This is a genomic window from Tabrizicola sp. TH137 (assembly GCF_002855575.1).
In the GTDB taxonomy this organism is placed as follows: Bacteria; Pseudomonadota; Alphaproteobacteria; order Rhodobacterales; family Rhodobacteraceae; genus Paragemmobacter.
In genome coordinates this window covers 106,228-161,007 of the sequence record NZ_PKRQ01000004.1, presented here as the reverse complement: position 1 = coordinate 161,007, position 54,780 = coordinate 106,228, and the positions used below count along the sequence as shown (strand labels likewise).

Annotated in this window: 61 protein-coding genes and 1 tRNA gene (1 of these 62 only partly in view); 53 read left to right on the top strand and 9 right to left on the bottom strand. The window is 64.3% G+C overall.

Annotated features, from left to right (window positions below; translation table 11 throughout):
* Positions 1-4: 4 nt before the first annotated feature.
* Positions 5-883, bottom strand: a complete 879-nt coding sequence (locus C0V75_RS13480; RefSeq protein ID WP_101921482.1) for a 3-hydroxybutyryl-CoA dehydrogenase — start codon at positions 881-883, stop codon at positions 5-7.
* Positions 884-1,048: 165 nt separating this feature from the next.
* On the opposite strand from C0V75_RS13480, the gene C0V75_RS13475 reads away from it, so the two are divergent.
* Positions 1,049-1,870 carry a DUF6473 family protein gene (locus tag C0V75_RS13475; RefSeq protein WP_101921481.1) on the top strand — a complete coding sequence of 274 codons (822 nt, stop codon included), beginning with the start codon at positions 1,049-1,051 and terminating at the stop codon, positions 1,868-1,870.
* Between the two features lie 52 nt (positions 1,871-1,922).
* Here C0V75_RS13475 and C0V75_RS13470 read toward each other — a convergent pair whose 3' ends face one another.
* The 6 genes from C0V75_RS13470 to C0V75_RS23985 form a co-directional block, all read right to left on the bottom strand.
* A complete protein-coding gene (locus C0V75_RS13470; RefSeq protein WP_101921480.1) occupies positions 1,923-2,846 on the bottom strand; it encodes an electron transfer flavoprotein subunit alpha/FixB family protein in 924 nt (307 codons plus the stop codon).
* A 1-nt stretch (position 2,847) separates the two neighbouring features.
* Positions 2,848-3,609: an electron transfer flavoprotein subunit beta/FixA family protein gene (locus C0V75_RS13465; RefSeq protein WP_101921479.1), complete on the bottom strand. Its 762-nt coding sequence runs from the start codon at positions 3,607-3,609 to the stop codon at positions 2,848-2,850.
* Positions 3,610-3,743: 134 nt separating this feature from the next.
* A complete protein-coding gene (locus C0V75_RS13460; RefSeq protein WP_101921478.1) occupies positions 3,744-4,322 on the bottom strand; it encodes a cob(I)yrinic acid a,c-diamide adenosyltransferase in 579 nt (192 codons plus the stop codon).
* 3 nt (positions 4,323-4,325) lie between these two features.
* Positions 4,326-4,529, bottom strand: a complete 204-nt coding sequence (locus tag C0V75_RS13455; protein WP_101921477.1) for a twin transmembrane helix small protein — start codon at positions 4,527-4,529, stop codon at positions 4,326-4,328.
* A gap of 83 nt (positions 4,530-4,612) precedes the next feature.
* Positions 4,613-5,437 (bottom strand): SDR family oxidoreductase, encoded by an 825-nt coding sequence (locus tag C0V75_RS13450; RefSeq protein ID WP_101921476.1) that lies wholly within the window; start codon positions 5,435-5,437, stop codon positions 4,613-4,615.
* Positions 5,438-5,523: 86 nt separating this feature from the next.
* Positions 5,524-6,060, bottom strand: a complete 537-nt coding sequence (locus C0V75_RS23985) for an SH3 domain-containing protein (RefSeq protein ID WP_101921475.1) — start codon at positions 6,058-6,060, stop codon at positions 5,524-5,526.
* A gap of 169 nt (positions 6,061-6,229) precedes the next feature.
* Between C0V75_RS23985 and C0V75_RS13440 the strand changes: the two genes are divergently transcribed.
* Genes C0V75_RS13440 through C0V75_RS13430 form a run of 3 tightly spaced genes read left to right on the top strand, consistent with a single transcriptional unit; the run spans position 6,230 to position 10,820 of the window.
* On the top strand, positions 6,230-8,533 hold the full coding sequence (locus tag C0V75_RS13440) for a DNA topoisomerase IV subunit A (protein ID WP_101921474.1): 2,304 nt from the start codon (positions 6,230-6,232) through the stop codon (positions 8,531-8,533).
* Positions 8,534-8,556: 23 nt separating this feature from the next.
* Positions 8,557-9,747 (top strand): DUF898 family protein, encoded by a 1,191-nt coding sequence (locus tag C0V75_RS13435; RefSeq protein WP_101921473.1) that lies wholly within the window; start codon positions 8,557-8,559, stop codon positions 9,745-9,747.
* The gene (locus C0V75_RS13430; protein WP_101921472.1) at positions 9,747-10,820 is read left to right on the top strand and encodes a M48 family metallopeptidase; all 1,074 of its coding nucleotides are present in this window, start codon (positions 9,747-9,749) and stop codon (positions 10,818-10,820) included. Before C0V75_RS13435 ends, C0V75_RS13430 begins: the two co-directional genes overlap by 1 nt.
* Positions 10,821-11,218: 398 nt before the next feature.
* On the opposite strand, the gene C0V75_RS13425 is transcribed toward C0V75_RS13430, so the two are convergent.
* A complete protein-coding gene (locus C0V75_RS13425) occupies positions 11,219-12,601 on the bottom strand; it encodes a cytochrome P450 (RefSeq protein ID WP_101921763.1) in 1,383 nt (460 codons plus the stop codon).
* Positions 12,602-12,831: 230 nt separating this feature from the next.
* Here C0V75_RS13425 and C0V75_RS13420 point away from each other — a divergent pair, with 230 nt between their 5' ends.
* From C0V75_RS13420 to C0V75_RS13275, 30 genes are all read left to right on the top strand, one after another.
* On the top strand, positions 12,832-13,548 hold the full coding sequence (locus tag C0V75_RS13420) for a hypothetical protein (protein WP_254216470.1): 717 nt from the start codon (positions 12,832-12,834) through the stop codon (positions 13,546-13,548).
* Positions 13,549-13,663: 115 nt separating this feature from the next.
* Positions 13,664-14,839 (top strand): elongation factor Tu, encoded by a 1,176-nt coding sequence (gene tuf / locus C0V75_RS13415; protein ID WP_101921471.1) that lies wholly within the window; start codon positions 13,664-13,666, stop codon positions 14,837-14,839.
* Between the two features lie 162 nt (positions 14,840-15,001).
* The gene (locus C0V75_RS13410; protein ID WP_101921470.1) at positions 15,002-15,649 is read left to right on the top strand and encodes a CatB-related O-acetyltransferase; all 648 of its coding nucleotides are present in this window, start codon (positions 15,002-15,004) and stop codon (positions 15,647-15,649) included.
* Positions 15,650-15,739: 90 nt separating this feature from the next.
* Positions 15,740-15,815: transfer RNA gene (locus tag C0V75_RS13405), tRNA-Trp, on the top strand.
* A 61-nt stretch (positions 15,816-15,876) separates the two neighbouring features.
* Positions 15,877-17,448, top strand: coding sequence for a hypothetical protein (locus C0V75_RS23290; RefSeq protein WP_101921469.1), 1,572 nt, complete (start codon positions 15,877-15,879; stop codon positions 17,446-17,448).
* A 65-nt stretch (positions 17,449-17,513) separates the two neighbouring features.
* The gene (secE, locus tag C0V75_RS13395) at positions 17,514-17,702 is read left to right on the top strand and encodes a preprotein translocase subunit SecE (protein ID WP_101921468.1); all 189 of its coding nucleotides are present in this window, start codon (positions 17,514-17,516) and stop codon (positions 17,700-17,702) included.
* A gap of 157 nt (positions 17,703-17,859) precedes the next feature.
* A complete protein-coding gene (gene nusG / locus C0V75_RS13390; protein ID WP_101921467.1) occupies positions 17,860-18,393 on the top strand; it encodes a transcription termination/antitermination protein NusG in 534 nt (177 codons plus the stop codon).
* 91 nt (positions 18,394-18,484) lie between these two features.
* Complete coding sequence (gene rplK, locus C0V75_RS13385) at positions 18,485-18,937, top strand: 50S ribosomal protein L11 (RefSeq protein WP_101921466.1); 453 nt, start codon at positions 18,485-18,487, stop codon at positions 18,935-18,937.
* 4 nt (positions 18,938-18,941) lie between these two features.
* Complete coding sequence (gene rplA / locus C0V75_RS13380) at positions 18,942-19,640, top strand: 50S ribosomal protein L1 (protein ID WP_101921465.1); 699 nt, start codon at positions 18,942-18,944, stop codon at positions 19,638-19,640.
* 129 nt (positions 19,641-19,769) lie between these two features.
* Positions 19,770-20,585, top strand: coding sequence for a hypothetical protein (locus C0V75_RS13375; RefSeq protein ID WP_143710427.1), 816 nt, complete (start codon positions 19,770-19,772; stop codon positions 20,583-20,585).
* Between the two features lie 290 nt (positions 20,586-20,875).
* Positions 20,876-21,391: a 50S ribosomal protein L10 gene (gene rplJ / locus C0V75_RS13370; protein WP_101921463.1), complete on the top strand. Its 516-nt coding sequence runs from the start codon at positions 20,876-20,878 to the stop codon at positions 21,389-21,391.
* A 68-nt stretch (positions 21,392-21,459) separates the two neighbouring features.
* The gene (gene rplL, locus C0V75_RS13365) at positions 21,460-21,837 is read left to right on the top strand and encodes a 50S ribosomal protein L7/L12 (protein WP_101921462.1); all 378 of its coding nucleotides are present in this window, start codon (positions 21,460-21,462) and stop codon (positions 21,835-21,837) included.
* 260 nt (positions 21,838-22,097) lie between these two features.
* On the top strand, positions 22,098-26,231 hold the full coding sequence (gene rpoB / locus C0V75_RS13360) for a DNA-directed RNA polymerase subunit beta (protein WP_101921461.1): 4,134 nt from the start codon (positions 22,098-22,100) through the stop codon (positions 26,229-26,231).
* 99 nt (positions 26,232-26,330) lie between these two features.
* The gene (gene rpoC, locus C0V75_RS13355; RefSeq protein WP_101921460.1) at positions 26,331-30,569 is read left to right on the top strand and encodes a DNA-directed RNA polymerase subunit beta'; all 4,239 of its coding nucleotides are present in this window, start codon (positions 26,331-26,333) and stop codon (positions 30,567-30,569) included.
* Between the two features lie 113 nt (positions 30,570-30,682).
* The gene (locus tag C0V75_RS13350; RefSeq protein WP_101921459.1) at positions 30,683-31,519 is read left to right on the top strand and encodes a glycosyltransferase; all 837 of its coding nucleotides are present in this window, start codon (positions 30,683-30,685) and stop codon (positions 31,517-31,519) included.
* Between the two features lie 7 nt (positions 31,520-31,526).
* Positions 31,527-32,420, top strand: a complete 894-nt coding sequence (locus C0V75_RS13345) for a DMT family transporter (RefSeq protein ID WP_173861074.1) — start codon at positions 31,527-31,529, stop codon at positions 32,418-32,420.
* A gap of 271 nt (positions 32,421-32,691) precedes the next feature.
* On the top strand, positions 32,692-33,063 hold the full coding sequence (gene rpsL, locus C0V75_RS13340) for a 30S ribosomal protein S12 (protein WP_023667098.1): 372 nt from the start codon (positions 32,692-32,694) through the stop codon (positions 33,061-33,063).
* Positions 33,064-33,074: 11 nt separating this feature from the next.
* Positions 33,075-33,545: a 30S ribosomal protein S7 gene (gene rpsG / locus C0V75_RS13335; RefSeq protein WP_101921458.1), complete on the top strand. Its 471-nt coding sequence runs from the start codon at positions 33,075-33,077 to the stop codon at positions 33,543-33,545.
* Between the two features lie 9 nt (positions 33,546-33,554).
* On the top strand, positions 33,555-35,681 hold the full coding sequence (fusA, locus tag C0V75_RS13330) for an elongation factor G (RefSeq protein ID WP_101921457.1): 2,127 nt from the start codon (positions 33,555-33,557) through the stop codon (positions 35,679-35,681).
* An 84-nt stretch (positions 35,682-35,765) separates the two neighbouring features.
* A complete protein-coding gene (tuf, locus tag C0V75_RS13325; protein WP_101921456.1) occupies positions 35,766-36,941 on the top strand; it encodes an elongation factor Tu in 1,176 nt (391 codons plus the stop codon).
* 139 nt (positions 36,942-37,080) lie between these two features.
* Positions 37,081-37,389 (top strand): 30S ribosomal protein S10, encoded by a 309-nt coding sequence (gene rpsJ, locus C0V75_RS13320; protein ID WP_101921455.1) that lies wholly within the window; start codon positions 37,081-37,083, stop codon positions 37,387-37,389.
* A gap of 13 nt (positions 37,390-37,402) precedes the next feature.
* Positions 37,403-38,122 carry a 50S ribosomal protein L3 gene (rplC, locus tag C0V75_RS13315; protein ID WP_101921762.1) on the top strand — a complete coding sequence of 240 codons (720 nt, stop codon included), beginning with the start codon at positions 37,403-37,405 and terminating at the stop codon, positions 38,120-38,122.
* Positions 38,119-38,739 (top strand): 50S ribosomal protein L4, encoded by a 621-nt coding sequence (rplD, locus tag C0V75_RS13310; protein ID WP_101921454.1) that lies wholly within the window; start codon positions 38,119-38,121, stop codon positions 38,737-38,739. Before rplC ends, rplD begins: the two co-directional genes overlap by 4 nt.
* Positions 38,736-39,032 carry a 50S ribosomal protein L23 gene (locus C0V75_RS13305; RefSeq protein ID WP_101921453.1) on the top strand — a complete coding sequence of 99 codons (297 nt, stop codon included), beginning with the start codon at positions 38,736-38,738 and terminating at the stop codon, positions 39,030-39,032. Before rplD ends, C0V75_RS13305 begins: the two co-directional genes overlap by 4 nt.
* A gap of 164 nt (positions 39,033-39,196) precedes the next feature.
* Entirely contained in the window at positions 39,197-40,033 is an 837-nt protein-coding gene (rplB, locus tag C0V75_RS13300) for a 50S ribosomal protein L2 (RefSeq protein ID WP_101921452.1), read from the top strand.
* A gap of 3 nt (positions 40,034-40,036) precedes the next feature.
* Positions 40,037-40,315, top strand: a complete 279-nt coding sequence (rpsS, locus tag C0V75_RS13295) for a 30S ribosomal protein S19 (protein WP_101921451.1) — start codon at positions 40,037-40,039, stop codon at positions 40,313-40,315.
* Between the two features lie 3 nt (positions 40,316-40,318).
* Positions 40,319-40,699 carry a 50S ribosomal protein L22 gene (gene rplV / locus C0V75_RS13290; RefSeq protein ID WP_101921450.1) on the top strand — a complete coding sequence of 127 codons (381 nt, stop codon included), beginning with the start codon at positions 40,319-40,321 and terminating at the stop codon, positions 40,697-40,699.
* On the top strand, positions 40,699-41,415 hold the full coding sequence (gene rpsC, locus C0V75_RS13285; RefSeq protein ID WP_101921449.1) for a 30S ribosomal protein S3: 717 nt from the start codon (positions 40,699-40,701) through the stop codon (positions 41,413-41,415). The genes rplV and rpsC overlap by 1 nt, the downstream gene beginning before the upstream one ends.
* Before the next feature lie 14 nt (positions 41,416-41,429).
* Entirely contained in the window at positions 41,430-41,843 is a 414-nt protein-coding gene (gene rplP, locus C0V75_RS13280; protein ID WP_101921448.1) for a 50S ribosomal protein L16, read from the top strand.
* Positions 41,844-41,950: 107 nt separating this feature from the next.
* Positions 41,951-42,574 (top strand): TIGR02466 family protein, encoded by a 624-nt coding sequence (locus tag C0V75_RS13275; protein WP_101921447.1) that lies wholly within the window; start codon positions 41,951-41,953, stop codon positions 42,572-42,574.
* Between the two features lie 2 nt (positions 42,575-42,576).
* Here C0V75_RS13275 and C0V75_RS13270 read toward each other — a convergent pair whose 3' ends face one another.
* Positions 42,577-44,055, bottom strand: a complete 1,479-nt coding sequence (locus C0V75_RS13270) for a calcium-binding protein (protein WP_143710426.1) — start codon at positions 44,053-44,055, stop codon at positions 42,577-42,579.
* Positions 44,056-44,308: 253 nt separating this feature from the next.
* Between C0V75_RS13270 and rpmC the strand changes: the two genes are divergently transcribed.
* The 19 genes from rpmC to C0V75_RS13175 form a co-directional block, all read left to right on the top strand.
* Complete coding sequence (gene rpmC, locus C0V75_RS13265; RefSeq protein WP_101921445.1) at positions 44,309-44,509, top strand: 50S ribosomal protein L29; 201 nt, start codon at positions 44,309-44,311, stop codon at positions 44,507-44,509.
* A gap of 12 nt (positions 44,510-44,521) precedes the next feature.
* Positions 44,522-44,755 carry a 30S ribosomal protein S17 gene (rpsQ, locus tag C0V75_RS13260; protein WP_101921444.1) on the top strand — a complete coding sequence of 78 codons (234 nt, stop codon included), beginning with the start codon at positions 44,522-44,524 and terminating at the stop codon, positions 44,753-44,755.
* Between the two features lie 81 nt (positions 44,756-44,836).
* On the top strand, positions 44,837-45,205 hold the full coding sequence (rplN, locus tag C0V75_RS13255) for a 50S ribosomal protein L14 (RefSeq protein WP_023666245.1): 369 nt from the start codon (positions 44,837-44,839) through the stop codon (positions 45,203-45,205).
* Positions 45,205-45,510, top strand: coding sequence for a 50S ribosomal protein L24 (rplX, locus tag C0V75_RS13250; RefSeq protein ID WP_101921443.1), 306 nt, complete (start codon positions 45,205-45,207; stop codon positions 45,508-45,510). The genes rplN and rplX overlap by 1 nt, the downstream gene beginning before the upstream one ends.
* Positions 45,510-46,070: a 50S ribosomal protein L5 gene (rplE, locus tag C0V75_RS13245; RefSeq protein ID WP_101921442.1), complete on the top strand. Its 561-nt coding sequence runs from the start codon at positions 45,510-45,512 to the stop codon at positions 46,068-46,070. The genes rplX and rplE overlap by 1 nt, the downstream gene beginning before the upstream one ends.
* 18 nt (positions 46,071-46,088) lie before the next feature.
* Complete coding sequence (gene rpsN, locus C0V75_RS13240) at positions 46,089-46,394, top strand: 30S ribosomal protein S14 (protein WP_101921441.1); 306 nt, start codon at positions 46,089-46,091, stop codon at positions 46,392-46,394.
* 13 nt (positions 46,395-46,407) lie between these two features.
* Complete coding sequence (gene rpsH, locus C0V75_RS13235; RefSeq protein WP_101921440.1) at positions 46,408-46,806, top strand: 30S ribosomal protein S8; 399 nt, start codon at positions 46,408-46,410, stop codon at positions 46,804-46,806.
* Positions 46,807-46,816: 10 nt separating this feature from the next.
* A complete protein-coding gene (gene rplF, locus C0V75_RS13230; RefSeq protein ID WP_101921439.1) occupies positions 46,817-47,350 on the top strand; it encodes a 50S ribosomal protein L6 in 534 nt (177 codons plus the stop codon).
* Positions 47,351-47,361: 11 nt separating this feature from the next.
* Positions 47,362-47,721 (top strand): 50S ribosomal protein L18, encoded by a 360-nt coding sequence (rplR, locus tag C0V75_RS13225; protein WP_101921438.1) that lies wholly within the window; start codon positions 47,362-47,364, stop codon positions 47,719-47,721.
* 111 nt (positions 47,722-47,832) lie between these two features.
* Positions 47,833-48,405, top strand: a complete 573-nt coding sequence (rpsE, locus tag C0V75_RS13220; RefSeq protein ID WP_101921437.1) for a 30S ribosomal protein S5 — start codon at positions 47,833-47,835, stop codon at positions 48,403-48,405.
* Between the two features lie 3 nt (positions 48,406-48,408).
* Positions 48,409-48,603 (top strand): 50S ribosomal protein L30, encoded by a 195-nt coding sequence (gene rpmD / locus C0V75_RS13215; protein WP_101921436.1) that lies wholly within the window; start codon positions 48,409-48,411, stop codon positions 48,601-48,603.
* Positions 48,604-48,776: 173 nt separating this feature from the next.
* The gene (gene rplO, locus C0V75_RS13210; RefSeq protein ID WP_101921435.1) at positions 48,777-49,256 is read left to right on the top strand and encodes a 50S ribosomal protein L15; all 480 of its coding nucleotides are present in this window, start codon (positions 48,777-48,779) and stop codon (positions 49,254-49,256) included.
* Between the two features lie 101 nt (positions 49,257-49,357).
* Positions 49,358-50,716 (top strand): preprotein translocase subunit SecY, encoded by a 1,359-nt coding sequence (gene secY / locus C0V75_RS13205; RefSeq protein WP_101921434.1) that lies wholly within the window; start codon positions 49,358-49,360, stop codon positions 50,714-50,716.
* A 10-nt stretch (positions 50,717-50,726) separates the two neighbouring features.
* Positions 50,727-51,377, top strand: coding sequence for an adenylate kinase (locus C0V75_RS13200; RefSeq protein WP_101921433.1), 651 nt, complete (start codon positions 50,727-50,729; stop codon positions 51,375-51,377).
* 188 nt (positions 51,378-51,565) lie between these two features.
* Entirely contained in the window at positions 51,566-51,934 is a 369-nt protein-coding gene (gene rpsM, locus C0V75_RS13195) for a 30S ribosomal protein S13 (protein ID WP_023664558.1), read from the top strand.
* A gap of 15 nt (positions 51,935-51,949) precedes the next feature.
* Entirely contained in the window at positions 51,950-52,348 is a 399-nt protein-coding gene (rpsK, locus tag C0V75_RS13190; protein ID WP_101921432.1) for a 30S ribosomal protein S11, read from the top strand.
* Between the two features lie 116 nt (positions 52,349-52,464).
* Positions 52,465-53,481, top strand: coding sequence for a DNA-directed RNA polymerase subunit alpha (locus tag C0V75_RS13185; RefSeq protein ID WP_101921431.1), 1,017 nt, complete (start codon positions 52,465-52,467; stop codon positions 53,479-53,481).
* 130 nt (positions 53,482-53,611) lie between these two features.
* On the top strand, positions 53,612-54,031 hold the full coding sequence (gene rplQ, locus C0V75_RS13180; protein ID WP_101921430.1) for a 50S ribosomal protein L17: 420 nt from the start codon (positions 53,612-53,614) through the stop codon (positions 54,029-54,031).
* 110 nt (positions 54,032-54,141) lie between these two features.
* Positions 54,142-54,780, top strand: the beginning of a protein-coding gene (locus tag C0V75_RS13175) for a trypsin-like peptidase domain-containing protein (protein WP_101921429.1). The gene runs 747 nt beyond the window's last position; the window shows 639 of its 1,386 coding nt (coding positions 1-639); its start codon is at positions 54,142-54,144; its stop codon lies beyond the right edge, outside the window.

Below are 54,780 nucleotides of genomic sequence, written 5' to 3'. Positions count from 1 at the left end.
GCGGTTACCGTGTCGGGACCGGCACCTCGCCGCGATAGTCGTAGAAGCCGCGCTGCGTCTTGCGGCCGAGCCATCCGGCCTCGACATACTTCGTGAGCAGCGGGCAGGGGCGGTACTTGGTGTCGGCCAGACCGTCATGCAGGACGTTCATGATGGCAAGGCAGGTGTCCAGACCGATGAAATCGGCCAGTTCCAGGGGGCCCATCGGGTGGTTGGCGCCGAGTTTGAGGGATTCGTCGATGGACTTCACGTTTCCGACGCCTTCGTAGAGCGTATAGACCGCCTCGTTGATCATCGGCATCAGGATGCGGTTGACGATGAAGGCGGGGAAATCCTCGGCGCTGGCGGCGGTCTTGCCGAGTTTGCGCACCACCTCGTGCAGGGTTTCCCAGGTGTCCTGATCGGTGGCGATGCCACGGATGAGTTCGACAAGCTGCATCACCGGCACGGGGTTCATGAAGTGGAAGCCCATGAATTTTTCCGGCCTGTCGGTGCGGCTGGCAAGACGGGTGATGGAGATGGAGGAGGTGTTGGAGGTGAGGATGGTGGAGGGTTTGAGATGGGGGAGCAGATCCTCGAAAATCGCCTGTTTCACCGTTTCGCGTTCGGTCGCGGCCTCGATGATGAGGTCGCAGGGGCCGAGATCGGCAAGGCGGAGCGTGGTGCGGATGCGCCCTTGTGCGGTGGCCTTGTCTTCGGCGGTGATCTTGCCGCGGGCGACCTGGCGGTCGAGGTTCTTTTCGATGGTGGCGAGCGCCTTGTCGATGCTGGCCTGGCTGATGTCGGAGAGGAGCACGTCATAGCCCGCAAGGGCGAAGACATGGGCGATGCCGTTGCCCATCTGACCCGCGCCGACGACGCCCACGCTGCGGATTTCTGCCATGACTCAGCACTCCTTCGTTCCGGGATGGACCTTATGCACCGGGGCGGGCCGGGTGCAAGCGGCGCGGGGCGCGTTGCGGAAAGCTTTAGCCGAATTGCGACCTTAACCCGCTGTTCAGACCTGTCCGGCAAAGCTGGTTGCGGGTGAAGTCTTGTGGGGTGGGCCATGGCCTATGATTATGCGGGCGAGGGATCGCTCGATTACATGCCTTGTCGCTATGGGCGGTCGCGGTTGCTGTTCCGGGGGCCGCGGCGTGATCTTTCGGGGTGGTTCGTTGCGGTGCTGGGCGGGATCGAGGCCTATGGGCGCTATATCCCGCAGCCCTATCCGGCGCTGCTGGAGGCGGGGCTGGGGGGCAAGGTGGTGAACCTTGGCTGCCCCAATGCGGGGCCGGATGCCTGGCTGGGCGATCCGGCGGTGATGGATGTGGTGCAGCGGGCCGCCGTTGTGGTGGTGCAGGTGCCGGGGGCGGCGGATCTGTCGAACCGGTTCTATACGGTGCATCCGCGCCGGAATGACCGGTTCCTGCGCGCCTCTCCCCTGTTGCAGACGATCTATCGGGGGGTGGATTTCACGGATTTCAGTTTCACGCGGCACATGTTGCGGTCGCTGTTCGAGGCCGGGCCGGAGCGGTTCGGGCTGGTGGCGGAGGAGTTGCGGAGCGCGTGGTGCGCGCGGATGGCAGGGTTGCTGGCGGGCATTCCGGGGCGGAAGGTGCTGCTCTGGATGGCGGAGGCGCCGCCGGGGCCGCCACGGGATGTGCCGTTTGGAGAGCCGCTGCTGGTGGATGCCGGGATGATGGAGAGGCTGGCGGGGCGGGTGGATGCGGCCGTGACGGTGGTGCCGAGCGCGGCGGCGCGGGCGCGCGGGATGGAGGGGATGGTCTTTCCGCCGATGGCGGAGCCTGCGGCGCGGGGCGTGCCGGGTGTGGCCGTGCATGAGGAGGTGGCGGCGGCGCTGCTGCCGGTGCTGCGGGGGATGATGTGAAAAGGGGCGCGGGTTTCCCCGCGCCCCTCTATCCTGCGCCTTGATCCCGGGATCAGAGCTTTTCGATCATCTCCGGGACGGCGGTGAAGAGGTCGGCCACGAGGCCGTAATCGGCGACCTGGAAGATGGGGGCCTCTTCGTCCTTGTTGATGGCGACGATGACCTTGGAGTCCTTCATGCCCGCCAGATGCTGGATCGCGCCCGAGATGCCCACGGCGACGTAGAGCGTGGGGGCGACGACCTTGCCGGTCTGGCCGACCTGCCAGTCGTTCGGGGCGTAGCCAGAGTCCACCGCGGCGCGCGAGGCCCCGACGGCGGCGCCGAGCTTGTCGGCCAGTTTCTCGATCAGGGCGAAGTCGGCCTGGGAGCCGACGCCACGGCCGCCCGAGACGACGATGCCGGCGGAGGTGAGTTCCGGGCGGTCCGACGCGGCGACCTTGTCTTCGACCCATTTGGACAGCGACCCGTCGGCGGCGACGGCGACCTTTTCAACGGCGGCGCTGCCGGTGCTGGCTGCGGCGTTGAAGGAGGCGGTGCGGACGGTGAGGACCTTCTTGCCATCCGAGGATTTCACCGTCTGGATCGCGTTGCCCGCATAGATCGGGCGTTCGAAGGTGTCGGCATCGACGACGGCGGTCACGTCCGAGATCACCATGACGTCGAGCAGGGCCGCAGCGCGGGGCAGGACGTTCTTGGAGAAGGCGGTCGCGGCGGCGGCGATGTGGCTGTAGCTGCCCGCAAGCGAGACGATCAGCGCGGCGGTGGATTCCGCCATGCCGTGGTCATAGGCCGCGTCATCGGCGTGGAGGACCTTGGCGGCACCGTCAAGCTTGGCGGCTTCGGCCGCGGCGGCGGCAGAGGTGCCGGCGACGAGGATATGCACCTCGCCCAGACCTTTCACGGCGGAAAGGGCCTTGGCGACGGCATCGGTGGCCAGTTGGCCATCATTCACATCGGCGAGAAGAAGAACGGCCATCTCAGATCACCCCTGCTTCGTCTTTGAGTTTCGCGATGAGTTCCTCGATGGAGCCCACTTTCACGCCGGCCTTGCGGCCTGCCGGTTCCACAGTCTTGACGACCGAGAGGCGCGGCGCGACGTCCACGCCGTAATCGGCGGGGGTCTTGGTGGCGAGCGGCTTCGTCTTGGCCTTCATGATGTTCGGCAGCGAGGCATAGCGCGGTTCGTTCAGGCGCAGATCGACCGAGATGATCGTCGGCAGCTTGACCGCGATGGTCTGGAGACCGCCGTCAACCTCGCGCGTGACTTTCGCCGTGTCGCCTTCGATGGCGACTTCGGAGGCGAAGGTGGCCTGCGACCAGCCGAGCAGGGCAGAGAGCATCTGGCCGGTGGCGTTCATGTCATTGTCGATCGCCTGCTTGCCGCAGAGGACGATGCCGGGGGCTTCTTCCTTGACCACACCTGCGAGCAGTTTCGCCACGGCGAGCGGTTCGATGTCGGTATGCACATCGGCGGCGGCTTCGATCAGGATCGCGCGGTCAGCGCCCATGGCGAGCGCGGTGCGCAGCGTTTCCTGCGCCTGCTTCACGCCGATGGAGACGACGACGACCTCGGTCGCGATGCCCTTTTCCTTGAGCCGGATCGCCTCTTCGACGGCAATCTCGTCGAAGGGGTTCATCGACATCTTGACGTTGGCGAGATCGACGCCGGAACCGTCCGCCTTGACGCGGACCTTCACGTTGTAGTCGATCACACGTTTGACAGGCACCAGGACCTTCATCGCGCATCTCCTTATTGCGGTCCGACGGGCGGACCTCACCCAAGCTCTCGATAGGGTAACTAGACCGTTCGCTGCGGTTGCAACAGACCAAATGCGACAGGATCGCGCGTCGAGACGTCGCGTTTTTCGGAGGCCTAGCCTTCGCGGGTCAGGCCGGGCACCCAGAGGACATCGGCCTTGCCGTCGTCATTGGCGATGCGGCCCGCGACGAAGAACCAGTCGGACAGGCGGTTGAGGTATTTGACCGCCTCGGGGTTGACCGATTCCATGGTGGCGAGTTCGACCGTCAGGCGTTCGGCGCGGCGGCAGACCGTGCGGCAGAGGTGAAGCTGCGCGGCAAGGGGCGAGCCGCCGGGCAGGATGAAGCTGCGGAGCGGTTGCAGGCGGGCATTCATCGCGTCGATCTCGCGTTCCAGCCGCAGGACCTGCGCCTCCTGCATCCGCAGGGGGGTGTAGGGGAGGGTGGCGTCGAGATGCATGTCGGGGGTGCAGAGATCGGCGCCGAGATCGAAGAGATCGTTGGAGATGCGGGCCAGGGCCTTGTCGGTTTCCGGATCGGCGTGGAGACGGGCGAGGCCGACGGTGGCGTTGGTTTCATCCACGGTGCCATAGGCCGAGACGCGGGTGGCGTGTTTCGCCACGCGGGCGCCGTTGCCGAGCGCGGTTTCCCCGGCATCGCCGGTTTTGGTGTAGATCTTGGAGAGGACGACCATGGCTTACCCCTTGGAATGCAGCCAGGCGAAGGCGACGATCAGGGCGACGGCCACGGCCTGGGCGATGATGCGCAGCCGCATGATGCGGTTCGCGTGCTTGCGGTTGAAGTCGCCGCCCTTGGCGAAGCCGCCGATGCCGACCATAAGGATGGCGAGCACGGCAAAGGCCGCGAGGGCTGCGATGATGAAGAGCGGATCGGAGAGCATGGCGTTTCCCTGTGGTTCGCGCCTCATCTAGCGGGGAATGGCGCAAAGGCGAATGCCCATGATGCCGCGCCTTTCGCCGGGCGTCAGCCCTTGGCGACGATGCGGTCGAGAAGGCGGGTCGGCAGGAGGCGCTTGAGGATTCCGGAGAGATAGGTGGGGACGGTGACGTAATAGCGGGCGCGGGGGCGGGGGGATTCCAGCGCATGGATGAGTTTTTCCGTCACGGCGGAGGGCGGAAGTTCCCAGCGGTCCTTTTTCTGGTCGGGCTTGTAGAGCCGGTGGAGAAGGGCTGCGTATTCCTCGCGGCGGGCGGAGTTTTCCCAGTCGATCCACTTTTCGAAATGGGGGATGGCGTTCTCGCGGATGCGGGTGCCGATGGGGCCCGGTTCGATGAGGATGAGGTCGATGCCGGTTCCGTCCATTTCGAGCCGCATGACATCGGTCAGGCCTTCGAGGGCGAATTTGGTGGACACATAGGCGCCGCGCCATTTCGCCCCGACGAGGCCGAGGACGGAGGAACATTGCACGATGCGGCCATGCCCTTGCGCGCGGAAGGTGGGGATCAGGCGGCGGGTGAGATCGTGGTAGCCGAAGAAGTTGGTTTCGAAGATTTCGCGCAGGGCGCCGCGGGGCAGGTCTTCCACCGCGCCGGGGCAGGCGAAGGCGCCGTTGTTGAAGAGCGCGTCGAGGCGGCCGCCGGTGCGGGAGAGGGTTTCTGCGACGGCGGCGGCGATGCTGTCTTCGGAGGCGTAGTCGAGCGGGAAGCTTTCCAGCCCCTCGGCGATCAGGCGGTCGCAATCGGCGGGCTGGCGGCAGGTGGCGAAGACGCGCCAGCCGCGCGCCTTGAGCGCATGGGCGGCGTCATAGCCGATGCCGGAGGAGCATCCGGTGATGAGGATGGAACGCATGACCTGCCTGCCCTTGGACCCGTTCCGCCGATCTAGGCGAAGTGGCGTGGACTTGGCAATGCCGGGCGGCGGTCAGTCTGCGGCCGTCAGTCTGCGGCGGGAAAGAGCGTGTAGGTGGAGAGGGCGGGCGCTTCGGTGGAGATCAGGCGGCGGTGGACATAGCCGTCGATCCCGTCGCCTTCGATGCGGATATGCACCCAGTCGCCGACCTGTTCGACCATCTGCACGATCTCGCCGCGTTCCAGCCGCCCGATCACGGCGCCGTTGCGGCTGGCGGCGTCGCGGATATTCGCCGCCTCGGCCGTGATGGTGCGGAGGGTGACGCTGGGGTTGTTGAAATCGTTGAAGGCGGGTTCTGCCGGGGCGGCGGCCTGTTCGAGGAGGGCCGGGGTGGCGGCGCTGTCGGTGCGGGTGGCGGTGGCGGTTTCGGGCAGGATGCTGCGCGCGTCTTCCGGCGTGGCGGGGGCCTGCGTTGCGGGGGCCGCGATCTGCATGGGGGCGGGGGTGGACAGGTCTATGGCATAGGCGCCGCGCAGACCCATGCGTTCCTGACCCCGATCTTCGCCGCCGATCAGCAGGGCGAGGTAAAGGCCGAGGCTACAGAAAAGGAGATAACGAAACATTCTGGTATCCGACTCACCACGGGCAATCTTTCCGCCCTCCTAGCATGGAACGGCGCGAATTTGAGCGGAAACTTGCCGTTTCGGCGATCGGTCGGAAGGGGTGGAGCGGTGTCGGGGGGGACTGCGGTTTCGGCTGGACCGGCGGCGCGTGGCGATTTACACAACATGCATGTCAGACACGCCCGAGAGCCCCAAGATAGAGCCCATTCTGGTGGCGGAGCCGCTGAGCCGCGCGATTGGCGAGCGGTATCTGACCTATGCGCTGTCCACGATCATGCATCGGGCGCTGCCGGATGCGCGCGACGGGCTGAAGCCGGTGCATCGGCGAATCCTCTATGCGATGCGGGAACTCAGGCTGACCGCGACGGGGGGATTCCGCAAGTCGGCCAAGATTTCGGGCGATGTGATGGGGAACTATCACCCGCATGGCGATGCCGCGATCTATGACGCGATGGCGCGTCTGGCGCAGGATTTCAACGTCCGTTACCCGCTGGTGGATGGGCAGGGGAATTTCGGCAATATCGACGGGGACAACCCGGCGGCCAGCCGATACACCGAGGCGCGGCTGACGGCGATTGCCGAGACGCTGATGGAAGGGCTGGCAGAGAACGCCGTGGACTTCCGCCCGAATTACGACGGCACGCTGGAAGAGCCGGTGGTGATGCCGGCCTCCTTTCCCAACCTTCTTGCCAACGGGTCTTCGGGCATCGCGGTGGGGATGGCGACGAATATCCCGCCGCACAATCTGGATGAGCTGATCGGGGCCTGCCAGGCGATGCTGGGCAATCCCGGCATCACGGATGACGAGCTGGTGGGGTTCGTGCCGGGGCCGGATTTCCCGACGGGCGGGGTCTTGGTGGAGCCCAAGGCCAATATCCTTGAGGCCTATCGCACGGGGCGGGGGTCGTTCCGGCTGCGCGCCAAGTGGGAGGTGGAGGATCTGGGCCGCGGGACGTGGCAGATCGTGGTCACGGAAATCCCCTATCAGGTGCAGAAGTCCAAGCTGATCGAGAAGCTGGCGGAACTGATCACGACGAAGAAGATCCCGCTTCTGGCCGATGTGCGGGACGAAAGCGCCGATGACGTGCGGATCGTGCTGGAGCCGCGGGCGCGGACGGTGGAGCCGGATGTGTTGATGGGGACGCTGTTCAAGAACAGCGATCTGGAGATCCGGTTCAGCCTGAACATGAATGTGCTGATCGACGGCAAGGTGCCGAAGGTCTGTTCGCTGAAGGAGGTGCTGCGGGCCTTCCTTGACCATCGGCGCGATGTGCTGCGGCGGCGGTCGGAACACCGGATGGAGAAGATCGACCACCGGCTGGAGGTTCTGGAAGGCTTCATCATCGCCTTCCTGAATCTGGACCGGGTGATCGACATCATCCGCTATGACGACGATCCCAAGCGCGCCCTGATGGCGGAGGATTGGTCGAAGGATCACAAGCGGGCGACGTCGGAGAAGGATTACGTTTCCCCGCCCCCGGGCGAGGGGGAACTGACGGAGCTTCAGGCGGAATCCATCCTGAACATGCGGCTGCGGTCCTTGCGGCGGCTGGAGGAGATGGAGCTGATCCGCGAGCGCGATGCGCTGATGAAGGAGCGGGCGGACCTTGCCGATCTGCTGGAGAGCGAAAAGCGCCAGTGGAAGAAGATCGGGGCGGAGTTGGAAGACATCCGCAAGCAGTTCGGGAAGAGCACGAAAGAGGGCGCGCGGCGCACCACATTTGCCGAGATGGGCGATGTGGAGGAGGTGCCGTTCGAGGCGATGATCGAGCGCGAGCCGATCACGGTGATCTGTTCCAAGATGGGCTGGATCCGCGCGATGAAGGGGCAGGTCGCGCTGGATACCGAGGTGAAGTTCAAGGACGGCGACGAGGGAAGGTTCATCTTCCACGCCGAGACGACGGACAAGATATTGCTGATCGGGTCGAACGGGCGGTTCTACACGCTTCTGGGCGCGAACCTGCCGGGCGGGCGGGGGATGGGGGAACCCGTGCGCCTGATGGTCGATCTGCCGAACGAGGCGGAGATCGTGGACCTGATGATCTTCCGCCCCGGCGAGAAGCTCTTGGTGGCATCCACGGCGGGTGACGGGTTCGTGGTGCCGTCGGATGAGGTGCTGGCCCAGACACGGGCAGGCAAGCAGGTGCTGACGGTGAAGGACGGGGTGAAGACCGCCCTCTGCCGCAAGGTGGCCGGAGATACGGTTGCCGTGGTGGGGGATAACCGGAAGCTGTTGGTCTTCCCGCTGGCGGAACTGCCGGAGATGGCCAAGGGCAAGGGCGTGCGCTTGCAGAAATACAAGGATGGCGGGTTGTCGGATGCCATCACCTTCGCGCTGGCCGAGGGGCTGACCTGGAAAGACCCGGCCGGGCGGACGCGGACCGAGGCCGATCTGACCGAATGGCAGGGGCCGCGGGCAGGGGCGGGCAAGATGGCGCCGCGCGGGTTCCCGCGGGACAACAAGTTTACCTGAGACGCATTTGAGGATGGCATTGCATGGATCGCGCCGGGGAGTTGCAGGTTTCCTACCGGGGTGATCCGGCCAAGCTTTTCCCGCTTGCGCTGGGGACCGGGGTGCTGGGCGTGGTCACGCTGGGCATCTATCGGTTCTGGGCCAAGGCGCGCATCCGGCGGCATGTCTGGGAAAAGGTGCGGGTGGGCGATGACGCCATGGAATTCACCGGCACGGGGCTGGAGATGTTCCTTGGCTTTCTGATGGCGGTGGTGGTGCTGGCCGTCTATCTGGCGGTGGTGCAACTGATCCTCTTCGCGGTGGGCATCCGTTTCGTGCTGGACCCGCAGAACGAGATGGAAGAGATCGCGCAGGGCATTTCCATCGCGCTGTCCTTCCTTGCGGTGCTGCCCCTGATGCTGTTCGCGGCCTATCGGGCGCGGCGGTACAAGCTGGCCCGGACGCGGTTCCGGGGCATCCGTTTCGCGATGGAGAATGCGGCGGGCGGTTACATGCTGCGGGGGCTGATCTATCTGGCGCTGACGGTGGTTTCGCTGGGGCTGCTCTGGCCGCTGATGACCTATCGGCTGGAGGCCTACATGACCGAGCGGACATGGTATGGCGGGGCGCGGTTCCGGCAGGGCGGGCGGTGGACGGGGCTTTATTCCGCGTATTTCCATGTGGTTGTGGGCATCGCACTGATCGGGCTGTCGGTGCTGGTTGGGATCGGGGGCAGCCCGGGGCTTTCGGGTCTTCTGGCCACGGTGGGCGCGATCTGGGGGATGGTCGGGCTGGTCATCTATCGTGTCCGGGCCTTCGGCTATCTGATGTCGCAGAAGGAGATGGACGGAGGGCTTGGCTTTCGCGCCGCGCCACGGGCGGGGCGGGTGGTCTGGCTGTATATCAAGGGCGTGTTCATCGTGGGCCTGCTGGGCGGTGTCGCCTCGGCCATCATCTTTGCGCCGCTCGGGTCGATGATGGTGGGGATCGAGGAGGCGTCGGAACTGGTGCAGCTTGAATTCGCGGTGCTGGGGGTGGCGCTGTATCTGCTGCTGCTGACGGTGTTCGGGGCGCTGGCGCTGGTCTTCATCAGCCAGCCGATCCTTGGGCATTTCGTGGAGAGCGTGACGGTGACCGGGGCGGAGGCGCTGGATGCGGTGCGGCAGCGGGTTTCGGACCGGGGGGCGGATGCCGAGGGTCTGGCCGATGCGCTGGACATGGGCGGGGCCTTCTGATGCGGCCCGCGGCGGAAGAGGCGGTCTTTTTCGACGGCATATCCGCGCGGCGGCAGGTGGTGGAGGTGACGCCGGATGGGCGGGGCCTGCGCTTTGGTCGGGAGACCTGGCCGCTGGACCGGCTGCGGCGGATTGAGGGCGAGGGGCTGGTTCTGGCGCTGGCGGTGGCCGAGGGGGATGAGTTGCCGCATGACCCGGCGCGGCTGGTGCTGGCCGAGGGGGCGCTGGCGGCCTGGGTCAGGGCCGAGGCGACGGGCCTTGCACGGCGCGATCTGCGGCGGGGGACGGGGGTGAAGGTCGCGGGGCGCATCGCTCTGGCGGGCGCGGCGCTGGCGGCGATCCTGTTTGTCTTCCTGCCGCGAATTTCGGACCTGCTGGCGGATCAGTTGCCGATGGAGCAGGAGGTGGCCTTCGGGCAGGCCGTGCTTCGGCAGGTGGAGGGGATGCTGGGCGCAGAGGACAGTCTGGTCTGCGACAACCCGGCGGGGCTGGCCGCGCTGGAGAAGATGGAGCGGCGGCTGACCGAGGGGCAGGGGCTGACCTATGACATCGACCTGTCGGTCTTTGACCACGAGATGCTGAACGCTTTCGCGGCGCCGGGGGGGCATGTGGTCATCCTGCGCGGTCTGCTGGACGAGGCGGAGACGGCGGAAGAGGTGGCGGGCGTTCTGGCGCATGAGATCGGCCATGTGGAGGCGCGCGATCCGGTGCGGCTGGCCTTCCGGACGGCGGGATCGGCGGGGATATTGGCGCTGGTGCTGGGTGATGTGACCGGGGGGACGGTGATCGGCCTGGCGGGGGATTACATCCTGCGGGCGTCCTATACGCGCGAGGCGGAGGAAGCGGCGGATGCCTTCGCCTTTGCCCTGCTGGCGCGGACGGGGGTGGGGACCGAGGGGCTGGCGGCCTTTTTCGAGCGGATCGAGGGGATGGGGGGCGATGTGCCAGAAATCCTGTCCACCCATCCGGCAAGCGGCAACCGGGCGGAGGCGGCGAGGGCGGCCGGGACCGGGGCGACGGAGCCGGTGCTGACCGAGGCCGAATGGCAGGCGCTGCGCGGCATCTGCGGATGAAACTGCGCCCGGATGCGGCAGGCCGGCAAGGCTGGCCGCGTCCGGGCGCGCAACTCGTTACGGACAAAACGGACGGAGGAGGCTGACGCCCGAATGTCCGTTTCCCAAAGAGTTGTGTGATATCCGCGTGGCTGCAAGGCCCTGTGCGGCTGCGACAGGAGTCTCTTTCGGATAGGGTGTTGCGGGGGTTCGCAGCGCGTCGGGGTGCCGGATCGGGGCGGCGATGGGGCTGCGTGAACCGTCCGGAACAAAAGGACTGTTCCGGACGCCCACTCGTTACTGCACATGAACGGGCGGGAGGGGGCCTGCGCCCGTTGCCCGTTCCGTTACAGTGTAACCCGTCGCCCCGTTCAGGGGAAGGGAAACCGGGCGTTCGGCCCGGCCCAGAGCGGCCTGGATCATGCGGATTTTACCGAAAGCCAGACGCCGCCTTCGGGGCGGAGGGTGAGGATCATCACCGGTTTCGGCGATTTGCCGGGAATCAGGTCGAAGCGGAAGCGGGCGAGGAGGGTGGAGAGGATGATGACCGCCTCCTGGATCGCGAAATTCGCGCCGATGCAGATGCGCGGGCCGTCGCCGAAGGGCAGGAAGGCGAAGCGGTCGGTCTGGTGGCCGGGGGCGAAACGGTCGGGATCGAAGCGGTCGGGGTGGGACCAGAGCTTCTTATGGCGGTGGAGCGCGTAGATCGGCAGGATCACGGTATCGCCGCGGCGCACCTCGCGGCCGCAGAGTTCGTCTGTCTTTTGCGCGGTGCGGGACAGGAAGGCGGCGGGCGGGTAGAGGCGGAGCGTTTCGTCGATCACCTGCCGGATATAGGGCAGGTTGGGGACATCCTCGGCGCGGGCGCTGCGGGAACCGAGGACGGCTTGCGCCTCGGCGCGGGCGCGGGTCTGCACGGCGGGATCGAAGGCGCAGAGATAGAGCGCCCAGGACAGGGTGAGGGCGGTCGTCTCATGCCCGGCCACGATGAAGGTGAGGAGGTTGTCGCGAATCTCTTCGGTCGTCATCTTGCGGCCGGATTTGGGATCCTCGCCCGCCATGAGGAGATCGAGCAGGTCGGGCATCGCCTTTGCTGCCGGGTCGCTGCGGCGGCGGTCGATGGTGGCATCGGCCATCTTCTTCATGTCGCGCATGCCGGGACCGGAGAGCATCCGCGACGGGCGCGGCACCCAGGTCGGCGCACCGATGATGTCCAGAAGCGATATCTTGGCGGTCTGGCCGATATAGGCGTCGATGGCCTTGTGGACGGCGTCGCGGTCGAAGGATTCGCCGCCCGATAGGGTGACGTCGGAGATCACCTCGAAGGTGGCGGTGACCATTTCGTCGAAGGCATCGGCGGCGCGGCCTTCGGCGGCGGCGAAGCGGGCGGCGGCGCGGTCGGCGGCGGCGGTCATCACCGGGGCGAGGTTCGCCACGTTGCGATGCGAGAAGACGGGGGCGGCGGTGCGGCGCTGCCAGAGCCATTCCTGCCCTTCGGCGATGAACATGGACTGGCCGATGGCGGGGGCGAGCATCAGCTTGGTCACGTCGGATTTGGGGTAATCCTCGACCCGGTCGCGCAGGACGCGGCGCAGGGCATCGGGGTCCATGATCATGTGCCAGCGCTTGCCGCGCGTGTTGGAGATGATCGGGGCGTGGGTGGCGATTTCGGGGATCAGTTCCAGCACGTTGCGGCGGCCGGCGCGCAGGGTGCCGAAGATGCCGAGCGGTTCGGTCGCCAGCGGCACGCGGACGGGGAGGGGGTGGTCCTTGTCGCTGTCGGCTGCGGCGTCGCGGGGCATCGTGTCCATCCTTGTCTGGCCGGGAGTCGGGCGGGCGGAATTCGGGCGGGCGGGTGACGGGCTGGAGGTTCCGGGTCGGGCCCGGAACGGGCAGGCAGGGGGGACGGCGCCCGCCCTGACCGCAAGATAGGCGGGCGGATGCCCTGCGGAAAGTGCGACCGTTGCGCGCCGGGCTTGCAGCCGCTATCCGGGTGGCAGGGCCGCGAGGGCCGCGACTGACGGGAGATTCCATGCTGAACCTGCGCCACCTGGCCCTTTTCTGCGGGCTGGCCCTGCTTACTGCCTGCGGGGCGAGCGATCTTGAGGAGCCGCCGGTGCCGCTTGGGGATTTTGCGCTGGGCCTGAACATCGTCGTGGCCGACAATGTGCAGAAGGTGCCGATTTCGCGCGAGGCGACGCCGGACGAGTGGGAAGCGGTGATGAAGGAGGCGGTCGCGGCGCGGTTCGGGCGCTATGACGGCAGCCGGCTTTACAATATCGGCATCTCGATCGACGGCTATGCGCTGGCCCCGCCCGGCATTCCGGTGGTGGCGGCACCGAAGTCGGTGCTGGTGATCACGGCAAATATCTGGGACGACGCGACGCAGACCAAGCTGAACCCGGAAGGGGAGCAGTTCACGGTCTTTGAGGGCATGTCGGGCGACACGGTGATCGGGTCGGGGCTGACGCGGAACAAGAAGAAGCAGATGGAAGTGCTGTCCTACAACGCGGTGAAGCGGGTGGAGGAATGGCTGGCGCGGCATCCCGAATGGTTCCCGACCGATGGAACGGCGCCGGTGCCGCTGGCGGCGGAGGGGGAGGCGGCAGCCACCCCGGCCGGGGCGGTGGCCCCTGCGGCGACGACTGCGACAACCGCGACGACAGGAACGGCGGCACCGCGGACGGTGGCCGTTCCCCTGCCGCCGCCGCAGGAACCGGTGCCGATTCCCGGCCCGTCCCTGCCCTGAGCGCGCGGGGCGCGGGAGGCGCCCTTTCGGCTTGATTTTCCCCCAAGGGCGGCTTAATTCGCCGCCCGTGTAGCACAGGGCCATTCCAGGCCCCCCAATCCGAAGGCCCGAGGACATGGCAAAGGCAAAGTTTGAACGGACGAAACCGCACGTCAACATCGGCACGATCGGCCACGTTGACCACGGCAAGACGACGCTGACGGCGGCGATCACGAAGTATTTCGGCGAATTCCGCGCCTATGACCAGATCGACGGCGCGCCGGAAGAGCGTGCGCGCGGGATCACGATCTCGACTGCCCACGTGGAATACGAGACGGAAGCGCGTCACTACGCCCACGTCGACTGCCCCGGCCACGCCGACTATGTGAAGAACATGATCACGGGCGCCGCGCAGATGGACGGCGCGATCCTGGTCTGCGCCGCCTCGGACGGCCCGATGCCGCAGACGCGCGAGCATATCCTGCTCGGCCGTCAGGTGGGCATCCCCTACATGGTCGTCTACATGAACAAGATCGACCTCGTGGATGATGAGGAACTGCTGGAACTGGTGGAGATGGAGCTGCGCGAGCTGCTGTCCTCCTACGACTATCCCGGCGACGACATCCCGATCATCAAGGGCTCGGCCCATCAGGCGATGATCGGCGAGCGCAAGGACATCGGGGAAGACTCGATCCGCGCGCTGATGGCGGCGGTTGACAGCTACATCCCGACCCCCGCGCGTGCGGTGGATCAGCCCTTCCTGATGCCGATCGAGGACGTGTTCTCGATCTCGGGCCGCGGCACGGTTGTGACCGGCCGTGTGGAGCGTGGCGTGATCAACGTCGGCGACGAAGTGGAGATCGTGGGCATCCGCGACACCAAGAAGTCGGTCTGCACGGGCGTCGAGATGTTCCGCAAGCTGCTGGATCGTGGGGAAGCCGGTGACAACGTCGGCGTCCTGCTGCGCGGCATCGACCGTGACGGCGTGGAGCGTGGGCAGGTGCTGTGCAAGCCGAAGTCGGTGAACCCGCACACCCATTTCGAAGCCGAGGCCTATATCCTGACGAAGGAAGAAGGCGGCCGTCACACGCCGTTCTTCGCGAACTACCGCCCGCAGTTCTACTTCCGCACGACGGACGTGACCGGGACGGTGAAGCTGCCGGAAGGCACCGAGATGGTGATGCCGGGCGACAACCTGAAGTTCGAGGTGGAGCTGATCGCCCCGATCGCGATGGAAGAGAAGCTGCGCTTCGCCATCCGTGAAGGCGGCCGCACCGTCGGCGCCGGCGTCGTGTCCAAGATCATCAAGTGATGTGATCGGTGGGGCGGGGAGACCCCCGCCCTACGGAAACGCGCGGGGGTGACCCCGCGCGTTTTTCTTTGTAGATTGGCTGGACCTGCGAGGGAGGCACCGATGGACCTGACGATCTGACCTGCGTTTTCACCTGAAACGACGATCAGAGAGGGTCTTTCCATGCCGTTCCTGAACGCGGATGCCGTGCATCCCCTGACATTTCCCGATGGCACCGTGCATCGCGACATGGTGCATCTGGCGCGCGTCATCGACCATCCGAATATCGAGGTGGGCGATTACAGCTATGCCAATGACTTCGACCCGCCCGCGCCGGAGGGATGGGCCGCGCGGCTGGCCCCCTATCTTTACCCCGGCGCGCCGGAGCGCCTGCGGATCGGGCGGTTTTGCCAGATCGCGCATGGGGTGCGGATCATCACTGCCTCGGCCAATCATGCGATGGGGGGGATTTCGACCTATCCCTTCGGTATCTTCGACCCGGATACGCTGGACCTGTTCAAGGAGGGCTTCGCGGGCCTGCCGGATAGCGAGATCGGGCATGATGTCTGGATCGGGCATGGCGCGCTGATCCTGCCGGGGGCGCGGATCGGGAGCGGGGCGATCATCGGGGCAGGTGCGGTGGTGGCAGGCGAGGTGCCGCCCTACACGATTGTTGCGGGCAATCCGGCGCGGGTGATCCGGCGGCGGTTCGGCGAGGACGCGGTGGCGCGGCTTCTGGAGATCGGCTGGTGGGACTGGGAGCCCGCGCGCATCCGCGCGGCGCTGCCCGCGCTGATGGCGGGCGATGTGGCGGCGCTGGCGGCCTGTTGAGGCGGGGGAGAAAAACGGGGCGGGCGGGGATTTCCCCTGCGCCGCCCCCTTGATTTCCCCCCCACCATGCCGTAACCCCGCCGCAGGCCTAGGGGTATAGCTCAGTTGGTAGAGCATCGGTCTCCAAAACCGAGGGTCGCGGGTTCGAGTCCTGCTGCCCCTGCCAGGCCGATGGCGTGGATGCCCGCGGGGCGTGGCCCCAGAAAAACCTTCAATTTTTCGTAAACATGTCGCGACAGGGTCGCGGGCTTGGCGCGCTGCGCGCGCAGGCTTTGGCAGTCTTTGCTGCGGGGGTCTTGATGCTGCGCGTGCTTTTCGGTCTGCCCTGGCCCGTGATGGCCCTGATCGCCGTCGGGTTTTTCTGGCTGGCGGAGACCAGCCGGGGCTGGGTGATGGAATTCGAGGCCGAGAAGGCGCTGGCGCTGGAGCGGGGGGTGCCGGACCCTGTGCCCCTGGACGCTTTCACCGAGGACAGCGTCGGGCTGGCCCATGAGGTGCATGTCACGGCCTGGATCAATCCGGCCCATAACTATGAGCTGACCAAGGAGCGGAAGGGCACCGATACGGTGCGCCGGATGTTTGTCCTGTTCGGGCCGGGGGATGGGCCGGAAAGCACGGTGGCGCGGGGCGTGGTGGTGCTGCCGCCGGACCAGATGCAGGCCTTGATCGACCTTATGGCGGCGCATGTGGCCGATCCCGACGACCCGCGGCTGCTGTTCAACCTGAACGGGGCGAAGGAATCGTCTCCCGATCTGTCGAGCATGGTGAATGACGCGCTGGCTGAGCGCGGGCTTACGAAGGATGCAGATTTCCTTGCGATAGCCCCTTATTTCGAGGGGCGGGACGCGGCGCTGGCGCCGAACCCGGATGCGCCGATGTTCAATTTCATGGTGATCGGCGGGATCGGCCTGGTGGCGGCCTTTCTGGCGCTGGTCAAGTTCATGGCGGCGCGTCGGGCAAGGACGCGGCGGAAGGCGGCAGAGGCTGCGCTGGAGGTGCCGCCGCATGTGGCTGCGGCCTTTGAACTGGCGGCAGCACGGTCTGCGGCACCGATGGCCGAGACGGGCGGCAATGCGCGCCCTGATGTGACACCCCCTGCTTCGGGCGAATGGTCACCGCTGGAGGCGGTGCGGGCAAAGCAGGCCGCGCGGGAGGGGGCTGGTGCGGGGGCGATGCGCAGTGGCACTGTCGGGCCTGCGCCGGGGCTGGACCTCGGTCTGCCGTCCGGCTTGGGTCATGGGTCTTCGCAGACCAAGCGGGATGAGGCCGGGGCGGGGCTGTCGCGGTTGTTGCGGCTGCCGGCGATGGCTGTCGGTGCGCTGGTGATGTATTTCGCGATATACCTTGCCTTTGGGCATCTGACCCCGACCAGCACGATGAACGGCATCCCGGAGGGCGGGATCGCGGAGAAGCTGATGGGGGGGCTTCTTGGCTTTGACATGGCAGAGATGGATGCCAATTGGGACCCGACCGTGGTGGCCAGCACGGATGAGACATTTCAAGGCGCCCCGGTGACGCCTGTGCCGGAAGCGGCGCCTGTCGCCGCAACGGCAGCGGAGCCGGCTGCGACGCCCGTCGCGGAGACAGAGGCTGTCGAGGCCGTGCAGGACCCGGCTGCGGAAGTGGACGCGGGGATGGTGCAGATGGCGTGGCTGGATGATCTGCGGGCGTCCCTCTTCTGGGCGCTGGCGGGGGCCGGTCTGTTGCTGGCGGCGGCGGGGGCGATGCTGCTGGCGCGGCGCAGGCCGAAGGCTGCGGGGGCCGATCCCTATGACCGGCTGTCGCAGCGGCTGCGCTGATCCCTGTCCCTTGAATTCCAATCGCATCCGGCGTATCTGCGCCCAAACAATCGTGGACGCGACAGATGGCCAAGACCAATCCCTTCACCTTCCTTCAGCAGGTGCGCACCGAAGTCGGCAAGGTGGTCTGGCCGACGCGGCGCGAGGTTCTGCTGACGACGATCATGGTCTTCATCATGGCTGCGCTGACCGCGACCTTCTTCAGCCTTGTCGATCTGGGCATCCGGACCGGGCTGCGGATGCTGTTCGGCTGACGCCGGTTTAGCCTTGAAATCGGGGGGGCGCGCCTGTATCTGCGCCCCTGATCCGGAACAACAGGCGCGCAGCGATTCGTGTTGCGCGCTGTTTTTTGTTCCCGAAAGCAGATGAATTTCCGGGGTTCCGGCCCCGAACAAGCAGGATGGACGAGGCATGGCGAAGCGCTGGTATTCGGTGAGCGTTCTCTCGAATTTCGAGAAGAAGGTGGCCGAGCAGATCAAGCAAGCCGTGATTGACGCCGGTCTTCAGGAGGAGATCGACGAGGTGCTGGTGCCGACCGAAGAGGTGATCGAGGTGCGGCGCGGCAAGAAGGTGACGAGCGAGCGCCGCTTCATGCCCGGCTATGTGCTGGTGCGGATGGAGATGAGCAACCGCGGCTATCACCTGATTTCGTCGATCAACCGGGTGACGGGGTTCCTTGGCCCGCAGGGCAAGCCGATGCCGATGCGGGATGCCGAAGTGAATGCCATCCTGAACCGGGTCGAGGAAGGGGAGGCGCAGCCGCGCAACCTGATCCGCTTTGACATCGGCGAGAAGGTGAAGGTCACCGACGGGCCCTTCGAGGGCTTTGACGGGATGGTGGAAGAGGTCGATGAGGACCACAGCCGCCTGAAGGTCTCTGTCTCGATCTTCGGCCGGGCGACGCCGGTGGAACTGGAATTCACGCAGGTCTCGAAAGGGGTCTGACGTGCATCGCGTGGGAGGCGAGCGCCCCTGAGGGGTGACGGACCGGACCACTAAACCGCGCCCTGCGGCGCTGTGACAAAGGAGATGGCCCATGGCCAAGAAAGTAATCGGCAGCCTCAAGCTGCAAGTGAAGGCCCAGCAGGCCAACCCGTCGCCCCCGGTCGGTCCGGCGCTGGGTCAGCGCGGCCTGAACATCATGGCCTTCGTGAAGGAATTCAACGCGAAGACCGCCGACATCGCGCCGGGCACGCCGACGCCGGTGATCATCACCTATTACCAGGACAAGTCGTTCAGCCTGGAGCTGAAGACGGCGCCGGCGTCCTTCCTGCTGAAGCAGGCGGCCGGTCTGCCGCCGGTGGGCAAGCGCAACCGGGCGAAGGGGTCTTCCAAGCCGGGCCGTGAAGTAGCCGGGACGGTGACGGTGGCGCAGATCCGCCAGATCGCCGAGACGAAGATGAAGGACCTGAACGCCAATTCGATCGAGGCTGCGATGCAGATCATCCTTGGTTCGGCGAAGTCCTGCGGCATCGAAGTGAAGGGCTGAGATCATGGCAAAGCTCGGTAAGCGTGCGCGTGCAGCGCAGGAAGTTTTCGGCACCGCGTCCAACGTGTCTGTCGAAGAGGCGGTGGCCCTGATCAAGAAGGCGGCATCGGCCAAGTTCGACGAGACGGTCGAGATCGCAATGAACCTTGGCGTCGATCCCCGCCATGCGGACCAGATGGTGCGCGGCGTGGTGCAACTGCCGAACGGCACGGGCAAGACCGTGCGCGTGGCGGTCTTTGCCCGCGGTCCGAAGGCCGATGAGGCCAAGGCTGCCGGTGCCGATATCGTGGGTGCGGAAGACCTGATGGAAACCATCATGTCCGGCAAGATCGAGTTTGATCGTTGCATCGCGACGCCGGACCTGATGCCGCTGGTCGGCCGTCTGGGCAAGATCCTCGGCCCGCGCAACCTGATGCCGAACCCGAAGGTCGGCACGGTGACGATGGACGTGAAGACCGCTGTCGAAGCGGCCAAGGGCGGCGAAGTGCAGTTCAAGGTCGAGAAGGCCGGTGTGGTGCATGGCGGCGTCGGCAAGGTGTCCTTCGATGCCGAAAAGCTGGCGCAGAACATCCGCGCCTTCGTGGATGCGGTGAACCGCGCCAAGCCCGCCGGGGCGAAGGGGGCCTATCTGAAGAAGGTCTCGCTGTCTTCGACCATGGGGCCGGGCGTTTCGGTCGATCTGACCTCGGCCACGCAGGGCTGATCTTCGGGTCATCCGGCGAAAGATTGGCGGGCCGTCCTTCGGGGCGGCCCGTTTCCTTTTGCGGCGGCGGAGCGGGCGGCGTAGCCTGTGTGGCGCGGATCAAGGCGGATCGGGTACAGGCGGGAGATGGTGGCAGGGTTTCTGGAAGCCGGCGCGGTGCGGGAGGCCGGGGGCATCGTTCCGGAGCGGGGGCGGATCGCCGTCTATTCCTGCCATTTCGGGCGGCATGAGCCGTTTCACGACCAGGCCCTTGGCGAGGCGGGGGACTGGGACCGGATCATCTTCACCGATCAGCCCGATCTGGTGGCGCCGGGGCGGCGCGTGGTGGTGATGCCTGCCGGGTTTGACGGGCTGACGGCCAAGCAGGCCTCGCGCCTGCCCAAGCTGATGCCGGAGGTGTTTTTCGGGCAGCATGACTGGGTGATCTATGTGGACAACCGGGCGCGGCTGATGCTGCGGCCCGATGCGCTGGTGGCGCGGATCGCGGCGGGGCAGGGGGGGAATGCGCCGGCCGGGCGCTATCTGGCGCGGCTGCCGCAGCGGGGCTGTGCCTGGCGCGAGGCGCGGGTCTGTCTGCGCAAGGGATTTCTGGACGAGGCGGAACATGCGCGGGTCATGGCGCTGTTCGAGGGGGCGGGGTTCCCGCGCGAGGCGGGCATGTTCATGAACACCGCACTGGTGCAGCGGATGGGTTCGGCGGACACGGCACGGCTGAATGCGGCCTGGTTCCGGGCCTTCTGCGAGGTGGCGGGACGGGATCAGGTGCTTTTGCCCTTCGTGATCTGGCAGACGGGGCTGGTGCAGCGGGAATTGGGGTTCGGCCTTGAGGAGGTGATCCGCTGGCCGATCTTCGGGCGGCGCATCCGGCGGCTGTTTCAGAAGGGCAAGCCGCTGCCCGAGGGGTGGGACCGGGGAGAGGGGACGGAAGAGGACACGGAGGCGTGATCGCCATGGGTCCGCTGCTGCGGGAAGGGGCTTGGAAAAGCGCGGGGGAAGGACTATGCACCCCGAATGCCGCGCCTGCGTGATTCGTCACGGGGACGGCATGCTTTGTCCGAGACGGTGGGTGGTGCGGTTCGACGTGCCTTAATTTTCCTGCCTGAGATGGGGTTCGAGACGATTTCACGGGCTTTCGCTTGGTGACATGGCTCTCGGGACTGCATCATGGACCCGAACGCCCCCGTTCGCGGGGGTTACATGAGCCGGGGGGAAACCCCCACACTTGGAGTGAAACTGTGGATAGAGCCCAGAAAGAGAAAGTGGTCGAGGAACTCGGCCAGATCTTCGAAAGCTCTGGCGTTGTGGTGGTTGCCCACTACACGGGTATGACGGTTGCACAGATGCAGGACCTGCGCGCGAAGATGCGCGAAGTTGGCGGGTCCGTGCGCGTTGCCAAGAACAAGCTCGCCAAGATCGCCCTTGAAGGGAAGCCCGGCGTCAAGATGGGTGACCTGCTCACGGGGATGACCGTGCTTGCCTATTCGGAAGATCCTGTCGCTGCGGCGAAGGTGACCGAGGCCTATGCCAAGACGAACGACAAGTTCGTCATCCTTGGCGGGGCCATGGGCGAGACGGTGCTGGACCAGGCTGGTGTGAAGGCCGTGGCTGCCATGCCGTCGCGTGAAGAGCTTATCGCTCAGATCGTGTCGTGCATCGGTTCGCCCGCGTCGAGCATCGCCGGTGCCATTGGCGCGCCTGCATCGAACATCGCGAGCATCCTGTCGACGATCGAGGAAAAGGCTGCGGCCTGATCCCCGGAATATCCGCGTGGTTGACCCCATCGCGTTGGACCCCATCTTAACCTTACGGAATGAGCAAAATGGCTGATCTGAACAAACTCGCCGAAGAAATCGTCGGCCTGACCCTTCTCCAGGCTCAGGAACTGAAGACCATCCTGAAGGACAAGTACGGCATCGAGCCGGCCGCCGGTGGCGCCGTCATGATGGCCGCTGGCCCGGCTGCGGCTGCTGCCGCCCCGGCCGAAGAGCAGACCGAATTCGACGTCGTCCTGACGGATGCCGGCGCGAACAAGATCAACGTGATCAAGGTCGTGCGCGAAATCACCGGTCTGGGCCTGAAGGAAGCCAAGGACCTGACCGAAGCCGGTGGCAAGGTCAAGGAAGGCATCTCCAAGGCCGATGCCGAGGCGATGAAGAAGAAGTTCGAAGAGGCTGGCGCCAAGGTCGAACTGAAGTAATCGGGCGGGATGCGACGCGCATCCTGACATCGGTTTTCAGGCTGGGTCGGGGAAATCCCCGGCCCAGCCGAACCTGTCTTGAAAGGGGCATCTTCCGGCCCCGGGCCCGGGTGCCCCTTTCAAGGCGCGGTTCCAGATTCGGGAGCCCCTCCGGTGGGACGGGGGGCATGAATGGGATCTGACCCCCTTATCGCAATAGGCGCGCGCCCGTGGCCCCGACGGACCCGCGCCAGCGACACGAGAAAAAGGTGACGACGCACATGGCGCAAGCTTACGTTGGCCAGAAACGCATCCGCCGCTATTACGGCAAGATCCGCGAAGTCCTGGATATGCCGAACCTCATCGAGGTTCAGAAATCCTCTTACGACCTGTTCCTGAAGTCCGGCGATGCGGACAAGCCGCTGGACGGCGAAGGGATTCAGGGGACGTTCCAGTCGGTGTTCCCGATCAAGGACTTCAACGAGACGGCGGTTCTGGAATTCGTGAAATACGAGCTGGAAAAGCCCAAATACGATGTGGACGAGTGCCAGCAGCGCGACATGACCTATGCGGCGCCCCTGAAGGTGACGCTGCGCCTGATCGTGTTCGATGTCGATGAGACCACCGGCGCGCGGTCGGTGAAGGACATCAAGGAACAGGACGTCTATATGGGCGACATGCCCCTGATGACGTCGAACGGCACGTTCATCGTGAACGGGACGGAGCGGGTCATCGTGTCCCAGATGCACCGGTCGCCCGGCGTGTTCTTTGACCATGACAAGGGCAAGACGCATTCCAGCGGCAAGCTTCTGTTCACATGCCGGATCATTCCCTATCGCGGGTCCTGGCTGGATTTCGAATTCGACGCCAAGGACATCGTGTTCGCGCGCATCGACCGCCGCCGCAAGCTGCCGGTGACGACGCTGCTTTATGCGCTGGGCATGGATCAGGAAGGCATCATGGATGCCTATTACGACACCGTGTCCTTCAAGCATGTGAAGAACAAGGGCTGGGTGACCAAGTTCTTCCCGAACCGCGTGTCGGGCACGCGGCCGACCTATGACCTCGTGGATGCCGCCACGGGCGAGGTGATCCTGAAGGCGGGCGACAAGGCCACGCCGCGGATGGTGAAGAAGTGGAAGGATGAGGGCAAGGTGACGGAACTGCTGGTTCCGTTCGACCACATCATCGGCCGCTATGTCGCCAAGGACATCATCAACGAAGAGACGGGCGAAATCTGGGTCGAAGCCGGTGACGAGCTGACCATGGATTACGACCGCGACGGCGCGCCGAAGGGCGGGACGGTCAAGCTGTTGCTGGATCAGGGGATCACCGAGATCCCGGTGCTGGACATCGACAATGTCAATGTCGGCCCCTACATGCGCAACACGATGGCCGCCGACAAGAACATGGGCCGCGACACCGCGCTGATGGACATCTATCGCGTGATGCGCCCGGGCGAGCCGCCGACCGTGGAAGCGGCAAGCGCGCTGTTCGACACGCTGTTCTTCGACAAGGAACGCTATGACCTGTCCGCCGTGGGCCGGGTCAAGATGAACATGCGTCTGGACCTTCAGAAGCCCGACACCCAGCGCACGCTGGACCGCGAGGACATCATCGCCTGCATCAAGGCGCTGTGCGACCTGCGCGACGGGCGGGGCGAGATCGACGATATCGACCACCTCGGCAACCGCCGTGTCCGGTCGGTCGGCGAGTTGATGGAGAACCAGTATCGCGTCGGCCTGCTGCGCATGGAGCGCGCGATCAAGGAGCGGATGTCGTCGGTGGAAATCGACACGATCATGCCGCAGGACCTGATCAACGCGAAGCCTGCCGCTGCGGCCGTGCGCGAATTCTTCGGGTCGTCGCAGCTGTCGCAGTTCATGGACCAGACCAACCCGCTGTCGGAAGTCACCCACAAGCGCCGTCTGTCGGCGCTTGGGCCGGGCGGTCTGACGCGGGAACGTGCGGGCTTTGAAGTGCGCGACGTGCACCCGACCCATTACGGCCGGATGTGCCCCATCGAGACGCCGGAAGGCCAGAACATCGGCCTGATCAACTCGCTGGCCACCTTTGCCCGCGTGAACAAGTACGGCTTCATCGAGACGCCGTATCGCAAGGTGGTGGACGCCAAGGTGACCGACGAGGTCGTCTATATGTCGGCCACGGAGGAGATGCGGCACACGGTGGCGCAGGCCAACGCGAACCAGGATGGCGAGGGCAAGTTCCTTGACGACCTGATCTCCAGCCGGAAGGCCGGGGAATTCATGCTGAACCCGCCGGAAGCCATCGACCTGATCGACGTTTCGCCGAAGCAGTTGGTTTCGGTCGCGGCTTCGCTGATCCCGTTCCTTGAGAACGACGACGCGAACCGCGCGCTGATGGGGTCCAACATGCAGCGTCAGGCGGTGCCGCTGCTGCAATCGGATGCGCCCTTCGTCGGGACGGGGATCGAGGCCGTGGTGGCCCGCGATTCCGGTGCCGCGATCATGGCGCGGCGGTCGGGCGTGATCGACCAGGTGGATGCGACGCGTATCGTTGTGCGCGCGACGGAACTTCTGGAACCCGGCGAGCCGGGCGTGGACATCTATCGTCTGCGGAAGTTCAAGCGTTCCAACCAGTCGTCCTGCATCAACCAGCGTCCGCTGGTGAAGGTGGGCGACCGGGTGGAGCGCGGCGAGGTGATCGCCGACGGGCCTTGCACGGACATGGGCGAACTGGCCCTTGGCCGGAACGTCGTCGTGGCCTTCATGCCGTGGAATGGCTACAACTACGAGGACTCCATCCTCATTTCCGAGCGTATCCTGCGGGACGACGTGTTCACCTCGATCCATATCGAGGAATACGAGGTCGCGGCGCGGGATACCAAGCTGGGCCCGGAAGAGATCACGCGGGATATCCCGAACGTGGGCGAAGAGGCGCTGCGCAACCTTGATGAGGCGGGCATCGTCTATATCGGGGCGGAAGTGCAGCCGGGCGACATCCTTGTGGGCAAGATCACCCCCAAGGGCGAAAGCCCGATGACGCCGGAAGAGAAGCTGCTGCGCGCCATCTTTGGCGAGAAGGCTTCGGATGTGCGGGATACGTCGCTGCGCCTGCCGCCGGGGGCCTATGGCACCGTGGTGGAAGTGCGGGTGTTCAACCGGCATGGCGTGGACAAGGACGAGCGCGCGTTGCAGATCGAGCGCGAGGAAGTGGAACGTCTGGCGCGGGACCGCGACGACGAGCTGGCGATCCTTGAGCGCAACATCTATTCGCGCCTGAAGACGCTGATCATGGGCAAGACCGCGGTGAAGGGGCCGAAAGGCATCAAGACCGGGTCCACCATCGACGACGAGTTGCTGGGCACGCTGTCGCGCGGCCAGTGGTGGCAGCTTGCGCTGGGTGAAGAGGCCGAGGCGAAGGAAGTCGAGGCGCTGCACGATCAGTTCGAGGCGCAGAAGCGCGCGCTGGAGCACCGATTCGAGGACAAGGTCGAAAAGGTGCGCCGGGGCGACGATCTGCCTCCGGGCGTGATGAAGATGGTCAAGGTCTTTGTCGCGGTGAAGCGCAAGTTGCAGCCGGGCGACAAGATGGCCGGGCGTCACGGGAACAAGGGCGTCATCTCCAAGGTCGTGCCGATCGAGGACATGCCGTTCCTGGCCGATGGCACGCCGGTTGACCTTGTGCTGAACCCGCTGGGGGTGCCGTCGCGGATGAACGTGGGGCAGATCCTGGAAACCCATATGGGTTGGGCGGCACGGGGCCTTGGCCTTCAGATCGACGAGGCTCTGAAGGAGTATCGTCGGTCGGGCGACCTGACCCCGGTGCGCGAGGCGATGCGCATCGCCTATGGCGACGACACCTATGGCGAGGTCTTCTCGGGCCTTGAGGAAGAGGACCTGCTGGAGAAGGCGTCCTATGTGACGCGCGGCGTGCCGATCGCGACGCCGGTCTTCGACGGCGCGAAGGAGCAGGACGTCAATGACGCGCTGCGCCGGGCCGGGTTCGACCAGTCGGGCCAGTCGGAGGTGTTCGATGGCCGTTCGGGCGAGAAATTCGCGCGGAAGGTCACCGTCGGCGTGAAGTACATGCTGAAGCTGCACCACCTTGTCGATGACAAGCTGCATGCCCGTTCGACGGGGCCGTACTCCCTTGTCACCCAGCAGCCGCTGGGCGGGAAGGCGCAGTTCGGCGGTCAGCGTCTGGGGGAGATGGAGGTCTGGGCCCTGGAAGCCTATGGCGCCGCCTATACCCTGCAAGAGATGCTGACGGTGAAGTCGGACGACGTGGCCGGCCGGACGAAGGTCTACGAGTCGATCGTCAAGGGCGAGGACAATTTCGAAGCGGGCGTTCCCGAGAGCTTCAACGTGCTCGTCAAGGAAGTCCGCGGCCTCGGCCTGAACATGGAACTCCTGGATGCGGAGGAGGAGTGACGGAAAGGCGGGGTGAACCCCGCCCGACTGTCCTTCGGCATGGCGGGGTGAACCCCGCCATGCGCCCCTTCCCCGCAGCCCTCACCTTAGGGAATTGAAATGAACCAGGAACTGACCAACAACCCGTTCAACCCGGTTGCCCCGATCAAGACCTTTGACGAGATCAAGATCTCTCTGGCTTCGCCCGAGCGGATCCTGTCTTGGTCCTATGGCGAGATCAAGAAGCCGGAAACGATCAACTACCGGACCTTCAAGCCGGAACGTGACGGCCTGTTCTGCGCCCGCATCTTCGGGCCGATCAAGGACTATGAATGCCTTTGCGGCAAGTACAAGCGCATGAAATATCGCGGCGTCGTCTGCGAGAAATGCGGTGTGGAAGTGACGCTGCAAAAGGTGCGGCGCGAGCGGATGGGCCATATCGAACTGGCCGCCCCCGTGGCGCATATCTGGTTCCTGAAATCGCTGCCCAGCCGCATCGGCCTGATGCTGGACATGACGCTGCGCGATCTGGAACGCATCCTTTACTTTGAAAACTATGTCGTCATCGAGCCCGGTCTGACGGACCTGACCTATGGCCAGCTTCTGACCGAGGAAGAGTTCCTGGATGCGCAGGACCAGTATGGCGCGGATGCCTTCACGGCCAATATCGGGGCCGAGGCGATCCGCGAGATGCTGGCGGCGATTGATCTGGAACAGACTGCCGACACGCTGCGCGAGGAGCTGAAGGAAGCCACGGGCGAGCTGAAGCCGAAGAAGATCATCAAGCGGCTGAAGATCGTGGAGAGCTTCCTCGAGTCGGGCAACCGGCCCGAGTGGATGGTTCTGACCGTGCTGCCGGTGATCCCGCCGGAACTGCGCCCGCTGGTGCCGCTGGACGGGGGCCGCTTTGCGACGTCCGACCTGAACGACCTGTATCGCCGGGTTATCAACCGGAACAACCGTCTGAAGCGGCTGATCGAGTTGCGTGCGCCCGATATCATCGTGCGGAACGAAAAGCGGATGCTGCAAGAGGCGGTGGACGCGCTGTTTGACAACGGCCGTCGCGGCCGCGTGATCACGGGCACCAACAAGCGCCCGCTGAAATCGCTGTCCGACATGCTGAAGGGCAAGCAGGGCCGGTTCCGCCAGAACCTGCTGGGCAAGCGCGTGGACTTTTCGGGCCGTTCGGTCATCGTGACCGGGCCGGAACTGAAGCTGCACCAGTGCGGGCTGCCGAAGAAGATGGCGCTGGAGCTGTTCAAGCCGTTCATCTATTCGCGGCTTGAGGCGAAGGGGCTTTCCAGCACCGTCAAGCAGGCGAAGAAGCTGGTGGAGAAGGAGCGGCCGGAGGTCTGGGATATCCTGGACGAGGTCATCCGCGAACATCCCGTGCTGCTGAACCGCGCGCCGACGCTGCACCGTCTGGGCATCCAGGCCTTTGAGCCGATCCTGATCGAAGGCAAGGCGATCCAGCTTCACCCGCTGGTCTGTTCGGCCTTCAACGCCGACTTCGACGGCGACCAGATGGCGGTTCACGTGCCGCTTTCGCTGGAAGCGCAACTGGAAGCGCGCGTCCTGATGATGTCCACGAACAACGTGCTGTCGCCGGCCAACGGCGCGCCGATCATCGTGCCGTCGCAGGACATGGTTCTGGGCCTTTACTACGTCACCATGGAACGCAAGGGCATGGTGGGTGAGGGCAAGATCTTCTCCGATATCGACGAGGTGGAACATGCGCTGGCGGCGGGAGAGGTGCATCTGCACGCCTCCATCACCGCGCGCATCCGCCAGATCGACGACGAGGGCAACGAAGTCTGGAAGCGCTACAAGACGACCCCCGGTCGTCTGCGTCTGGGCAACCTGCTGCCGTTGAACGCGAAGGCGCCGTTCGAGCTTGTGAACCGTCTGCTGCGGAAGAAGGACGTGCAGGCTGTCATCGACACCGTCTATCGCTATTGCGGGCAGAAGGAATCGGTCATCTTCTGCGACCAGATCATGGGTCTGGGCTTCCGCGAGGCGTTCAAGGCGGGCATCTCGTTCGGCAAGGACGACATGCTTATTCCGGAAACCAAGTGGAGCATCGTGAACGAGGTTCGCGATCAGGTGAAGGAATTCGAACAGCAGTACATGGACGGCCTGATCACCCAGGGCGAGAAGTACAACAAGGTTGTCGATGCCTGGTCGAAATGTTCTGACAAGGTGGCGGCAGAGATGATGGCCGAGATTTCGGCCGTCCGGTTCGACGATGCAGGCGCCGAGAGGGAGCCGAATTCCGTCTATATGATGAGCCACTCGGGCGCGCGGGGTTCGCCGGCGCAGATGAAGCAGCTTGGCGGGATGCGCGGCCTGATGGCCAAGCCGTCGGGCGAGATCATCGAGACGCCGATCATCTCGAACTTCAAGGAAGGTCTGACCGTTCTTGAATACTTCAACTCCACCCACGGGGCGCGGAAAGGTCTGGCCGATACGGCGCTGAAGACCGCGAACTCGGGCTATCTGACGCGGCGTCTGGTGGACGTTGCGCAGGATTGCATCGTGCGCGTCCATGACTGCGGCACCGAGCGGGCGATCACGGCGGAAACCGCCGTGAACGACGGTGAGGTTGTGCAGTCGCTGGCCGAGCGGGTGCTGGGTCGCGTGGCGGCAGACGATATCCTTGTCCCCGGTGGCGATGAGGTGATCGTGGCGCGCGGCGAGGTGATCGACGAACGCCGGGCCGATGCCATCGACCAGGCGGGCGTGCAGGTTGCGCGTATCCGCAGCCCGCTGACCTGCGAGGCGGAAGAGGGCGTCTGCGCGATGTGCTATGGCCGCGACCTGGCGCGCGGCACGCTGGTGAACATCGGCGAGGCGGTCGGCATCATCGCCGCCCAGTCGATCGGGGAACCCGGCACGCAGCTTACGATGCGGACCTTCCACATCGGCGGCATCGCGCAGGGGGGGCAGCAGTCCTTCCTGGAAGCGTCGCAAGAGGGCAAGATCGAGTTCCGCAACGGCAACCTGCTGACCAATGCCAATGGCGAGCAGATCGTCATCGGGCGGAACATGTCCATCGCCATCATCGACGAGGCGGGCAGCGAGCGCGCCGTCCACAAGGTGGGCTATGGTGCGAAGGTCCATGCGAAGGACGGTCAGGCGGTTAAGCGCGGGACCAAGCTCTTTGAATGGGACCCCTACACGCTGCCGATCATCGCCGAAAAGGGCGGTGTGGCGAAGTTCGTCGATCTGATCTCGGGCCTGTCGGTGCGGGAAGAGACGGACGAAGCCACGGGCATGACGCAGAAGATCGTGTCGGACTGGCGGTCGGCGCCCAAGGGCAGTGACCTGAAGCCCGAGATCATCATCATGGACCCGGCGACGGGGGAACCGGTGCGGGCCGACAATGGCAACCCGATCACCTATCCGATGTCGGTGGACGCCATCCTGTCGGTCGAGGATCAGCAGGAGGTTCGCCCCGGCGACGTGGTGGCGCGTATCCCGCGCGAAGGTGCCAAGACCAAGGACATCACCGGGGGTCTGCCCCGCGTGGCGGAACTGTTCGAGGCCCGTCGTCCGAAGGATCACGCGATCATCGCGGAAACCGACGGCTATGTGCGCTTCGGCAAGGACTACAAGAACAAGCGCCGCATCACGGTGGAGCCTGTTGACGAGACCCTGACGCCGATCGAGTACATGATCCCGAAGGGCAAGCACATCCCGGTGCAGGAAGGCGACTTCGTGCAGAAGGGCGACTACATCATGGACGGCAACCCCGCGCCGCATGACATCCTGCGCATCATGGGTGTCGAGGCGCTGGCCAACTACATGATCGACGAGGTGCAGGACGTCTATCGCTTGCAGGGCGTGAAGATCAACGACAAGCATATTGAAGTGATCGTGCGCCAGATGCTGCAAAAGCTGGAAATCCTCGACAGCGGGGATACCACGCTGCTGAAGGGCGAACAGGTGGAGCGCATCGAACTGGAAGAGGAGAACGCCAAGGCGCGGGCGCGTGGCCTGCGCGAGGCGAAGGCCGAGCCGGTTCTGCTGGGCATCACCAAGGCGTCGTTGCAGACCCGCAGCTTCATCTCGGCGGCGTCCTTCCAGGAGACGACCCGCGTGCTGACCGAGGCTTCGGTTCAGGGCAAGCGCGACAAGCTGGTCGGTCTGAAGGAGAACGTGATCGTGGGCCGCCTGATCCCGGCAGGGACGGGTGGCGCGACGAGCCGCGTCAAGAAGATCGCGTCGGATCGCGACCAGAACGTCATCGAGGCCCGCCGGTCGGAGGCGGAACATGCCGCCGTTCTGGCTGCACCGATGGATGTGGTCGATCTGGGCGAGGCGGAGTCGGGGCTGGCGGATTTCGACAGCCGCGATTGATCGCCGAAGGCAAAGAGGAAAGGGCCGTCGCGGAAACGCGGCGGCCCTTTCGCATTGAAGATGTGTGGTTGGCTGCTAGGCTGCGGGCCGGTGCGCGTGCGAGGGAGGCCGGGATGGACGAGGCAGCGGGTGACGGACCCGTGATGCAGGTGCTGGGCTTGTGCCGCTTTTCCGTGCCGAGCCTTGGCGGGTTTCAGGTGGAACATGACAGCATCGAGGCGCGGCGGGCGATGCTGTATGACCCCGCGCGGCTGGAGGAGCGGACGGTCTGGTTCGAACATGTGACGCTGCCGTCGATCCGGGCGCAGCGGGACGGGGATTTCACCTTCGTCGTGCTGGTGGGCGAGGATCTGCCCGATCCCTGGCGGTCGCGGCTGGAGGCGCTGGTGGCGGGCGTGCCGCAGGCACGGCTTGTGGCGGCCCCGCCCGGACATCACCGCCGCATCTGCGCCGAGGCGATGCGGGCGCAGGTCGATCCGGGGGCCGGTCTGGTGGCGGAGTTCCGGCTGGATGACGATGATGCGGTGGCCGTGGATTTCGTGGAGCGGGTGCGGGACGAGGGAAGGGCCCTGCTGCCGCAGTTCCGCAAGCATGGCGTTGCGGCGCTGGATTTCTCGCGGGGGGTGGTGCTGGAGGTGACGGAAGCGGGGCCGGTCGTGGTGCCGCGGCGGGCGCTGCTCTGGACACCGGCGCTGGCGGTGTTAACGAAGGTGGAGGCGGAGGCGCGCATCCTCGACCATCCGCATCACAAGCTGTGGAAGACCATGCCGACGCTGACCCTGCCCGATGAGGTGATGTTCCTGCGCGGGGCACATGGCGGCAATGACAGCCATATCGCGAAGGAGCCGCCCGCCTGGGACCTGCCGCGCGACCGCTGGGCGCCGCTGTTGAAGCGGCGGTTCGGGATCGACCTGCCGGGGTTCGAGGCGGCTTTGGCGGGGCTGCGGTGACGGACTGATGCCCCTGTCTGACAATCTGCGCGGCGCGATCTACATGAATGTCGCCATGGCGGCCTTCACCCTGAACGATACGGCGATGAAGGCGGTGATGCAGCATCTGCCGCTGTGGCAGGCCATCGCGCTGCGGGGGATGCTGACGCTGGGGCCGCTGCTGCTGATCGGGCATCTGACGGGGGGGCTGCGGCTGCGCTTTCCGCCCGGTGTGGGGCGGATCGTGGGGTTGCGGTCGGTGGCGGAGGTGGCATCGACGCTGCTGTTCCTGGCGGCGCTGATCCATATGCCGCTGGCGAACCTGTCGGCGATCCTGCAATCGCTGCCGCTTGCGGTGACGCTGGCCGCCGCGCTGTTTCTGGGCGAGCGGGTCGGCTGGCGGCGGCTGTCGGCGATCCTTGTGGGGTTTCTGGGCGTGCTGATCATCATCCGGCCGGGACCGGAGGGGTTTGACCACTGGTCGCTGATGGGGCTCGCGTCGGTCGCCTGCGTGGTGGTGCGGGACCTGACGACGCGGTCCCTGCCGCGCGACGTGCCCTCGGCCAGTGTGGCGGTGATGGGGTCGGCGGCGGTGACGGCGACGGCGCTGGTGCTGTCGCCGCTGTCGGGCTGGGTGATGCCGACGGTGGCCGAGATGGGGCTGATCGTGATGGCGGCGGGCTGTCTGGTGGCGGGCTATATGTTCGTCATCATGGTGATGCGGGTGGGGGATATCGGCTTTGTCGCCCCGTTCCGCTATACCGCGCTGCTCTGGGCAATCGTGTTGGGCTGGCTGGCCTTCGGGACGCTGCCGGATGGGTTGACGTTGCTGGGCGCGGGGCTGGTGGTGGGATCGGGCATCTTCACCCTGTGGCGCGAGCGGAAGGTGAAGGTCCGAGTGGCCACGGGGGATGCCCCCTAGCGGGCGTTGACATCCCCGGCGACTCCCCCTATACGCCCGCTACCTGAGTGCTGGCCCCTATGGGAGTCGGCCTTCGGATATCGAAAAGTGAGTGGTCATGATCCGGGCCATGTGCCCCGATCCTCTGGAATTCCACCGCGTCGTCCCCGGACGGGGACGCATGCGGTTTTGGTGTTTTGCGATCCGCGCAGGGCATCAGTCGAGAAGCAGCGCGTCGAGGTTCGGCGCGAGTATTGACAACAGCCCAGGACGGGCAAATCGAGGTAGTTGAATGCCGACGATCCAACAGCTGATCCGCAAGCCGCGGGAAGCGAAAGTCAGAAGGTCCAAGTCGCAGCACTTGGAATCCTGCCCGCAGAAGCGTGGTGTCTGCACCCGCGTCTATACCACGACCCCGAAGAAGCCGAACTCCGCCATGCGGAAGGTCGCCAAGGTGCGCCTGACCAACGGTTTCGAGGTGATCAGCTACATTCCCGGCGAAAAGCACAACCTTCAGGAACACTCTGTCGTCCTGATCCGTGGCGGCCGCGTGAAAGACCTTCCCGGTGTGCGCTACCACATCCTGCGCGGTGTTCTGGATACCCAGGGCGTCAAAGATCGTCGTCAGCGTCGTTCGAAATACGGCGCGAAGCGTCCGAAGTGAGGAGCTGAGAGATGTCCCGCCGTCACGCCGCAGAAAAGCGCGAAATCCTGCCCGACGCCAAATATGGCGATCGCGTGCTGACCAAGTTCATGAACAACCTGATGCTGGACGGAAAGAAATCCGTCGCGGAATCGATCGTCTATGGCGCGCTTGAGCGCGTCCAGTCGCGCCTGAAGCGCGAACCGATCCAGGCCTTCCACGAAGCGCTGGACAATGTGAAGCCGTCGGTCGAAGTCCGGTCGCGCCGCGTTGGTGGTGCGACCTATCAGGTTCCGGTCGAAGTGCGGACCGAGCGTCGCGAAGCGCTGGCGATCCGCTGGCTGATCACCGCCGCCCGCAAGCGCAACGAGAACACGATGGAAGAACGGCTTGCCGCCGAACTGGCCGATGCGGTGAACAACCGCGGCACCGCCGTGAAGAAGCGTGAAGACACCCACAAGATGGCCGACGCGAACAAAGCGTTCAGCCATTATCGCTGGTAAGGGATCACCATGGCACGCGAATATCCGCTCGATCGCTACCGCAACTTCGGGATCATTGCCCATATCGACGCGGGCAAGACCACGACTTCGGAACGCATCCTCTACTACACCGGCAAGTCCCACAAGATCGGCGAAGTCCATGACGGCGCCGCCACGATGGACTGGATGGAGCAGGAACAGGAACGCGGCATCACGATCACTTCGGCTGCCACGACCACGTTCTGGAACCGCCAGACCGACCCCGGTCAGGATACCTCGGACAAGTCGAAGAAGTTCCGCTTCAACATCATCGACACCCCCGGCCACGTGGACTTCACCATCGAGGTGGAGCGTTCGCTGGCCGTGCTGGACGGCGCGGTGGTTCTGCTGGACGGCAACGCCGGCGTGGAACCGCAGACCGAAACCGTGTGGCGTCAGGCTGACCGCTACAAGGTTCCGCGGATCGTGTTCGTCAACAAGATGGACAAGACCGGCGCGGATTTCTTCAAATGCGTGCGCATGATCAAGGACCGGACCGGCGCGAATGCTGTGCCGGTGGCCCTGCCGATCGGCGCGGAAGACAAGCTGGAAGGCATCATCGACCTCGTGACCATGGAAGAATGGGTCTATGAGGGCGAAGACCTGGGCGCATCCTGGGTACGTCAGCCGATCCGCGACAGCCTTAAGGCCGAAGCGGATGAATGGCGGATGAACCTGGTGGAAACCGCGGTCGGTCAGGATGACGCCGCGATGGAAGCCTATCTGGAAGGCAATGAACCCGATCCGGACACGCTGCGCGCGCTGATCCGCAAGGCGACGCTGGCCATCGACTTCATCCCGGTCTTTGCGGGCTCTGCCTTCAAGAACAAGGGTGTGCAGCCGCTGCTGAACGCCGTGATCGACTATCTGCCCTCGCCGCTGGACGTGCCGCCCTATATGGGCTTTGCGCCGGGCGACGAGACGGAAACCCGCAACATCGCGCGGTCGGCGGATGATGGTCAGCCCTTCTCGGGCCTCGCGTTCAAGATCATGAACGACCCCTTCGTCGGATCCCTGACCTTCACCCGGATCTATTCGGGCAAGCTGGCCAAGGGCGATGCGATGCTGAACGCGACCAAGCAGCGCAAGGAACGTGTCGGCCGGATGATGATGATGCACGCCATCGAGCGTGAGGAAATCACTGAAGCCTTCGCGGGCGACATCATCGCGCTGGGCGGCCTGAAAGAGACCACCACCGGTGACACGCTGTGCGATCCGGCGGCCCCCGTCGTTCTGGAAACCATGACCTTCCCGGTCCCGGTGATCGAGATCGCGGTGGAACCGAAGACCAAGGCCGACCAGGAGAAGATGGGCATCGCTCTGGCCCGTCTGGCCGCGGAAGACCCGTCCTTCCGGGTGGAGACCGACCTCGAAAGCGGTCAGACCATCATGAAGGGCATGGGCGAACTTCACCTCGACATCCTGGTGGACCGCATGCGTCGCGAGTTCAAGGTCGAGGCGAATATCGGTGCGCCGCAGGTGGCCTATCGCGAGACGATCTCGCGCGAGCATGAGATCGACTACACGCACAAGAAGCAGACCGGCGGTACGGGCCAGTTTGCGCGCGTGAAGCTGATCATCACGCCGACGGAGCCGGGCGAAGGCTATTCCTTCGAGTCGAAGATCGTCGGTGGTGCGGTGCCGAAGGAATACATCCCGGGTGTCGAGAAGGGCATCAAGTCGGTGATGGATTCGGGTCCGCTGGCAGGCTTCCCTGTGATCGACTTCAAGGTGCAGCTGGTTGACGGCGCGTTCCATGACGTGGACTCCTCGGTCCTCGCCTTCGAGATCGCGGCGCGGGCTGCGATGCGCGAAGGTCTGAAGAAGGCCGGCGCGAAGCTTCTGGAACCGATCATGAAGGTCGAAGTCGTGACGCCCGAGGAATATACGGGCGGCGTGATCGGCGACCTGACCTCGCGTCGGGGCATGATCAACGGGCAGGACAGCCGCGGCAACGCGAATGTCATCGCCGCGATGGTTCCGCTGGCGAACATGTTCGGCTACATCAACCAGCTTCGTTCGATGACCTCGGGCCGGGCGGTGTTCTCGATGGAGTTCGACCATTACGACACCGTTCCGGAAAACCTGAGCCAGGAAATCCAGAAGAAATACGCATAAGGGCGGTGCGTGCGAAAGCACGCACCCTACCACCCCCCGTAGGGTGCGTGCTGGCACGCACCGTCACCGAAACAGGAGGCCATCATGGCAAAGGCAAAGTTTGAACGGACGAAACCGCACGTCAACATCGGCACGATCGGCCACGTTGACCACGGCAAGACGACGCTGACGGCGGCGATCACGAAGTATTTCGGCGAATTCCGCGCCTATGACCAGATCGACGGCGCGCCGGAAGAGCGTGCGCGCGGCATCACGATCTCGACCGCGCATGTGGAATACGAGACGGACGCGCGTCACTACGCCCATGTGGACTGCCCCGGCCACGCCGACTATGTGAAGAACATGATCACGGGTGCGGCGCAGATGGACGGCGCGATCCTGGTCTGCGCCGCCTCGGACGGCCCGATGCCGCAGACGCGCGAGCATATCCTGCTCGGCCGTCAGGTGGGCATCCCCTACATGGTCGTCTACATGAACAAGATCGACCTCGTGGACGATGAGGAACTGCTGGAACTGGTGGAGATGGAGCTGCGCGAGCTGCTGTCCTCCTACGACTATCCCGGCGACGATATCCCGATCATCAAGGGCTCTGCCCACCAGGCGATGATCGGCGAGCGCAAGGATATCGGGGAAGACTCGATCCGCGCGCTGATGGCGGCGGTTGACAGCTACATCCCGACCCCGGCGCGTGCGGTGGATCAGCCCTTCCTGATGCCGATCGAAGACGTGTTCTCGATCTCGGGCCGCGGGACGGTTGTGACCGGCCGTGTGGAGCGTGGCGTGATCAACGTTGGCGACGAAGTGGAGATCGTGGGCATCCGCGACACCAAGAAGTCGGTCTGCACGGGTGTGGAGATGTTCCGCAAGCTGCTGGATCGTGGCGAGGCGGGCGACAACGTCGGCGTCCTGCTGCGCGGCATCGACCGTGACGGCGTGGAGCGTGGGCAGGTGCTGTGCAAGCCGAAGTCGGTGAACCCGCACACCCATTTCGAAGCCGAGGCCTATATCCTGACGAAGGAAGAAGGCGGCCGTCACACGCCGTTCTTCGCGAACTACCGCCCGCAGTTCTACTTCCGCACGACGGACGTGACCGGGACGGTGAAGCTGCCGGAAGGCACCGAGATGGTGATGCCGGGCGACAACCTGAAGTTCGAGGTGGAGCTGATCGCCCCGATCGCGATGGAAGAGAAGCTGCGCTTCGCCATCCGTGAAGGCGGCCGCACCGTCGGCGCCGGCGTCGTGTCGAAGATCATCAAGTGATGTGATCGGTGGGGCGGGGAGACCCCCGCCCTACGAGAGAAAGACCGCCGGGGGGGCGGAAAAGCCCCTCCGGCGAAACGCAATCGCAATGTGAACCTATGGGCCGGAGGATCCGGCCTACGTTCCGAAGGAAAAGAAGATGCAAGGTCAAACCATCCGCATCCGGCTGAAAGCCTTCGATTACCGCGTTCTGGATGCCAGCACGCAGGAAATCGTGAGCACGGCCAAGCGGACCGGCGCGCAGGTGCGCGGCCCGATCCCGCTGCCCAACAAGATCGAGAAGTTCACGGTTCTCCGTGGTCCGCACATCGACAAGAAGTCGCGCGACCAGTGGGAAATCCGGACGCATAAGCGTCTTCTCGACATCGTCGATCCGACCCCGCAGACCGTGGACGCGCTGATGAAGCTCGACCTCGCGGCCGGCGTGGATGTCGAGATCAAGGTCTGAGGAGGGCATGACCATGCGCTCTGGCGTTATCGCAAAGAAGCTGGGCATGACCCGGCTGTTCCTGGAGAATGGGGCACAGGTTCCCGTGACCGTTCTTCAACTCGACAATCTTCAGGTCGTGGCGCAGCGCACCGCCGACAAGGATGGCTATACGGCCGTCCAGCTCGGCGCCGGTGCGGCCAAGGCCAAGCGGACCACTGCCGCGCAGCGGGGCCATTTCGCCAAGGCGAATGTGGAGCCCAAGCGCAAGATCGCGGAATTCCGCGTGACCCCGGACAACCTGATCGACGTGGGCGCGGAGATCACCGCCGACCATTACCTCGCCGGTCAGTTCGTGGACATCGCCGGTACCTCGATCGGTAAAGGCTTTGCCGGTGCGATGAAGCGGCACAATTTCGGCGGTCTGCGCGCCTCGCACGGCGTGTCGATCAGCCACCGCTCGCACGGGTCCACGGGCCAGTGCCAGGACCCCGGCAAGGTGTTCAAGGGCAAGAAGATGGCCGGTCATCTTGGTGCCGTCCGCGTGACCACGCAAAACCTTCAGGTCGTGCGCACGGACAGCGAGCGTGGCCTGATCATGGTGAAGGGCGCGGTCCCCGGTTCCAAGGGCGGCTGGGTCACGATCAAGGATGCGGTGAAGAAGCCCGCCCACAAGGACGCGCCGCGTCCGGCGGCGATCCGCACCGCTGCTGCTCCGGCTGCCGAAGTTGCGGTCGAAGGGGGTGAAGCATGAAACTCGATGTGATCAAGCTGGACGGCGGCAAGGCCGGTTCCATCGATCTGGACGAAGCGCTGTTCGGCCTTGAGCCGCGCGCGGACATCCTGCATCGCGTGGTGCGCTGGCAGCGTGCGAAGGCACAGGCTGGCACCCACTCGGTTCTTGGCAAGTCGGACGTGTCCTACTCGACCAAGAAGATCTATCGCCAGAAGGGCACCGGCGGCGCACGCCACGGCTCCCGTAAGGCGCCGATCTTCCGTCACGGTGGCGTCTACAAGGGCCCGACCCCGCGTAGCCACGCCCATGACCTGCCGAAGAAGTTCCGGGCCCTCGGCCTGCGTCATGCGCTTTCGGCCAAGCTGAAGGCGGGTGAACTGGTGATCGTGGACAGCCTCGCCATGGCGGAAGCCAAGACGGCGATGCTGGCCAAGACGGTCAAGGAGCGTGGCTGGAAGCGCGTGCTGATCATCGACGGTGCGGATGTTGACGCGAATTTCGCGCTGGCGGCCCGCAACATCGAGGGGATCGACGTGCTGCCGACCATCGGCGCGAATGTCTATGACATCCTGAAGCGTGACACCCTGGTGATCACGAAGGCGGGTGTCGAAGCCCTGGAGGCACGCCTGAAATGAGCGCGAAACCCGAACATTACGACCTGATCAAGAAGCCGATCATCACCGAGAAGGCCACCATGGCCAGCGAAAACGGTGCGGTCGTCTTCCAGGTGGCGATGGACGCCACCAAGCCCGCGATCAAGGAAGCCGTGGAAGCGGTCTTCGGCGTGAAGGTCAAGGCGGTGAATACCGTGGTGACCAAGGGCAAGGCGAAGAAGTTCCGCGGCCGTGCCGGCGAGCGGAGCGACAAGAAGAAGGCCTATGTGACCCTGGAGCAGGGGAACACTATCGACGTGGCCACGGGCCTCTGATAGAAGCCGCACGAATCTTGCGGCCCCGGTTTTCCGGGGCCGCGGATTTTTTGAAGAATCCGGTTCTTTTCCCATGGGATAGGGGCCGACTGCCGGGGATCTTCGGAGCCCTACAACCAACGGGATCGCAGGTGCGATCCCCTAGCTGACGGAAGACAGAGAGCATGGCACTCAAGTCGTATAAACCGACGACGCCTGGCCAGCGTGGGCTGGTTCTGATCGACCGTTCGGAGCTGTGGAAAGGACGCCCTGTCAAGGCCCTCACCGAGGGTCTGATCAAGACGGGCGGCCGGAACAACACCGGACGTGTCACGATGTGGCACAAGGGCGGCGGCGCGAAGCGCCTGTACCGCGTTGTGGATTTCAAGCGCCGCAAGTTCGACATTGCGGCGACCGTGGAGCGGATCGAATACGATCCGAACCGCACCGCCTTCATCGCGCTGGTGAAGTATGCGGATGGTGAACTGTCGTACATCCTGGCGCCGCAGCGTCTGGCAGTGGGCGATCAGGTGATCGCCGGCGCCAAGACCGACGTGAAGCCCGGCAATGCGATGCCGTTCAGCGGCATGCCGATCGGGACGATCGTGCATAACGTGGAGCTGAAGCCCGGCAAGGGCGGCCAGTTGGCGCGTGCCGCGGGCACCTATGCCCAGTTCGTCGGCCGTGATGGCGGCTATGCGCAGATCCGCCTGTCTTCGGGCGAGCTGCGGATGGTGCGTCAGGAATGCATGGCGACCATCGGTGCCGTGTCGAACCCCGACAATTCGAACCAGAACCTCGGCAAGGCCGGGCGCAAGCGCCACATGGGCGTGCGTCCGACGGTGCGCGGCGTTGCGATGAACCCGATCGACCACCCGCATGGTGGTGGTGAAGGCCGCACCTCGGGTGGCCGTCACCCGGTTACCCCCTGGGGCAAGGGCACCAAGGGCAACCGGACCCGGTCGAACAAGAAGACGGACAAGTACATCGTCCGTTCGCGTCACGCGAAGAAAGGGCGCTAATCCATGGCACGTTCTATCTGGAAGGGCCCGTTCGTCGACGCCTATGTCCTGAAGAAGGCAGAGAAGGCGCGGGAATCGGGCAAGAACGAAGTGATCAAGATCTGGTCGCGCCGTTCGACGATCCTGCCGCAATTCGTTGGTCTGACCTTTGCGGTCTACAACGGACACAAGCACATCCCCGTCAACGTCACCGAAGAGATGATCGGACAGAAGTTCGGGGAATATTCGCCGACGCGGACCTATTACGGTCACGCCGCCGACAAGAAAGCCAAGAGGAAGTAAGCCATGGGTAAGGAAAAGAATCCGCGCCGCGTGGCGGACAACGAAGCGATGGCGATTGCCCGGATGCTGCGTACCTCGCCGCAGAAACTGAACCTCGTCGCCGGGATGATCCGCGGCAAGAAGGTGGAAAAGGCCCTGGCCGATCTGACCTTCTCGAAGCGCCGCATCGCGGGTGACGTGAAGAAGTGCCTGCAATCGGCCATCGCCAATGCCGAGAACAACCATGGGCTGGACGTGGACAACCTGGTTGTCGCGGAAGCCTGGGTTGGCAAGAACCTGGTGATGAAGCGGGGCCGTCCGCGGGCCCGTGGCCGGTTCGGCAAGATCATGAAGCCGTTCAGCGAAATCACCATCAAGGTGCGTCAGACCGGGGAGTCGGCATAATGGGACAGAAGGTTAACCCCATCGGGATGCGCCTCCAGGTCAACCGGACCTGGGACAGCCGCTGGTTTGCCGAGTCGAAGGACTATGGCAATCTGCTGCTGGAAGACCTCAAGATGCGCGAGTTCATCCACGAGGAATGCAAGCAGGCCGGCGTCAGCCGCGTGATCATCGAGCGTCCGCACAAGAAGTGCCGTGTGACCATTCACACCGCGCGTCCGGGCGTGATCATCGGCAAGAAGGGTGCGGATATCGAAGGGCTGCGGAAGAAGCTGTCGGCTTTCACCGCATCCGAACTGCACCTGAACATCGTCGAGGTCCGCAAGCCGGAACTGGACGCCCAGCTGGTGGCCGAGTCGATCGCCCAGCAGATGGAGCGCCGGGTTTCGTTCCGCCGTGCGATGAAGCGCGGCGTGCAGAATGCGATGCGCATGGGCGCCCTGGGTATCCGGGTGAACGTCGCGGGTCGTCTGGGTGGTGCGGAAATCGCGCGGACCGAATGGTACCGCGAGGGCCGCGTGCCGCTGCATACGCTGCGCGCCGACATCGACTATGCGCTGTCGGAAGCCGAGACGCCCTATGGGATCATCGGCGTGAAGGTGTGGATCTTCAAGGGCGAGATCCTTGAGCATGATCCGCAGGCCCGCGACCGCCGTGCGGCGGAAGCGCAGGACGGCGCTGCGCCGCGTGCGCCGCGTCGCGACCGCGAACGCGCGTAAGGGAGTAGAAGGAAATGCTGCAACCGAAACGGACCAAGTTCCGCAAACAGCACAAGGGCCGCATCCATGGCGAAGCCAAGGGCGGTTTCCTGTTGAACTTCGGCTCCTATGCGCTGAAGGCCACGGAACCCGAGCGTGTGACGGCGCGCCAGATCGAAGCGGCCCGCCGCGCGATCACCCGCCACATGAAGCGTCAGGGCCGCGTCTGGATCCGGATTTTCCCGGACCTGCCGGTCTCGGCCAAGCCGATCGAAGTGCGTATGGGTAAGGGCAAGGGCTCGGTTGACCGCTGGGTCGCCAAGGTCAAGCCCGGCCGCATCATGTTCGAGATCGACGGGGTGAGCGACACCATCGCTCGGGAAGCCCTGCGCCTTGGCGCGATGAAGCTGCCGGTCACCACCCGCGTCGTGGCGCGCGAGGACTGGTAAGGCGCGGTGCGTGCAAGCACGCACCCTACGGTTTGGCCCCCGACGCTTGCGCCGGGGGCCTTTTTCTTTCGACGGGTCGGGATGACCCTGCCTCTGGAGCCTGAGACATGACCGAGATCACGCCGCTGTTCGTCACCCATCTGTATCGGGCGGAGTTGAACAGCCTTGCCAAGAAGAAGGTGGATTACGCCGAGCTGCACGCGACCTGCGATGCGGTGGCCGAGGATGACGAGGCCGGGCAGGAATGGTGCGAGGCGAATGGCTATCCGGGCTATACGTCCTACGCGTCGCTGGACGATCTGCCCTGGCGGATGCCGATCTTCGGCGACCTGGAAAAGGCGCTGGACAAGCATGTGGCGGCCTTCTGCGCCGCGCTGGGGTTCGATCTGGGCGACAAGAAGCTGAAGTGCAATTCGCTGTGGATCAACATCCTGCCGGAAGGCGGGACCCATGCGAGCCATATCCACCCGCATTCGGTGATTTCCGGCACGACCTATGTGGCGATGCCCGAGGGGACGAGTGCCCTGAAGCTGGAAGACCCGCGTCTGCCGATGATGATGATGGCGCCCCTGGTGAAGAAGGAGGCGGCGCAGGCGCTGCAACGCTTCGTCTATGTGAAGCCGAAGGTGGGCGAGGTGCTGCTATGGGAAAGCTGGCTGCGCCACGAGGTGCCGATGAACATGGCCGAGGACGAGCGGATCAGCGTCAGCTTCAACTATGGTTGGGCGTGAGGTCAGGCGGCGGTGCGGATCTGGATCGGTCCGTCGTCAGCGATGATGAAATCCTCTGTCCCGAGGAGTTTCACGACACCTGTCCATGACCGCAGAACGCCCGATGTATCGGTCCGTTCGAAGGTAAGGACGAGGTCGGTGGAACCGTCCTGCGGGTTTGATACGAGGGTTGCGCCCTTGTAGAAGGGCGCGTCCTCGGGGCGGATGTTGATCACAAGTTCGTCTTCGGAGGGTTTCAGGTCAGCGATGACAAGCATCCGGTCTGTCGTGAAGTCGGAGCCATAACTCACGCTGGCAAGATGGAGGGTTACGCTATCCGCGCCAGCGCCGCCGGAAACGGTGTCGACCCGCTGACCGGAAGGGTCGGCGAGGGAGATGTCGATGTTCAGTCGATCATCGCCGTCCCCTCCGTTGATGGTCGAGCTTTCCTGTGTGTTCGACGTGCTGTCCGCATTGATCGTGTCATTTCCTGCGCCGCCGAGAATCGTGAAGTTCACGCCTTCGCCGATCGTCATCACGTCATTGCCGAGGCCACCGTCCAGAGTGGAGTCGGCACCAGTCTCGATGTCGAACAGGTCGTTGCCCCCGCCGCCGAGAAAGCTGCCATCGGCAATGCCCCGGATCGTATCGTTGCCCTCGCCGCCCTCGACCCTGGACAGACCGCCCGAGGCGATTTCGTAAAGGCGGCCCTGATCGGGATCAGTGTCAGGCAAGGTGATGCCAAGGTCGTCGAGCGTGGTGTTGGTGATCCCCTGAAGTCGAACCGTGACATAGCGGTCGAAGGTGCCGCCCTTGCCGTCATCGACCTGATAAAAAAGGTTGAGGTCTGAATAAGCCCCATCGGGGTCTTCGACGAGTTCCGCACGCGCCAGATCGGGGAAGTCGATGGAGAGGCTGTCTTCGTTCGGGGTGAAATCGGCGATCGTGATGATCTTCCCGACGCCTGCCTGTTCGACGAAACCGGACAGGCCAGGCTGGACATCGAGATCGAAGACGTCTGCACCGCTGCCGCCCGACAGGGTTGGCCCCACGGTATAGTCGCTGTCCATGACGCCAATTTCGAAGCGGTCATCCCCTGTGCCACCATAGGCAGCGGCGGACTCGAAGTCGTTGGTGGGAAAGGAGATCAGGTCATCGCCCGCGTCTCCGTGCAGTATGTAGGCGTCCCCTGCGTCTCCAATCGTGTCGTTCCCGGCACCGCCGAAGACTTCGGCAGCATAGCCGTCGTCGAGATCGAACAGATCATCGCCGTCGCCTCCCAACACGTCGCCTTCTACGGTGCCGGAGAACGTGTCGTTGCCGGCGGTGCCTGCAGGATTGGGCTCACCGCTAACGAGTTCGAACGACTGCCCTTCAGGCAGGTCATTGTCCTGCGGGGGAAGAGTTCCACGAGGTGGAGCGTCGGGTGTGGATGGATCGTCATCGTCCATGAAGTAAGAGAAGGCACCAAGTCCCACCAGACCGAGAAGCAGGAGTTCCATGACCAAACAACCCCATAAACACGCAAAGGTAGTCTGATTGGCAAAAATGCATGGCGTCAACCGATTCCCCGGTGCCGCCGTGCGTGGAGGTCCCTAGAAACTAGGACTTGCCCTTCGGACATCGCTTCTGTAGAGGGACGCATCCTGCGGTTCCGGGGCGACTCGGAATCGTTGGTTCATCATTGATCCACCGGGTTCAGGGTTACCCTTCCGAGTAAGGGGCCCTCTGGTGATTGAGAAAAGGACAAAGGCCGTGAAAGCCGACGAACTGCGGGGCAAGACCCCTGACCAGCTGCGTGACAGCCTGGTTGCACTGAAGAAGGAAGCCTTCAACCTGCGCTTCCAGCAGGCCACCGGCCAGCTTGAGAACACCGCCCGGTTCAACGCCATCCGCAAGGACGTGGCGCGCATCAAGACGGTGCTGAACCAAAAAGCCGCTGAAGCCGCGAAGTAAGAGGACCACGAAATGCCCAAGCGTATCCTGCAAGGTGTCGTGACCTCGGACAAGAACGCCCAGACGATCACCGTTCTGGTCGAGCGCCGTTTCAAGCACCCGCTGCTGCAAAAGACCGTCCGCAAGTCCAAGAAGTACCGGGCCCACGACGAGCACAACAAGTTCAAGGTCGGTGACACTGTTCGCATCGAAGAGTGCGCGCCCATCTCGAAGACGAAACGTTGGACGGTGGTCGTCGAGGCGTAAGCCTCGGACCTCCGTTCGACACGAACGAAACCCTGGGACGGTTGCAGATCATGACCGTTCCCAAAGGTCGGGAGTAACCCAATGATCCAGATGCAGACCAATCTGGATGTTGCTGACAACTCCGGCGCGCGCCGGGTTCAGTGCATCAAGGTTCTGGGCGGTTCGCACCGCCGCTATGCGTCCGTCGGCGACATCATCGTGGTGTCGGTGAAGGAAGCAATTCCGAAGGGCCGCGTGAAGAAGGGCGACGTCCGCAAGGCCGTTGTCGTCCGCACCGCCAAGGAAGTCCGCCGTGAAGACGGCACGTCCATCCGTTTCGACCGCAATGCCGCCGTCATCCTGAACAACCAGGGCGAACCGGTCGGCACCCGTATCTTCGGGCCGGTCGTGCGCGAGCTGCGTGCGAAGAACTTCATGAAGATCATCTCGCTGGCACCGGAGGTGCTGTGATGGCTGCGAAGCTCAAGAAGGGTGACACGGTCATCGTGTTGACCGGCAAGGACAAGGGCAAGAAGGGCGAGATTTCCGCCGTCATGCCGAAGGACAACAAGGCGATCGTCGATGGCGTGAATGTCGCCATCCGTCACACCAAGCAGTCTGCCGCCTCGCAGGGCGGGCGTCTGCCGGTGGCGCTGCCGATCGACCTGTCGAACCTGGCCATCGTGGACAAGAACGGCAAACCGACCCGCGTCGGCTTCCGCATGGAAGGCGACAAGAAGATCCGTTACGCCAAGACCACCGGGGAGGCGATCTGATGCTTGACGCAGCCACCTATACCCCGCGCCTGAAGGCGGAATACGCTTCGAAGATCCGTCCTGCCATCAAGGAAGAGTTCGGATACAAGAACGACATGCAGATCCCCAAGCTCGAGAAGATCGTGCTGAACATGGGTGTCGGCGAAGCGGTGAAGGACAGCAAGAAGGTCAAGCAGGCCGCTGAAGAGCTGTCTCTGATCGCTGGCCAGAAGGCCGTCATCACCAAGGCGAAGAAATCCATCGCCGGTTTCCGTGTGCGGGAAGAAATGCCTCTCGGGTGCAAGGTCACCCTGCGCGGCGACCGGATGTATGAATTCCTCGACCGTCTGATCACGATCGCGCTGCCGCGCGTCCGCGACTTCCGCGGCGTGAAGGGCAACAGCTTTGACGGCCGTGGCAACTATGCCATGGGCCTGAAAGAGCACATCGTGTTCCCCGAGATCAACTTCGACAAGGTCGATGAAGTGCTCGGTATGGACATCATCATCTGCACCACCGCCAAGACCGACGCGGAAGCCAAGGCGCTGTTGAAGCATTTCAACATGCCCTTCACGTCGTAAGCGCGAGGAACCTGAGATATGGCAAAGAAATCCATGGTGAACCGCGAAGTGAAGCGCGCCAAGCTTGTGAAGCAGCATGCTTCGAAGCGCGCGGCACTGAAGGCGGTGATCAACGACCAGTCCAAGCCGATGGAAGAGCGCTTCAAGGCGACTCTGAAACTGGCCGAACTGCCCCGCAACTCGTCCGCCACCCGGCTGCACAACCGCTGCCAGCTGACGGGCCGTCCCCATGCTTACTATCGTAAGCTGAAACTCTCGCGGATCATGCTGCGCGAACTGGCCTCCTTCGGCCAGATCCCCGGCATGGTGAAGTCGAGCTGGTAAGGGAGGAGCACAGATGTCCATGAACGATCCTCTCGGCGATATGCTGACCCGCATCCGCAATGCGCAGATGCGCGGCAAATCCACCGTCTCGTCGCCGGCCTCGAAGCTGCGCGTCTGGGTGCTGGATGTGCTGACCGCGGAAGGCTACATCCGCGGCTATGAGAAGAAGACGACCGAGAATGGCCAGGGCGAACTGGTGATCTCGCTGAAATACTTCGAAGGCGCCCCCGTGATCCGCGAACTCAAGCGCGTGTCCAAGCCGGGCCGTCGCGTCTACATGGGTGTCAAGGACATCCCGTCGGTGCGCAACGGTCTGGGCGTTTCCATCGTCTCCACGCCGAAGGGCGTGATGTCGGACGCAGCGGCTCGCTCTGCCAATGTTGGCGGCGAAGTCCTCTGCACCGTGTTCTGAGGAGGATGGCATGTCTCGTATCGGCAAGAAACCCGTCGAACTCCCCAAGGGCGTTTCGGCTTCGATCTCTGGCCAGACCATCGAAGTGAAGGGGCCGAAAGGCACCCGGACCTTCACCGCTGGCGACGACGTGACGATCACCATCGACGGCACCACCGTCAAGGTGACGCCGCGTGGCACGTCCAAGCGCGCCCGCCAGCAATGGGGGATGGTGCGGTCCATGGTGGCGAACCTCGTTACCGGGGTGACCGAAGGCTTCAAGAAGGATCTGGAAATCCAGGGCGTGGGTTACCGCGCCGCGATGGCCGGAAACGTTCTGAAGCTGTCGCTGGGCTATAGCCACGAAGTGAATTTCGAAGTGCCGAAGGGGGTGACCGTCACCTCTCCGAAGCAGACCGAGATCACCGTGGAAGGCATTGACCAGCAGCAGGTCGGTCAGGTGGCCGCGAACATCCGCGAGTGGAAGCGCCCCGAGCCCTACAAGGGCAAGGGCATCCGCTACAAGGATGAGTACATCTTCCGCAAGGAAGGCAAGAAGAAGTAAGGGGCGCAAAAATGGCGAACAACAAGAGAGAGCTGTTCCTCAAGCGCCGCCTGCGCGTCCGGAACAAGATCAAGTCGATGGCCAATGGGCGCCTGCGCCTTTCGGTCCATCGGTCCAACAAGAACATCAGCGTCCAGTTGATCGACGACGTGAAGGGGGTCACCGTGGCCGCCGCCTCGTCGCTCGAAAAGGAACTGGGCGTCGTGGGCAAGAACAACATCGAGGCTGCGGCCAAGATCGGTGCTGCGATTGCCGAGCGGGCGAAGAAGGCCGGCGTGGAAGAATGCTATTTCGACCGCGGCGGGTTCATCTTCCACGGGAAGATCAAGGCGCTTGCCGATGCTGCCCGTGAAGGCGGCCTGAAGTTCTGATGACGGTGGGCGGCGGTGACGCCGCCCCGATGATCCGGGGATGCCTGCCATGCAGGGTCCACCAGGATTGGCCCATAACGGCGCTGCCGCGCCAACATGAAGGAATGCCATATGGCAGAACGTGAAAACCGCCGGGAGCGCCGTGACGACCGTCGCGACAACCGCCCGGAAGAAAACCCGGAATTCGCCGACCGTCTGGTCGCGATCAACCGCGTCTCGAAAACCGTGAAGGGCGGCAAGCGCTTTGGCTTTGCGGCTCTGGTTGTCGTGGGCGACCAGCGCGGCCGTGTCGGCTTTGGCAAGGGCAAGGCCAAGGAAGTGCCGGAAGCGATCCGCAAGGCGACGGAACAGGCCAAGCGCTCGCTCATCCGCGTGCCGCTGAAGGACAGCCGTACGCTGCACCATGACATCGAAGGGCGTCATGGCGCGGGCAAGGTGGTGATGCGGACGGCCGTCGCCGGGACCGGGATCATCGCCGGTGGTCCGATGCGCGCCGTGTTCGAGATGCTGGGCGTGCAGGACGTGGTGGCGAAATCCATCGGGTCGCAGAACCCCTACAACATGATCCGTGCCACGATCGACGGTCTGAAGCAGGAATCCTCGCCCCGTCACGTCGCCAGCCGCCGTGGCAAGAAGGTGGCGGACATCCTGAAGAAGCCCGAAGCCGAAGCTGTGGAGGGCTGATAGATGACCGCTAAGAAGACCATCGTCGTGAAGCAGGTGGCTTCGGCCGCCCGCCGCCCGGCCATCCAGACCGCGACCCTGAAGGGTCTGGGCCTGAACAAGATGCACCGCACCCGCGAGCTGGAGGACACCCCTTCGGTGCGCGGCATGGTGAATTCGATCTCGCACCTCGTGAAGATCATCGAAGAGCGTGGGTGATCGGGACGGTGCGTGCGAGCACGCACCCTACGGTTTCGGGGGCGCGCGGGGAAACCTGCGCGCCCTTTGCCATTAAGTAGGGGGGCCGCGAGGCCCGACCTGAAACAAGCAAGAAATGCCGTGTTGGCCCCATCCGTCGCAGGCGGGGCCCTTCCGGCCAAGGAGTATGCGACATGAAACTGAATGAACTGCGTGACAATGACGGCGCCGCCCGCAAGCAGAAGCGCGTGGCGCGCGGCCCGGGTTCGGGCAAGGGCAAGACCGCCGGGCGCGGGATCAAGGGCCAGAAGTCCCGTTCGGGCGTGGCCATCGGTGGCTATGAAGGCGGCCAGATGCCGCTGTACCGCCGCCTGCCCAAGCGCGGCTTCAACAAGCCGAACCGCCTGGAATATGCGGTGGTCAACCTTGGCATGATCGAGAAGTTCATCGGCCTGGGCAAGCTGGACGCGAAATCCGAGATCACCGAGGACGCGCTGGTTGCGGCGGGTGTGACCTCGAACAAGCGGGACGGCATCCGCGTTCTGGCCAAGGGCGAGATCAAGTCCAAGGTCACGCTGGTGGTCACCGGCGCTTCTGCCTCGGCCATCGAGGCGGTGCAGAAGGCGGGCGGTTCGATCACCGTGAAGGCATCGGCGGCTGCTGCGGCTGAATAACGGTTGTGAGCGGTCGGCAGACCGCTTACATAACCCCTAGTTTTCCCGCGCCGCCGACCGGAAAACGGTTCGGCGGCGCCTCCATGAAAAGAGTCCTCGGCATGGCATCTGCTGCAGAGCAAATGGCGGCGAACCTGAGCTGGTCCGCCCTAGGCAAGGCGACCGATCTTCGTCAGCGCATCTTCTTCACCCTCGGGCTGCTGATCGTCTATCGGCTGGGGACCTATATCCCCGTGCCCGGCATCGACGGCACGGCGCTGCGCGAGTTCATGACGCAGGCGACGCAGGGCATCGGCGGCATGCTGAACCTGTTCACCGGCGGTGCGATCAGCCGGATGGGCATCTTTGCGCTGGGGATCATGCCCTATATCAGCGCCTCCATCATCGTGCAGCTTCTGGCGGCCATGGTGCCGTCGCTGGAGCAGCTCAAGAAGGAAGGCGAGCAGGGGCGGAAGAAGCTGAACCAGTACACGCGCTATGGCACGGTGGGGCTGGCCATCTTCCAGGCCTGGGGGATCGCCGTGTCGATCGAGGCGGGCGGCCTGGCGCATGAGCCGGGGCTGTTCTTCAAGCTGGCCTGCGTGATCACCCTTGTCGGCGGCACGATGTTCCTGATGTGGCTGGGCGAGCAGATCACCGCGCGCGGCATCGGGAACGGCATTTCGCTGATCATCTTCGTGGGGATCGTGGCGGAGATTCCGGCCGCGCTGGTGCAGTTCTTCGAACAGGGCCGGTCGGGTGCGATTTCGACGCCGCTCATCCTTGGGATCATCGTGATGGTGATCGCGGTCATCGCCTTCGTGGTGTTCATGGAACGCGCCCTTCGCAAGATCCATATCCAGTATCCGCGCCGTCAGGTGGGGATGAAGATCTATGATGGCGGGTCGTCGCACCTGCCGGTGAAGGTGAACCCGGCGGGGGTGATCCCAGCGATCTTTGCGTCGTCGCTCCTGCTGCTGCCGACGACCATCGGCACCTTCTCGGGCCAGGATACGAACCCGGTCCTGTCCACTTTGATGGCCTATCTGGGCTATGGGCAGCCGCTGCACCTGTTGGCGATGGCGGCGATGATTGTCTTCTTCACCTATTTCTACACGTCGAACGTGTCGTTCAAGGTGGAGGATGTGGCCGAGAACCTGAAGAGCCAGAACGGGTTCATTCCCGGCATCCGCCCCGGCAAGAAGACCGAGGAATACCTGGATTATGTGGTGACCCGCATCCTTGTGCTGGGGTCGGCCTATCTGACGGCGGTCTGTCTGCTGCCCGAGGTTCTGATCGCACAGGTGGGGCTGCCCTTCTATTTCGGCGGGACGTCGGTCCTGATCGTGGTGTCGGTGACGATGGACACGATCAACCAGGTGCAATCGCATCTTCTGGCGCATCAGTATGAGGGGCTTATCGAGAAGTCGAACCTGCGCGGGAAGAAGCGGACTGCGCCCAAGGCGCCGGCGCGGCGCTGAGGTCGGTCCCATGGTGAACATCATTCTTCTGGGCCCGCCGGGGGCGGGGAAGGGCACTCAGGCCAAGCGTCTGGTGGAAGAGCGCGGGATGGTCCAGCTTTCGACCGGCGACATGCTGCGAGAGGCCAAGACCAGCGGCACCGAGATGGGCAACCGCGTGGCGGAAGTCATGGCGCGGGGCGAGCTCGTGACGGATGAGATCGTCATCGGCCTGATCGAGGAGAAGATCACCGGCCATGCGGGCGGCGGTTTCATCTTCGACGGGTTTCCCCGCACGCTCAAACAGGCGGATGCGCTTGCCGAGTTGATGAACCGCACCGGGCAGACGCTGGATGCCGTGATCGAGATGCAGGTGGACGATGCGGCGCTGGTCGCGCGGATCACCGGGCGTTTCACCTGCGGCAATTGCGGCGAGGTCTATCACGAGGTCACGCGGCCCCCGAAGGTGGCGGGAGTCTGCGATGTCTGCGGATCGACCGACATGCGCAAGCGGGCGGATGACAACGAGGACGCGCTGAAGCAGCGGCTGATGGAGTACTACAAGAAGACCTCGCCCCTGATCGGCTATTACTACGCCAAGAACCAGCTTTCCGCCGTGGACGGGCTGGCGGAAATGGACGCGGTTTCGGAAGCCATCGCATCCCTGCTTGACAAAGCCTGAGAATGCCGTCCCGCGCCCTTGACGGGCGGGGGAAAAGCCCATACAGCACGGCGTCCCGCAAGGGAATCGTCCGGCCATATTGATGCTTGGCCGGTCAGATCGAATCGGTGGAATGGGGAGACCTGCGCCGCCGGAGTTGTGAAAAAAGGTTCTGGCATCACGGAACCGCAACGAAAAGGAACATACGCGTGGCACGTATTGCTGGCGTCAACATCCCCACCCAGAAGCGGGTGCCGATTGCCCTGACCTATATCACCGGGATCGGCCCGCATAATGCGGAAATCATCTGCAACTCGCTGAACATCGACCGCGCGCGCCGCGTCAACCAGCTTTCGGATGCCGAAGTGCTGGCCATCCGCGAATTCATCGACGCGAACTTCACCGTCGAGGGCGACCTGCGCCGCGAAGTTTCGATGAACATCAAGCGTCTGATGGACCTGGGTTGCTATCGCGGCCTGCGTCACCGCAAGAACCTGCCGGTTCGCGGCCAGCGCACCCACACCAACGCCCGCACCCGCAAGGGCCCGGCGAAGCCCATCGCCGGCAAGAAGAAGTAAGGGGAGCGTTCAGATATGGCACGTGATACCAAATCCGCAGCGCGCACCAAGCGCAAGGAACGCAAGAACATCGCCGCTGGCGTGGCGCATGTGAATTCGTCCTTCAACAACACCAAGATCCTGATTTCCGACGTGCAGGGCAATGCGATCTCGTGGTCGTCGGCAGGCACGATGGGCTTCAAAGGGTCGCGGAAGTCCACGCCCTATGCCGCCCAGATGGCCGCCGAGGATGCGGGCCGCAAGGCGCAGGAACATGGCGTGAAGACGCTGGAAGTCGAAGTGCAGGGCCCGGGTTCGGGCCGCGAGTCGGCGCTGCGCGCGCTGGCCGCCGTTGGGTTCAACATCACCTCGATCCGTGACGTGACCCCGCTGGCGCATAATGGCTGCCGCCCGCCGAAGCGCCGCCGCGTCTAAGCCGTTTTGAATAAGGCGGGCCGTGCCGGATGGTGCGGCCCGTTTCAGCTATTTCTGATCCTCGGGCGTCCGCCGCTATCTGGACATGGGCTGCGGACTGGTATGGAGGCGAAAGCATGATCCACAAGAACTGGCAGGAACTCATCAAGCCGACGCAACTCGTGGTCAAGCCCGGTGCTGACCCCGCGCGCGTGGCGACGGTGATCGCCGAGCCGCTGGAGCGGGGCTTCGGCCTGACGCTGGGCAATGCGCTGCGGCGCGTGCTGCTGTCGTCGCTTCAGGGCGCGGCCATTACCTCGGTGCAGATCGACAACGTGCTGCACGAGTTTTCCAGCGTGGCGGGCGTGCGCGAGGATGTCACCGACATCGTGCTGAACCTGAAGGGCGTGAGCCTGAAGATGGAAGTCGAGGGGCCGAAGCGCCTGTCGATCTCGGCCAAGGGGCCGGGCGTGGTGACGGCGGGCGACATTTCGGAGAGCAACGGGATCGAGGTTCTGAACAAGGACCACGTGATCTGCCACCTGGATGACGGCGCAGACGTGTTCATGGAACTGACGGTGAATACCGGCAAGGGCTATGTCTCGGCTGACAAGAACCGCCCCGAGGATGCGCCCATCGGTCTGATCCCGATCGACGCGATCTATTCGCCGGTCAAGAAGGTGTCTTACGAAGTGCAGCCCACCCGCGAGGGGCAGGTGCTGGACTATGACAAGCTGACCATGAAGATCGAGACGGATGGATCGCTGACCCCGGATGACGCCGTGGCCTATGCTGCGCGTATCCTTCAGGACCAGCTTTCGATATTCGTGAATTTCGACGAACCCGAGTCGGCGAAGGCGGGCGAAGTGGATGCGGGGCTGGAGTTCAACCCGCTGCTTCTGAAGAAGGTGGACGAGCTGGAGCTTTCGGTCCGTTCGGCCAACTGTCTGAAGAACGACAACATCGTCTATATCGGCGATCTGATCCAGAAGACCGAAGCCGAGATGCTGCGGACGCCGAACTTTGGCCGCAAGTCGCTGAACGAGATCAAGGAAGTGCTTTCGGGCATGGGCCTGCACCTTGGCATGGAAGTCGAGGATTGGCCGCCGGAGAACATCGAGGATCTGGCCAAGCGCTTCGAGGACCAGTTCTGACGCGGGGCGGGGTGAACCCCGCCCTACGGAATGCCCGGGATGCCGGGGAAAACATGGGCAAATCCGCCCCAACGACGCCCCCCGCAACGCACGGGGGGCAACACAAAGCAAAACGCGATAGGAGATACCCATGCGTCACGCCCGCGGCTACCGCCGCCTGAACCGTACCCACGAACACCGCAAGGCGCTGTTCGCCAACATGGCCGGCTCGCTGATCGAGCATGAGCAGATCAAGACGACCCTGCCGAAGGCCAAGGAACTGCGTCCGATCGTCGAGAAGCTGATCACGCTGGCCAAGCGCGGCGATCTGCATGCGCGCCGTCAGGCCGCAGCGCAGTTGAAGGAAGACCGCCATGTGGAGCGGCTGTTTGCCATCCTGGGCCCCCGCTACAAGACCCGCAATGGTGGTTACCTGCGCGTGTTGAAAGCCGGGTTCCGCTTTGGCGACATGGCCCCGATGGCGATCATCGAATTCGTTGACCGCGACACCAGCGCCAAGGGCGCCGCGGATCGCGCCCGCGTCGAGGCCGAGGAAGCCGCCGAGGATTGATCCTTCGGCGCTGACAGGATCGGAAGGCCCGCCCCTGTGGCGGGCCTTTCCCATTGATGCGGGTGGATTGCAGGCGCATATCGGGGGCCGGACCATCCGAGGGAAAGCCTATGTTTCGCAACCTTTGTCTTGCTGCTGTCCTGTCGCTTTTGCCTGTCGCTGGCCTGGCGCAAACTGCCGTTCCCGCCAGCGAGGCCGAGATTTCCTTGTCTTTCGCGCCTGTCGTGAAGGCGGCGGCGCCGGCAGTTGTGAACATCTATGCCACGCGCATCGTGCAGGAGCGGCGGTCGCCCTTTGCCGATGATCCCTTCTTCAACCAGTTCTTCGAGGCGCTGGGGCCCGCCCAGCCGCGCATTCAGAATTCGCTGGGGTCGGGTGTGATCGTGAGCGCGGACGGGATCGTGGTGTCGAACTATCACGTGGTGGGGCAGGCGACGGAGATTCGTGTCGTGCTGAACGACCGGCGGGAATTCGCGGCGGATGTGATCCTGGGCGATGAGGAGAGCGATCTGGCGGTGCTGCGGTTGCGTCAGGCGGAGGCGCTGCCATTCCTTGAGATGCGGAATTCCGACGAGCTGGAGGTGGGCGATCTGGTGCTGGCAATCGGCAACCCGTTCGGGGTGGGGCAGACGGTTTCGTCGGGCATCGTGTCGGGGCTGGCGCGGTCTGCCTTGCAGGTGGGGGATGGGCGGGGATATTTCATCCAGACCGATGCGGCGATCAACCCGGGCAATTCGGGCGGGGCGCTG

Excerpts from the sequence above, each read along its gene's own strand:
- C0V75_RS13480 (WP_101921482.1), bottom strand. The coding sequence starts at position 883 with ATGGCAGAAATCCGCAGCGTGGGCGTCGTCGGCGCGGGTCAGATGGGC.
- C0V75_RS13475 (WP_101921481.1), top strand. The coding sequence starts at position 1,049 with ATGGCCTATGATTATGCGGGCGAGGGATCGCTCGATTACATGCCTTGT.
- C0V75_RS13470 (WP_101921480.1), bottom strand. The coding sequence starts at position 2,846 with ATGGCCGTTCTTCTTCTCGCCGATGTGAATGATGGCCAACTGGCCACC.
- C0V75_RS13465 (WP_101921479.1), bottom strand. The coding sequence starts at position 3,609 with ATGAAGGTCCTGGTGCCTGTCAAACGTGTGATCGACTACAACGTGAAG.
- C0V75_RS13460 (WP_101921478.1), bottom strand. The coding sequence starts at position 4,322 with ATGGTCGTCCTCTCCAAGATCTACACCAAAACCGGCGATGCCGGGGAA.
- C0V75_RS13455 (WP_101921477.1), bottom strand. The coding sequence starts at position 4,529 with ATGCTCTCCGATCCGCTCTTCATCATCGCAGCCCTCGCGGCCTTTGCC.
- C0V75_RS13450 (WP_101921476.1), bottom strand. The coding sequence starts at position 5,437 with ATGCGTTCCATCCTCATCACCGGATGCTCCTCCGGCATCGGCTATGAC.
- C0V75_RS23985 (WP_101921475.1), bottom strand. The coding sequence starts at position 6,060 with ATGTTTCGTTATCTCCTTTTCTGTAGCCTCGGCCTTTACCTCGCCCTG.
- C0V75_RS13440 (WP_101921474.1), top strand. The coding sequence starts at position 6,230 with ATGTCAGACACGCCCGAGAGCCCCAAGATAGAGCCCATTCTGGTGGCG.
- C0V75_RS13435 (WP_101921473.1), top strand. The coding sequence starts at position 8,557 with ATGGATCGCGCCGGGGAGTTGCAGGTTTCCTACCGGGGTGATCCGGCC.
- C0V75_RS13430 (WP_101921472.1), top strand. The coding sequence starts at position 9,747 with ATGCGGCCCGCGGCGGAAGAGGCGGTCTTTTTCGACGGCATATCCGCG.
- C0V75_RS13425 (WP_101921763.1), bottom strand. The coding sequence starts at position 12,601 with ATGCCCCGCGACGCCGCAGCCGACAGCGACAAGGACCACCCCCTCCCC.
- C0V75_RS13420 (WP_254216470.1), top strand. The coding sequence starts at position 12,832 with ATGCTGAACCTGCGCCACCTGGCCCTTTTCTGCGGGCTGGCCCTGCTT.
- tuf (WP_101921471.1), top strand. The coding sequence starts at position 13,664 with ATGGCAAAGGCAAAGTTTGAACGGACGAAACCGCACGTCAACATCGGC.
- C0V75_RS13410 (WP_101921470.1), top strand. The coding sequence starts at position 15,002 with ATGCCGTTCCTGAACGCGGATGCCGTGCATCCCCTGACATTTCCCGAT.
- C0V75_RS23290 (WP_101921469.1), top strand. The coding sequence starts at position 15,877 with ATGTCGCGACAGGGTCGCGGGCTTGGCGCGCTGCGCGCGCAGGCTTTG.
- secE (WP_101921468.1), top strand. The coding sequence starts at position 17,514 with ATGGCCAAGACCAATCCCTTCACCTTCCTTCAGCAGGTGCGCACCGAA.
- nusG (WP_101921467.1), top strand. The coding sequence starts at position 17,860 with ATGGCGAAGCGCTGGTATTCGGTGAGCGTTCTCTCGAATTTCGAGAAG.
- rplK (WP_101921466.1), top strand. The coding sequence starts at position 18,485 with ATGGCCAAGAAAGTAATCGGCAGCCTCAAGCTGCAAGTGAAGGCCCAG.
- rplA (WP_101921465.1), top strand. The coding sequence starts at position 18,942 with ATGGCAAAGCTCGGTAAGCGTGCGCGTGCAGCGCAGGAAGTTTTCGGC.
- rplL (WP_101921462.1), top strand. The coding sequence starts at position 21,460 with ATGGCTGATCTGAACAAACTCGCCGAAGAAATCGTCGGCCTGACCCTT.
- rpoB (WP_101921461.1), top strand. The coding sequence starts at position 22,098 with ATGGCGCAAGCTTACGTTGGCCAGAAACGCATCCGCCGCTATTACGGC.
- rpoC (WP_101921460.1), top strand. The coding sequence starts at position 26,331 with ATGAACCAGGAACTGACCAACAACCCGTTCAACCCGGTTGCCCCGATC.
- C0V75_RS13350 (WP_101921459.1), top strand. The coding sequence starts at position 30,683 with ATGGACGAGGCAGCGGGTGACGGACCCGTGATGCAGGTGCTGGGCTTG.
- C0V75_RS13345 (WP_173861074.1), top strand. The coding sequence starts at position 31,527 with ATGCCCCTGTCTGACAATCTGCGCGGCGCGATCTACATGAATGTCGCC.
- rpsL (WP_023667098.1), top strand. The coding sequence starts at position 32,692 with ATGCCGACGATCCAACAGCTGATCCGCAAGCCGCGGGAAGCGAAAGTC.
- rpsG (WP_101921458.1), top strand. The coding sequence starts at position 33,075 with ATGTCCCGCCGTCACGCCGCAGAAAAGCGCGAAATCCTGCCCGACGCC.
- fusA (WP_101921457.1), top strand. The coding sequence starts at position 33,555 with ATGGCACGCGAATATCCGCTCGATCGCTACCGCAACTTCGGGATCATT.
- tuf (WP_101921456.1), top strand. The coding sequence starts at position 35,766 with ATGGCAAAGGCAAAGTTTGAACGGACGAAACCGCACGTCAACATCGGC.
- rpsJ (WP_101921455.1), top strand. The coding sequence starts at position 37,081 with ATGCAAGGTCAAACCATCCGCATCCGGCTGAAAGCCTTCGATTACCGC.
- rplC (WP_101921762.1), top strand. The coding sequence starts at position 37,403 with ATGCGCTCTGGCGTTATCGCAAAGAAGCTGGGCATGACCCGGCTGTTC.
- rplD (WP_101921454.1), top strand. The coding sequence starts at position 38,119 with ATGAAACTCGATGTGATCAAGCTGGACGGCGGCAAGGCCGGTTCCATC.
- C0V75_RS13305 (WP_101921453.1), top strand. The coding sequence starts at position 38,736 with ATGAGCGCGAAACCCGAACATTACGACCTGATCAAGAAGCCGATCATC.
- rplB (WP_101921452.1), top strand. The coding sequence starts at position 39,197 with ATGGCACTCAAGTCGTATAAACCGACGACGCCTGGCCAGCGTGGGCTG.
- rpsS (WP_101921451.1), top strand. The coding sequence starts at position 40,037 with ATGGCACGTTCTATCTGGAAGGGCCCGTTCGTCGACGCCTATGTCCTG.
- rplV (WP_101921450.1), top strand. The coding sequence starts at position 40,319 with ATGGGTAAGGAAAAGAATCCGCGCCGCGTGGCGGACAACGAAGCGATG.
- rpsC (WP_101921449.1), top strand. The coding sequence starts at position 40,699 with ATGGGACAGAAGGTTAACCCCATCGGGATGCGCCTCCAGGTCAACCGG.
- rplP (WP_101921448.1), top strand. The coding sequence starts at position 41,430 with ATGCTGCAACCGAAACGGACCAAGTTCCGCAAACAGCACAAGGGCCGC.
- C0V75_RS13275 (WP_101921447.1), top strand. The coding sequence starts at position 41,951 with ATGACCGAGATCACGCCGCTGTTCGTCACCCATCTGTATCGGGCGGAG.
- C0V75_RS13270 (WP_143710426.1), bottom strand. The coding sequence starts at position 44,055 with ATGGAACTCCTGCTTCTCGGTCTGGTGGGACTTGGTGCCTTCTCTTAC.
- rpsQ (WP_101921444.1), top strand. The coding sequence starts at position 44,522 with ATGCCCAAGCGTATCCTGCAAGGTGTCGTGACCTCGGACAAGAACGCC.
- rplN (WP_023666245.1), top strand. The coding sequence starts at position 44,837 with ATGATCCAGATGCAGACCAATCTGGATGTTGCTGACAACTCCGGCGCG.
- rplX (WP_101921443.1), top strand. The coding sequence starts at position 45,205 with ATGGCTGCGAAGCTCAAGAAGGGTGACACGGTCATCGTGTTGACCGGC.
- rplE (WP_101921442.1), top strand. The coding sequence starts at position 45,510 with ATGCTTGACGCAGCCACCTATACCCCGCGCCTGAAGGCGGAATACGCT.
- rpsN (WP_101921441.1), top strand. The coding sequence starts at position 46,089 with ATGGCAAAGAAATCCATGGTGAACCGCGAAGTGAAGCGCGCCAAGCTT.
- rpsH (WP_101921440.1), top strand. The coding sequence starts at position 46,408 with ATGTCCATGAACGATCCTCTCGGCGATATGCTGACCCGCATCCGCAAT.
- rplF (WP_101921439.1), top strand. The coding sequence starts at position 46,817 with ATGTCTCGTATCGGCAAGAAACCCGTCGAACTCCCCAAGGGCGTTTCG.
- rplR (WP_101921438.1), top strand. The coding sequence starts at position 47,362 with ATGGCGAACAACAAGAGAGAGCTGTTCCTCAAGCGCCGCCTGCGCGTC.
- rpsE (WP_101921437.1), top strand. The coding sequence starts at position 47,833 with ATGGCAGAACGTGAAAACCGCCGGGAGCGCCGTGACGACCGTCGCGAC.
- rpmD (WP_101921436.1), top strand. The coding sequence starts at position 48,409 with ATGACCGCTAAGAAGACCATCGTCGTGAAGCAGGTGGCTTCGGCCGCC.
- rplO (WP_101921435.1), top strand. The coding sequence starts at position 48,777 with ATGAAACTGAATGAACTGCGTGACAATGACGGCGCCGCCCGCAAGCAG.
- secY (WP_101921434.1), top strand. The coding sequence starts at position 49,358 with ATGGCATCTGCTGCAGAGCAAATGGCGGCGAACCTGAGCTGGTCCGCC.
- C0V75_RS13200 (WP_101921433.1), top strand. The coding sequence starts at position 50,727 with ATGGTGAACATCATTCTTCTGGGCCCGCCGGGGGCGGGGAAGGGCACT.
- rpsK (WP_101921432.1), top strand. The coding sequence starts at position 51,950 with ATGGCACGTGATACCAAATCCGCAGCGCGCACCAAGCGCAAGGAACGC.
- C0V75_RS13185 (WP_101921431.1), top strand. The coding sequence starts at position 52,465 with ATGATCCACAAGAACTGGCAGGAACTCATCAAGCCGACGCAACTCGTG.
- rplQ (WP_101921430.1), top strand. The coding sequence starts at position 53,612 with ATGCGTCACGCCCGCGGCTACCGCCGCCTGAACCGTACCCACGAACAC.